General features: G+C 65.0%; 49 protein-coding genes and 1 pseudogene (1 of these 50 cut by a window edge). 19 read left to right on the top strand and 31 right to left on the bottom strand.

Going from position 1 to position 56,812, the window contains the following annotated elements:
- Positions 1–20 carry the 3' portion of an Lrp/AsnC family transcriptional regulator gene (locus DAEP_RS0121345; protein WP_027246132.1) on the top strand. 445 nt of this gene lie to the left of the window's left edge, so only the last 20 of its 465 coding nucleotides appear in the window; its start codon lies off the left edge, out of view; it ends in the stop codon at positions 18–20.
- Between the two features lie 22 nt (positions 21–42).
- On the opposite strand, the gene DAEP_RS0121340 is transcribed toward DAEP_RS0121345, so the two are convergent.
- From DAEP_RS0121340 to cofG, 8 genes are all read right to left on the bottom strand, one after another.
- Positions 43–675, bottom strand: a complete 633-nt coding sequence (locus DAEP_RS0121340) for a TetR family transcriptional regulator C-terminal domain-containing protein (RefSeq protein WP_008558303.1) — start codon at positions 673–675, stop codon at positions 43–45.
- Positions 676–900: 225 nt separating this feature from the next.
- Positions 901–1,902, bottom strand: coding sequence for a TIGR03842 family LLM class F420-dependent oxidoreductase (locus DAEP_RS0121335; RefSeq protein WP_008558185.1), 1,002 nt, complete (start codon positions 1,900–1,902; stop codon positions 901–903).
- Positions 1,903–1,926: 24 nt separating this feature from the next.
- Entirely contained in the window at positions 1,927–2,595 is a 669-nt protein-coding gene (gene npdG, locus DAEP_RS0121330) for an NADPH-dependent F420 reductase (protein ID WP_027246131.1), read from the bottom strand.
- Complete coding sequence (gene cofE, locus DAEP_RS0121325; protein ID WP_027246130.1) at positions 2,592–3,365, bottom strand: coenzyme F420-0:L-glutamate ligase; 774 nt, start codon at positions 3,363–3,365, stop codon at positions 2,592–2,594. The genes npdG and cofE overlap by 4 nt, the downstream gene beginning before the upstream one ends.
- Positions 3,362–4,021, bottom strand: a complete 660-nt coding sequence (gene cofC, locus DAEP_RS0121320; RefSeq protein ID WP_027246129.1) for a 2-phospho-L-lactate guanylyltransferase — start codon at positions 4,019–4,021, stop codon at positions 3,362–3,364. The genes cofE and cofC overlap by 4 nt, the downstream gene beginning before the upstream one ends.
- Complete coding sequence (gene cofD, locus DAEP_RS0121315) at positions 4,018–4,983, bottom strand: 2-phospho-L-lactate transferase (protein WP_027246128.1); 966 nt, start codon at positions 4,981–4,983, stop codon at positions 4,018–4,020. Before cofD ends, cofC begins: the two co-directional genes overlap by 4 nt.
- Positions 4,980–6,254 (bottom strand): 5-amino-6-(D-ribitylamino)uracil--L-tyrosine 4-hydroxyphenyl transferase CofH, encoded by a 1,275-nt coding sequence (gene cofH, locus DAEP_RS0121310; protein WP_027246127.1) that lies wholly within the window; start codon positions 6,252–6,254, stop codon positions 4,980–4,982. The genes cofD and cofH overlap by 4 nt, the downstream gene beginning before the upstream one ends.
- A complete protein-coding gene (gene cofG / locus DAEP_RS0121305) occupies positions 6,251–7,393 on the bottom strand; it encodes a 7,8-didemethyl-8-hydroxy-5-deazariboflavin synthase CofG (RefSeq protein WP_027246126.1) in 1,143 nt (380 codons plus the stop codon). Before cofG ends, cofH begins: the two co-directional genes overlap by 4 nt.
- Before the next feature lie 238 nt (positions 7,394–7,631).
- Here cofG and DAEP_RS0121300 point away from each other — a divergent pair, with 238 nt between their 5' ends.
- From DAEP_RS0121300 to DAEP_RS0121270, 7 genes are all read left to right on the top strand, one after another.
- Entirely contained in the window at positions 7,632–9,203 is a 1,572-nt protein-coding gene (locus tag DAEP_RS0121300) for a Re/Si-specific NAD(P)(+) transhydrogenase subunit alpha (RefSeq protein WP_027246125.1), read from the top strand.
- A 15-nt stretch (positions 9,204–9,218) separates the two neighbouring features.
- Positions 9,219–10,649 (top strand): NAD(P)(+) transhydrogenase (Re/Si-specific) subunit beta, encoded by a 1,431-nt coding sequence (locus DAEP_RS0121295; protein WP_027246124.1) that lies wholly within the window; start codon positions 9,219–9,221, stop codon positions 10,647–10,649.
- 25 nt (positions 10,650–10,674) lie between these two features.
- Entirely contained in the window at positions 10,675–11,994 is a 1,320-nt protein-coding gene (gene aptA / locus DAEP_RS0121290) for an omega-aminotransferase AptA (RefSeq protein ID WP_027246123.1), read from the top strand.
- 63 nt (positions 11,995–12,057) lie between these two features.
- Positions 12,058–13,308 carry a Zn-dependent hydrolase gene (locus DAEP_RS0121285; protein ID WP_027246122.1) on the top strand — a complete coding sequence of 417 codons (1,251 nt, stop codon included), beginning with the start codon at positions 12,058–12,060 and terminating at the stop codon, positions 13,306–13,308.
- A gap of 5 nt (positions 13,309–13,313) precedes the next feature.
- Positions 13,314–14,774, top strand: coding sequence for a dihydropyrimidinase (hydA, locus tag DAEP_RS0121280; RefSeq protein ID WP_027246121.1), 1,461 nt, complete (start codon positions 13,314–13,316; stop codon positions 14,772–14,774).
- Positions 14,775–14,868: 94 nt separating this feature from the next.
- Positions 14,869–16,359, top strand: a complete 1,491-nt coding sequence (locus tag DAEP_RS0121275) for an NCS1 family nucleobase:cation symporter-1 (protein ID WP_008558295.1) — start codon at positions 14,869–14,871, stop codon at positions 16,357–16,359.
- 58 nt (positions 16,360–16,417) lie between these two features.
- The gene (locus tag DAEP_RS0121270; RefSeq protein ID WP_027246120.1) at positions 16,418–16,711 is read left to right on the top strand and encodes a DUF1330 domain-containing protein; all 294 of its coding nucleotides are present in this window, start codon (positions 16,418–16,420) and stop codon (positions 16,709–16,711) included.
- Between the two features lie 110 nt (positions 16,712–16,821).
- Here DAEP_RS0121270 and DAEP_RS23135 read toward each other — a convergent pair.
- The 11 genes and pseudogenes from DAEP_RS23135 to DAEP_RS0121215 form a co-directional block, all read right to left on the bottom strand.
- A pseudogene (locus DAEP_RS23135) lies at positions 16,822–17,933 on the bottom strand (alpha-hydroxy acid oxidase).
- Complete coding sequence (gene comE / locus DAEP_RS0121260; protein ID WP_027246119.1) at positions 17,933–18,487, bottom strand: sulfopyruvate decarboxylase subunit beta; 555 nt, start codon at positions 18,485–18,487, stop codon at positions 17,933–17,935. Before comE ends, DAEP_RS23135 begins: the two are co-directional and overlap by 1 nt.
- A complete protein-coding gene (comD, locus tag DAEP_RS0121255; RefSeq protein ID WP_027246118.1) occupies positions 18,484–18,990 on the bottom strand; it encodes a sulfopyruvate decarboxylase subunit alpha in 507 nt (168 codons plus the stop codon). Before comD ends, comE begins: the two co-directional genes overlap by 4 nt.
- Before the next feature lie 37 nt (positions 18,991–19,027).
- Entirely contained in the window at positions 19,028–19,438 is a 411-nt protein-coding gene (locus DAEP_RS0121250) for a universal stress protein (protein ID WP_008558216.1), read from the bottom strand.
- 30 nt (positions 19,439–19,468) lie between these two features.
- Entirely contained in the window at positions 19,469–20,449 is a 981-nt protein-coding gene (locus DAEP_RS0121245) for an alcohol dehydrogenase catalytic domain-containing protein (protein WP_027246117.1), read from the bottom strand.
- Positions 20,446–21,207, bottom strand: coding sequence for an SDR family NAD(P)-dependent oxidoreductase (locus DAEP_RS0121240; protein WP_027246116.1), 762 nt, complete (start codon positions 21,205–21,207; stop codon positions 20,446–20,448). Before DAEP_RS0121240 ends, DAEP_RS0121245 begins: the two co-directional genes overlap by 4 nt.
- Positions 21,200–22,507 carry a histidinol dehydrogenase gene (gene hisD / locus DAEP_RS0121235; protein WP_027246115.1) on the bottom strand — a complete coding sequence of 436 codons (1,308 nt, stop codon included), beginning with the start codon at positions 22,505–22,507 and terminating at the stop codon, positions 21,200–21,202. Before hisD ends, DAEP_RS0121240 begins: the two co-directional genes overlap by 8 nt.
- 12 nt (positions 22,508–22,519) lie before the next feature.
- On the bottom strand, positions 22,520–23,848 hold the full coding sequence (locus DAEP_RS0121230; RefSeq protein WP_027246114.1) for a TRAP transporter large permease: 1,329 nt from the start codon (positions 23,846–23,848) through the stop codon (positions 22,520–22,522).
- A gap of 13 nt (positions 23,849–23,861) precedes the next feature.
- Positions 23,862–24,374, bottom strand: a complete 513-nt coding sequence (locus DAEP_RS0121225) for a TRAP transporter small permease (RefSeq protein WP_008558273.1) — start codon at positions 24,372–24,374, stop codon at positions 23,862–23,864.
- 112 nt (positions 24,375–24,486) lie between these two features.
- The gene (locus DAEP_RS0121220; RefSeq protein ID WP_027246113.1) at positions 24,487–25,632 is read right to left on the bottom strand and encodes a TRAP transporter substrate-binding protein; all 1,146 of its coding nucleotides are present in this window, start codon (positions 25,630–25,632) and stop codon (positions 24,487–24,489) included.
- 23 nt (positions 25,633–25,655) lie between these two features.
- Positions 25,656–25,841 (bottom strand): hypothetical protein, encoded by a 186-nt coding sequence (locus tag DAEP_RS0121215; protein ID WP_008558231.1) that lies wholly within the window; start codon positions 25,839–25,841, stop codon positions 25,656–25,658.
- A gap of 131 nt (positions 25,842–25,972) precedes the next feature.
- Between DAEP_RS0121215 and DAEP_RS0121210 the strand changes: the two genes are divergently transcribed.
- Positions 25,973–27,001 carry a LacI family DNA-binding transcriptional regulator gene (locus DAEP_RS0121210; protein ID WP_008558206.1) on the top strand — a complete coding sequence of 343 codons (1,029 nt, stop codon included), beginning with the start codon at positions 25,973–25,975 and terminating at the stop codon, positions 26,999–27,001.
- 122 nt (positions 27,002–27,123) lie between these two features.
- On the opposite strand, the gene DAEP_RS0121205 is transcribed toward DAEP_RS0121210, so the two are convergent.
- Together DAEP_RS0121205 and DAEP_RS0121200 are read right to left on the bottom strand one after the other, a co-directional pair.
- On the bottom strand, positions 27,124–29,532 hold the full coding sequence (locus DAEP_RS0121205; protein WP_027246112.1) for a YbcC family protein: 2,409 nt from the start codon (positions 29,530–29,532) through the stop codon (positions 27,124–27,126).
- Positions 29,533–29,545: 13 nt separating this feature from the next.
- Positions 29,546–31,096 (bottom strand): proton-conducting transporter transmembrane domain-containing protein, encoded by a 1,551-nt coding sequence (locus tag DAEP_RS0121200; RefSeq protein ID WP_027246111.1) that lies wholly within the window; start codon positions 31,094–31,096, stop codon positions 29,546–29,548.
- Between the two features lie 115 nt (positions 31,097–31,211).
- Between DAEP_RS0121200 and DAEP_RS0121195 the strand changes: the two genes are divergently transcribed.
- From DAEP_RS0121195 to DAEP_RS0121180, 4 genes are all read left to right on the top strand, one after another.
- On the top strand, positions 31,212–32,102 hold the full coding sequence (locus DAEP_RS0121195) for a LysR family transcriptional regulator (RefSeq protein ID WP_027246110.1): 891 nt from the start codon (positions 31,212–31,214) through the stop codon (positions 32,100–32,102).
- 263 nt (positions 32,103–32,365) lie between these two features.
- Positions 32,366–35,158 (top strand): bifunctional aconitate hydratase 2/2-methylisocitrate dehydratase, encoded by a 2,793-nt coding sequence (locus DAEP_RS0121190; protein ID WP_027246109.1) that lies wholly within the window; start codon positions 32,366–32,368, stop codon positions 35,156–35,158.
- Positions 35,159–35,662: 504 nt separating this feature from the next.
- The gene (locus DAEP_RS0121185) at positions 35,663–37,888 is read left to right on the top strand and encodes an ATP-binding protein (RefSeq protein WP_027246108.1); all 2,226 of its coding nucleotides are present in this window, start codon (positions 35,663–35,665) and stop codon (positions 37,886–37,888) included.
- A complete protein-coding gene (locus DAEP_RS0121180) occupies positions 37,885–38,526 on the top strand; it encodes a heme oxygenase-like domain-containing protein (RefSeq protein ID WP_027246107.1) in 642 nt (213 codons plus the stop codon). Before DAEP_RS0121185 ends, DAEP_RS0121180 begins: the two co-directional genes overlap by 4 nt.
- Before the next feature lie 39 nt (positions 38,527–38,565).
- Here DAEP_RS0121180 and DAEP_RS23130 read toward each other — a convergent pair whose 3' ends face one another.
- The gene (locus tag DAEP_RS23130; RefSeq protein ID WP_036761539.1) at positions 38,566–40,809 is read right to left on the bottom strand and encodes a methyl-accepting chemotaxis protein; all 2,244 of its coding nucleotides are present in this window, start codon (positions 40,807–40,809) and stop codon (positions 38,566–38,568) included.
- 404 nt (positions 40,810–41,213) lie between these two features.
- Between DAEP_RS23130 and DAEP_RS0121170 the strand changes: the two genes are divergently transcribed.
- Positions 41,214–41,663 (top strand): Lrp/AsnC family transcriptional regulator, encoded by a 450-nt coding sequence (locus DAEP_RS0121170; protein WP_027246106.1) that lies wholly within the window; start codon positions 41,214–41,216, stop codon positions 41,661–41,663.
- A gap of 15 nt (positions 41,664–41,678) precedes the next feature.
- Here DAEP_RS0121170 and DAEP_RS0121165 read toward each other — a convergent pair whose 3' ends face one another.
- Entirely contained in the window at positions 41,679–42,614 is a 936-nt protein-coding gene (locus DAEP_RS0121165; RefSeq protein WP_027246105.1) for a LysR family transcriptional regulator, read from the bottom strand.
- Positions 42,615–42,782: 168 nt separating this feature from the next.
- On the opposite strand from DAEP_RS0121165, the gene DAEP_RS0121160 reads away from it, so the two are divergent.
- The 4 genes from DAEP_RS0121160 (at position 42,783) to DAEP_RS0121145 (ending at position 46,282) form a co-directional block, all read left to right on the top strand.
- Positions 42,783–43,796 carry a TRAP transporter substrate-binding protein gene (locus DAEP_RS0121160; protein WP_027246104.1) on the top strand — a complete coding sequence of 338 codons (1,014 nt, stop codon included), beginning with the start codon at positions 42,783–42,785 and terminating at the stop codon, positions 43,794–43,796.
- A 70-nt stretch (positions 43,797–43,866) separates the two neighbouring features.
- Entirely contained in the window at positions 43,867–44,403 is a 537-nt protein-coding gene (locus tag DAEP_RS0121155; protein ID WP_008558281.1) for a TRAP transporter small permease, read from the top strand.
- 17 nt (positions 44,404–44,420) lie between these two features.
- The gene (locus DAEP_RS0121150) at positions 44,421–45,761 is read left to right on the top strand and encodes a TRAP transporter large permease (RefSeq protein WP_008558220.1); all 1,341 of its coding nucleotides are present in this window, start codon (positions 44,421–44,423) and stop codon (positions 45,759–45,761) included.
- Between the two features lie 17 nt (positions 45,762–45,778).
- Positions 45,779–46,282, top strand: a complete 504-nt coding sequence (locus DAEP_RS0121145; protein ID WP_027246103.1) for a universal stress protein — start codon at positions 45,779–45,781, stop codon at positions 46,280–46,282.
- Between the two features lie 59 nt (positions 46,283–46,341).
- Here the strand turns inward: DAEP_RS0121145 and DAEP_RS0121140 are convergent, their stop codons facing one another.
- The 7 genes from DAEP_RS0121140 to DAEP_RS0121110 form a co-directional block, all read right to left on the bottom strand.
- On the bottom strand, positions 46,342–47,841 hold the full coding sequence (locus tag DAEP_RS0121140) for a M81 family metallopeptidase (RefSeq protein WP_027246102.1): 1,500 nt from the start codon (positions 47,839–47,841) through the stop codon (positions 46,342–46,344).
- The gene (locus DAEP_RS0121135) at positions 47,838–49,463 is read right to left on the bottom strand and encodes an amidohydrolase (protein WP_027246101.1); all 1,626 of its coding nucleotides are present in this window, start codon (positions 49,461–49,463) and stop codon (positions 47,838–47,840) included. Before DAEP_RS0121135 ends, DAEP_RS0121140 begins: the two co-directional genes overlap by 4 nt.
- A gap of 23 nt (positions 49,464–49,486) precedes the next feature.
- Entirely contained in the window at positions 49,487–50,410 is a 924-nt protein-coding gene (locus DAEP_RS0121130) for an ABC transporter ATP-binding protein (RefSeq protein WP_027246100.1), read from the bottom strand.
- A complete protein-coding gene (locus DAEP_RS0121125; protein WP_027246099.1) occupies positions 50,407–51,387 on the bottom strand; it encodes an ABC transporter ATP-binding protein in 981 nt (326 codons plus the stop codon). The genes DAEP_RS0121130 and DAEP_RS0121125 overlap by 4 nt, the downstream gene beginning before the upstream one ends.
- Positions 51,384–52,241: an ABC transporter permease gene (locus DAEP_RS0121120; protein ID WP_027246098.1), complete on the bottom strand. Its 858-nt coding sequence runs from the start codon at positions 52,239–52,241 to the stop codon at positions 51,384–51,386. Before DAEP_RS0121120 ends, DAEP_RS0121125 begins: the two co-directional genes overlap by 4 nt.
- Positions 52,242–52,255: 14 nt before the next feature.
- Positions 52,256–53,194 (bottom strand): ABC transporter permease, encoded by a 939-nt coding sequence (locus DAEP_RS0121115; protein ID WP_027246097.1) that lies wholly within the window; start codon positions 53,192–53,194, stop codon positions 52,256–52,258.
- A gap of 75 nt (positions 53,195–53,269) precedes the next feature.
- Positions 53,270–54,832 (bottom strand): ABC transporter substrate-binding protein, encoded by a 1,563-nt coding sequence (locus DAEP_RS0121110; protein ID WP_027246096.1) that lies wholly within the window; start codon positions 54,830–54,832, stop codon positions 53,270–53,272.
- 228 nt (positions 54,833–55,060) lie between these two features.
- Between DAEP_RS0121110 and DAEP_RS0121105 the strand changes: the two genes are divergently transcribed.
- Positions 55,061–55,864, top strand: coding sequence for a helix-turn-helix transcriptional regulator (locus tag DAEP_RS0121105; RefSeq protein WP_008558205.1), 804 nt, complete (start codon positions 55,061–55,063; stop codon positions 55,862–55,864).
- 63 nt (positions 55,865–55,927) lie between these two features.
- On the opposite strand, the gene DAEP_RS0121100 is transcribed toward DAEP_RS0121105, so the two are convergent.
- Entirely contained in the window at positions 55,928–56,587 is a 660-nt protein-coding gene (locus DAEP_RS0121100) for a PhoU domain-containing protein (protein ID WP_425411792.1), read from the bottom strand.
- Between the last annotated feature and the right edge of the window lie 225 nt (positions 56,588–56,812).

Below are 56,812 nucleotides of genomic sequence, written 5' to 3'. Positions count from 1 at the left end.
ACCGGGCGCGGATCCCGTAACCGCCGCGGCGGTCCGCGGCCGTCAGCCGGCGTCTACGGCCAGCAGCTTCTGGTACATCTCCAGCAGGAACACCTCGGCCTCGGCATAGCGGTCCTGTGCCTTGGCGGGGGCGATTTCCTCGATCTGCACGTCGAAATCGGCGTAGTGCTGGGTGGTGGCCCAAATCGAATACAGCAGATGGTGCGGATCGACGGTAGCAATCCGGCCCTCGCGCATCCAGTCCTCCAGCACCGTGATCTTGGTGTTGTAAAGCTCTTTCAGCGGGCCGAAGATCTCGCTGCGCGACTGCGGCAGGCCGCTGAGGATCTCATTGGCGAAGAACTTGCTTTCCTTGGGAAAATTCCGCGAGATTTCCAGCTTGCGGCGGATGTACTGGCAGATTTCGTCGATCGGGTCGCCGTGCTGGCTCAGCATGTTCAAAGGCGCCATCCACAGCTGCAGGGTGCGGGCCAGCAGCTCCTGGCGGATCGCGTCCTTGCTTTCGAAGTAATACAGCAGGTTCGGCGTGGTCAGCCCGGCGTTCTTGGCAATCAGGTTGATCGACGCGCCGGAGGATCCGTGCTGGGCAAAAACCTCCAGTGCGGCGGCCAGGATCTGTTCCGTCTTTTTCCGCTGAATCCGGGTCTTCGGCTTTTCAGCTGCCATGCGCGCCATGTAAATTCCGCCACTTATAAAAATGTTTATCTGACGCCCTATTGGCACAAGTCAAAGGCTGTTGCCAGCGGTCGCGCGCAAAAGGCCGGGTCAAAACAATCTGCCGGTGCAGGCAGACCGCGCGGCAAAGAAAGGAGCGGGCAGCCGGAGCCGCCCGCCAATAGGCACCGTCCGCGGGGAGATTTGTCCGGACGGTGCCGTTTCCGGGCTGGTGCCCGGCGCAGTTCAGCGGAAGGCCGGGATGATCTTCTCGGCGTAGTCGGCGATGATTTTCTCTTCGTCGCCGCTGTCGAGATAGATGTTGAACTGGGTGGTGCCGGCATCCTGCAGATCGCGGATCTTGGCGATATGCTCGTCCGGGGTGCCCAGCACGCAGAAGCTCTTGACGATGTCTTCGGTGATGAAGTCCAGGTACGGGTTATCGCTCTGCCCGTGCTTGGAGTAATCGTAGCCCTTGCGGTTCTTGATGTAGTCGGTCAGGCTGGTCGGGACGTGATCACCGTCGGTGCCGTATTTTTCAACGATGTCAGCGACATGGTTGCCGACCATGGCGGGGAACCACTTGGTCTTCTCAATACCTTCCTCGATCGGGCCGGTATGGGCGGGTGCTGCGGCCATGACGCGGTAGTTCGACATGTCGCGGCCTTCGGCCTCGCCGCCGGCCTTGGCCTGATCCGCCAGCCACTTGATGATCTTGGGTTCAGCAATTTGCAGGACAACACCGTCACCGACCTTGCCGGCCGAGGCCAGGGCCTTGGGACCGTAGGCGCCGATCCAGACCGGCAGCTCATAGCCCTGGGCCCAAGGGAATTTCACCGGCTCGGGGCATTCGCCGTACTGCACTTCCTCGCCGCGGATCAGCGACTTGACGACGTGGGTGAATTCTTCCATCCGGCTGATGGTCGAGGGCTTTTTGCCCATCACCCGCACGGCGCTGTCGCCGCGGCCGAGGCCGATGTCGAAGCGGCCGCCGGACTGTTTCGCCAGCGAGCCGAACAGCGAGGCGGCCACCGACCACTCGCGCGAGTTCGGGTTGGTCACCAGCGGGCCGAAGCGCATCTTGGTGGTGTGCTCCATGCACATCGCCATGGCGACGAAGCTTTCGCGCCACAGGATGTGGCTGTCGTAGAACCAGCAGTAGGCAAAGCCTGCGTTTTCCGCTTGGCGGACCAGTGCGCGGGCGCGTTCGGGCTCAACGAAGCCCTTGAAGCAAATACCGAATTCCATTTGTGTTTTCTCCCTGTTGGAATCTTAGTGTTCGGGGGCCCAGATGCGGATGCCCGCATGGGTGAAAGGAACCGCCTTCGAAATGTTCTGGCGGATCAGGATCGGGGTGATCGCCTCGATGCAGCGGGCGGCCTCGGCGTCGCCGGCGTTGTAGGCCTGAACGTCCAGCGCGCTGACCAGCTCGATCACCTTCTTGCGGGCGGGCAGGCTGTTGCCGCAGACCAGGATGTCGCAGTTGATCGGCCAGTCGAGGTTGTTCAGCGTGGTGGCCGACACGTTGTGCAGCGCGCCGATCACCGGGATCTCGTCGCCCAAGAGCGCCTGCGCGGCCTCGGTGGCGGAGCCTTCGGGCGGCATCTCCACCTTCTTGGGGTCGCCTTCTTTCAGCGGCACCACGATATCGACCAGGATCTTGCCCGTCAGGCCCGGCTTCAGCGCCTCCAGCGTGGCGTTATGGGCCGAGAACGGCACCGCGAGGATGACCATTTCATCCGCCGCCGCGGTGGCGCCTTCGTTGTCGAGGCCGGTGATTTCTGCGGCGCCCGCGGGCAGCTTTGCCATCAGCTCCGCCGCGATGCCGGCGCTGCGCTCGCCATCGCGCGAACCCAGTGCCACGGCGATCCCTGCGCGGGCAAAGCGCAGTGCCAGCCCCTGGCCCTGCGGCCCGGTGCCGCCAATGATTGCGATCTTCATCTGAACATATCCTCCTGTTTTTTCCTGAGTATGTCGGCGCCGCGGCTGTCGGCGGGCTGCCAGTCGAGCCCGCGCAGCAGCACCGCCGGTGTTTTTCCGTTCTTGCGCACCACCAGACCGGAGGCGGCGGAAATCTCATCGGCCAGCGCCGGTTCGGTCACCTGCAGCGGCCGCCCCCATGCGTCCAGGTTGCCCTGCTCCTGAATGGTGGCGGGAACCTTGCTCAGCCCGATGGCCACGTTGACCTGGCCCAGCCGCCAGGGGCGGCCGAAGGTGTCGGTCATCACCACGCCGATCTGCGCGCCGAACCGGGCGGCCAGCGCCGCGCGCAAACGCTCGCAGCTGGCATCGGGATCGCGCGGCAGCACCATCGCCGCCTCCTCCTCGCCGAGGTTCGACTCATCCACCGCCGCGTTGGCGGAGATGAAGCCCAGCCGGTGCTCGCAGATCATCGTGCCGGTGTTCTGATCCGGGCGGCGGAAGGCGCGCACAACGCGGGTGCTTTCGCGCAGGACGATTTCCACCTTGCGCGGGTCCTTGTTCAGCTCCTCGCCGTATTTGATGGCTTCCGCCGAGGGCGTGACCGAGGCCAGCGGAATGATGCAGTCTTCGGCCTTGGAAAACACCTTCTGTGCGATGCACAGGATATCGCCGTCCTCGAGGCCCAGGCCTGCGGCCTCCAGGCAATCGCCCAGGATGGCCGCCAGATCGTCGCCGTTCTGGATATCCGGCACGCCGGGCACGGCGGTGAGAGAGACCGAAAGGCTCATCGCGCGCCCTCCCGCATCAGCGCCTGCGGGTTCTGCGCCAGCAGGCAGCTGAGGTCCTCGGCGGTGTCAACGTCAACCCGCAGGCTGTCCAGCGGCAGCACCACCGGGCACAGGCCCGCGGCCTCTGCCGCGCGCCGGTGGGCGATCAGCGATTTCTGCCCGTAGGCAAAGGCAAAGGGGCAGGGCAGCGGCACCAAAAGCGCGTTGGTGCCAAGGTCGGTCGCCGGGCACAGCACTGCGCGGGTGCCGTCAACCGGATAGGCCAGAAGCTGCGCCAGATCGTCCGGCGACGGGTCCGCCAGATCGCCCGGCAGCACGCACAGTGCCTCATACCCTTTGGCCGCTGCCCAATCCGCCGCCGCCGCCACCGCCAGCGACAGGGTGCCGGGGTCGTTGTCGTCGATGCAGATCAGACCGGCCTGCCGCGCAATGCGCGCAATCGCCGGGCTGTTGGACACCACGGCAATGTCGGCGGCACCGTCGGGCAGCCTGGCAACCGCCTCCTGCAGCCGCATGATGGTGGAGCGGAACAGGCCCCGGGCCAGCGCTTCGCGGTCCCGCGGCGCCAGCGCGAGGCTCAGCCGCGTCTTGGCCCGGGAGGGATCCTTCATCGGGATCACCGCCAGCCGCTTGCCGGATTTCGCCGCCGCGCTCATGCCGCCGTCTCCCGGTTCGCGCGGGCAAGGCCCAGATCCGCCACTTCCCGCGCCAGCCGGGCCTTATCGTCCTGGGTTTTCATCAGAATGCCGCTGCAGACCGGTGCCAGCCCCATCGCGCGGATTTCGCCCGCCAGCCCGGCATCGGCGTGGTCGATCACCAGCGTACCGGCCAGCCCGCGGTAGCGCGCGGCCACACCGGCGGCATCGGCCCGCTCCCCCAGCGCCGCCATCATGCGGTCGGCCGGCCCCTTGACCACCTTGCCGCCGATGAACGGGCTGACAGCAACCTTCTGCGCGCGTGCCGCCCGCAGCGCCGCGGTGATCCCCGGCACGCCCAGAATGGGGGCGATGCTGACCAGCGGGTTGGAGGGCGCAATCACGATCAGATCCGCCTGCCGGATCGCCGCCAGCGCCTCTGGCGCGGGGCGGGCCTTGTCCAGCCCGTCAAAGGCCAGCTCCCGCACCTCCGGCGCGCAGCGCTCGCGGACGAAATACTCCTGGAAGCTCAGCCAGCCGGCATCGGTGCGCACCCGTGTCTGCACCTTATTATCCGTCGGCAGCAGGATTTCCGCCTGCACGCCAAAGGCGCGCGCCACGTCGCGGGCGATATCGCTGGGCCGGTCGCCCTGCAGGCGGCGCATGGTGCGGTGGATGTGCAGGCCAAAGTCGCGGTCGCCCAGCGACATCCAGGTGTCTGCGCCCAGCTTGTTCAGCGTTTCCAGCGCCCGGTGGCTTTCATCCGCCACGCCCCAGCCCTGGGTGCGGTCGATCACATCCGCCAGGCTGTAGGTCAGCGTGTCGATATCGGGCGAGACCCAGAGGCCGTGGAAATCATCGTCATCCGCCACATTGCCGATCACCGACAGCGCCACATCCGGCAGCGCGGCCAAGCCCTCGGCCATCTTGGCGCCGCCGACGCCGCCCGCCAGCAGGGTGACCTTATGCTTTTGCGCGTTCATTCCGCTGCCTCCAGCTTGGGCCCGCGTTCGGGGAACATTTCCAGAAACGCCAGCGGGTCGCGGCCCTGACGGTCGACCAGCGGCGCGATCACCTCGGGGTCGTGGTGTTCGTAAACCTCGCGGATGTCGTAGATGGTGTTGCGGCGCACCGGCACCCGGCCCGCGGCGCGGATGATCTGCGCCAGTTCGCGCGCGGTGATCTCCTGCCCGTGGTCCGACCCGGCCGAGCGCGAGATGCTTTCGTTCATCAGCGTGCCGCCGAGGTCATTCACCCCGCGCGACAGCATCTCTTGCGCCCGCGCCGCGCCCAGCTTGGTCCAGCTCACCTGGATATTGTCGATCCAGCCGTGCAGCATGATGCGCGACACCGCGTGCATCAGGTCCACCTCCAGCGCGGTCGGGCCGGGGCGCACTTTGTCCGGGTTCTGCGACCAGAGCGGCGACTCGGTATGCACGAAGGACAGCGGCACCAGCTCGGTAAAGCCGCCGGTGTCCTTCTGGATGTCGCGCAGCAGGCGGATGTGCGCGGCCCAATGCTGCGGCCCGTCGATATGGCCGTACATGATGGTGGCGGTGGTCGGGATGCCGACCTCGTGCGCGGCGCGGATGATCTCCACCCATTTTTCGGCGCTCAGCTTGTTCTTGGTCAGCTGCATCCGCACTTCGGTATCCAGGATCTCCGCCGCGGTGCCGGGCATCGAACCGAGGCCCGCCTCCTTCAGATCCGCCAGGAAGTCGCGGTAGGACATCTTTGTCTTGGACGCGCCGTACCAGATCTCAAACGGCGAGAAGGCATGGATGTGCATGTCCGGCAGCGCCGCCTTGATGGCGCGCACGATGTCCCGGTAATAGGTGCCTTCCATCTTGGGATGCAGGCCGCCCTGGATGCAGACCTCGGTGGCGCCGCGGTCCCAGGCTTCCTGCGCGCGCGCCACGATCTGCGCGGGCTCCAGCCACTCGGCGTCCTTGTCCTCGCTGCGCTTGGCAAAGCCGCAGAACCGGCAGCCCATATAGCAGATATTGGTGAAGTTGATGTTGCGGTTCACCACAAAGGAAACGCGGTCGCCATTGGCGCGGCGGCGCAGCGCGTCGGCCACGGCATAGACCGCTTCGGCGTCAGCGCCGGTGGCGCGGAACAGCTCGATGCCTTCGGCCTCGGACACTTCGCCGCCCTCCAGCGCCATCTCCAGGATGGCGCGGACCGGGGCGGAGGCGGCGCTGACGGCAGCCGGGACAGTGGCGAAATTCTCGGCGGGGTGCTGGATGGTCATGCTGTCTCTCCGATGTGGCGCTGATCGCGGGCGAGGCCGTTTTCCTGGGCCATGCCGGCCGCCCGGGCCAGCACGCCGGGGTTGATGAAGCCGCTGTCCCCGGTCAGGTAGCGGGGGTAGACGGTAAGCCGCTCGCGCAGTTCGAACCCGGCCCCGGTGCAGGAGCTTGCCAGCGCCCGGATCTCCGGCCATTCGTGCTGCGGGTTGATGAAGTCGATGGTCACGGGCGAGATGCCGCCCCAGTCGTTGATGCCCGCCTCCAGATAGGCGATGTGGCGGGTGCTGAGGTTCGGCGGCGCCTGCAGGCTGATCTCCGGCGCCAGGATGATGCGGGCGGCGGCGATGGTGCGCAGCATGTCCTCCAGCGCCGGTTCCGGGTGGTTCGCCATCTCGATATCCGGTTTGCGCTGGAAGTTCTGGATGATGACTTCCTGAATGTGGCCGTGGCGGGCGTGGGCGTCATTGATCGCGTGCAGCGCCTCGATCCGCTCGGCAAATGTCTCGCCGATGCCGATCAGCAGGCCGGTGGTGAAGGGCACCTGCTTCTGGCCCGCGCGTTCCAGCGTGCGCAGCCGTTGCACCGGCACCTTGTCAGGGCAGGCATAATGCGGCTGGCCCTTGCGGGTCAGGCGGCGGCTGACGGTTTCCAGCATCATCCCCATCGAGGCGGAGACCGGGCGCAGCAGGTCGATCTCGTCATCGGTGAGGGTGCCCGCGTTCACATGCGGCAGCAGGCTGGTCTCCGTCAGCACCAGCTCGCACATGTCGCGCAGGTAATCGGTCAGGCGGGAATAGCCGAGCCGTTCCAGCCCCTTGCGGGCCTTCTCATAGCGCAGCTCCGGCTTCTCGCCGAGGCTGAACAGCAGCTCCTTGCAGCCCTCGCGCTCGCCTTTCTGCGCCACCGCCAGCACCTGCTCCGGCGTCATGATATTGGCCTCCGGCGAATCCGGATGCTTGACGAAGGTGCAATAGCCGCAGGTGTCGCGGCACATGTTGGTCAAGGGCACGAAGGCCTTGCGCGAATAGGTGACCGTGCGGCCCCATTGGGCGTCGCGGATCCCGGCTGCACGCATCATCAGGGCGCGCAAATCCCCGGTCTCCGCCCAGGCGGTGCCTGTGCTGAGCGATTGGGTGTTCATGGTGTCCTCCCTGCCTCAAAGACTGTGGAGGAGGGCGCGCCATGTCAAATATTTTTTTAGCTGTAAGTCAAAAAAAATACCGTGAAGGCAAAGATTGCCATCATAACAGGCTGTTTTTAAACTGCTAAAAATATGAGCTGACAAAAATATTGACTACTAAGTAAAACAACCAAATACTTCTTCCCAATCGCAGGCAGCCGGTCCGCCGGACGCATCCGCGAAAAGGGAGGACATTGAAGTGCTTATTGGAACGCCAAGGGAGCTGGCGGCTGGAGAGTCGCGCGTTGCGATGACGCCGGAGTCTGCGGTTCAGCTGCAGAAGCTGGGGTATGACTGCGCGATCGAGACGGGGGCCGGGGCGGCGGCGGGGTTTTCCGATGCCGCCTATGAAGCCGCCGGGGTCGAGATCATCAAGACAGCGGCGGCGCTGTGGAAGGCCGCCGATATCATCGCCAAGGTGCGCCAGCCGGATGCCGCCGAGCTGAAGCGGCTGGCCAGGGGCAAGACGCTGATCTCCTTCTTCAATCCGGCCGGGAACGAAGAAGGCATGGCGCTGGCCAAGGCCAAGGGCGCCAATGTGATCGCCATGGAGATGGTGCCGCGGATCTCCCGCGCGCAGAAGATGGATGCGCTCAGCTCCATGGCCAATATCGCGGGCTACCGCGCGGTCATCGAGGCGGGCAACAACTTCGGCCGCTTCTTCACCGGCCAGATCACCGCCGCAGGCAAGGTGCCGCCCGCCAAGGTGCTGGTGGTCGGCGCAGGCGTCGCCGGGCTTGCCGCCATCGGCACCTCGACCTCGCTGGGGGCCGTCACCTATGCCTTCGACGTGCGCCCGGAAGTGGCCGAGCAGGTGGAATCGATGGGCGCCGAGTTCGTCTATCTCGATTTCGAGGAGGAGCAGCAGGACGGTGCCGCCACCGGCGGCTATGCCTCTGTGTCCTCGCCGGAATTCCGTGAAGCGCAGCTGGCCAAGTTCCGCGAGCTGGCGCCGGAGGTCGACATCGTCATCACCACCGCGCTGATCCCCAACCGCGAAGCGCCAGAGCTGTGGACCGAGGACATGGTCGCCGCAATGAAGCCCGGCTCGGTCATCGTCGACCTGGCCGCGGAGAAGGGCGGCAACTGCAAGCTGACCGTCGCGGATGAGAAGATCGTCACCGAAAACGGCGTCACCATCATCGGCTACACCGACTTCCCCAGCCGGATGGCGGCGCAGTCGTCGTCGCTTTACGCCACCAACATCCGCCACATGATGGCCGACCTGACGCCGGACAAGGACGGCCAGGTCAACCACAACATGGAGGACGACGTGATCCGCGGCGCCACCGTGGCGTTCGAGGGCGAGATCACCTTCCCGCCGCCGCCGCCCAAGGTGCAGGCGATTGCCGCCAAGCCCAAGGCCGCGGTGCCGGAGCTGACGCCGGAGGAGAAACGCGCCAGGGAGGTTGAGGCCTTCAAGGCGCAGACCAAGAGCCAGGTCGCGATGCTGGCGGGCGGCGGCGCGCTGCTTTTGCTGGTGGGCCTCTTTGCGCCGGTCAGCTTCATGCAGCATTTCATCGTCTTCGCGCTGGCCTGTTTCGTGGGCTTCCAGGTGATCTGGGGCGTCGCGCACAGCTTGCACACGCCGCTGATGGCGGTCACCAACGCGATCTCCTCGATCATCATCCTGGGCGCGCTGATGCAGATCGGCTCCGGCTCGTTCCTGGTGATCCTCTTGGCGGCGCTCAGCGTCTTCATGGCCGGGATCAACATCTTCGGCGGCTTCCTCGTCACCCGGCGCATGCTTGCCATGTTCCAGAAATCTTAAAGAAGGGCCGAGTTCATGGATTACGGTTTCACCACCGCCGCCTATGTCGTTGCGGCTGTTCTGTTCATCCTCAGCCTGGGCGGGCTGTCCAATCAGGAAAGCGCCAAACGCGCGGTCTGGTACGGCATCGCGGGCATGGGGCTGGCGGTTTTCGCCACTCTGATCGGCCCCGGCTCGGGCCTGTGGCTGTTGTCGCTGCTGCTGATCGCGGGCGGCGGGATCATCGGCACCTATGTCGCCAAGAAGGTGCAGATGACCGAGATGCCGCAGCTGGTCGCGGCGATGCACTCGCTGGTCGGCCTCGCCGCGGTGTTCGTCGGCTTCATCGCGCATTTCGAGATCGGAAATGTGGCGGCGGCTGCCAGCACCGGGGACCTCGGCACCTTCGCCAAGCTGATCGCCAAGAAGACCCCGGCCGAGATCGCCTTCCTGCGGGTGGAGCTGTTCCTCGGCATCTTCATCGGGGCGATCACCTTCACCGGCTCCGTGATTGCCTTCGGCAAGCTGGCGGGCAAGGTCACCTCGGCGGCCACCAAGCTGCCGGGCGGGCATATGCTGAACGCCAGCGCCGCGGGGCTCTCCCTGCTCTGCCTGATCTGGTACTTCAACACCGGCGGCTTCCTGCCCCTCGTGCTGATGACGCTGGCGGCGCTGTTCATCGGCTACCACCTGATCATGGGCATCGGCGGCGCCGACATGCCGGTGGTGGTCTCGATGCTGAACAGCTACTCGGGCTGGGCCGCGGCGGCGATCGGCTTCTCGCTGGGCAATGACCTGCTGATCGTGGTCGGCGCGCTGGTGGGCTCCTCCGGTGCGATCCTCAGCTACATCATGTGCAAGGCGATGAACCGCTCCTTTGTCAGCGTGATCCTGGGCGGCTTCGGCGGCACCTCCGGTCCGGCGATGGAGATCGACGGCGAGCAGATCGCCATCGACGCCGACGGCGTGGCCGCGGCGCTGGAGGAGGCCGACAGCGTGGTGATCATCCCCGGCTACGGCATGGCGGTGGCGCAGGCGCAGCAGAACGTGGCCGAGCTGACCCGCCGCCTGCGCGCGAAAGGCAAGACTGTGCGCTTTGCCATCCACCCGGTCGCGGGCCGCCTGCCGGGCCACATGAACGTGCTGCTGGCGGAGGCCAAGGTGCCCTACGACATCGTGCTGGAGATGGACGAGATCAACGAGGATTTCCCGGACACCGACGTGGCCATCGTGATCGGCTCCAACGACATCGTGAACCCTGCCGCGCAGGAGGACCCCAACTCCCCCATCGCGGGCATGCCGGTGCTGGAGTGCTGGAAGGCCAAACAGGTGTTTGTCTCCAAGCGCGGCCAGGGCACGGGCTATTCCGGCATCGAGAACCCGCTGTTCTTCAAGGAAAACACCCGCATGTTCTATGGCGATGCAAAGCAAAGCCTCGACACGCTTTTGGGCCAGATTGCGGCCTGAACGCTCTTTAGAAAAGGACTTGGACATGGATAACCAACTGAAGCGGCCGAACGCCATGGATGCTTATTGGATGCCGTTTACGGCCAACCGGCAATTCAAGCAGACGCCGCGCATGGTCGCTGCCGCGGAGGGCATGTATTACACCACCACCGACGGGCGGAAGGTGATGGATGGCACCGCGGGCCTGTGGTGCGTGAACGCGGGCCACGCTGCGCCGCGCATCACCGAAGCGGTGCAGAAACAGGTCATCGAACTGGACTATGCGCCCGCCTTCCAGATGGGCCACCCCAAGGCGTTTGAGCTGGCAAACCGGCTGGCGGAGCTGGCGCCGGGCGATCTGAACCATGTGTTCTTCACCAACTCCGGCTCGGAATCGGTGGAGACCGCGCTGAAAATCGCGCTGGCCTACCACAAGGCCAATGGCGAGCAGGGCCGCACCCGGCTGATCGGGCGCGAGAAGGGCTATCACGGGGTCAATTTCGGCGGCATTTCGGTGGGCGGCCTCGTCAACAACCGCCGCCATTTCGGCAGCCTGCTGACCGGTGTCGACCACCTGCGCCACACCCATGATCCCGAGCGCAACGCCTTTACCAAGGGCCAGCCGGAGCATGGCGCGGAGTTGGCGGAGGATCTGGTGCGGCTGATCGAGCTGCACGGCGCGGAAACCATCGCCGCGGTGATCGTCGAGCCGATGGCGGGCTCCGCCGGGGTGATCCTGCCGCCCCAAGGGTACTTGCAGCGCCTGCGCGAAATCACCCGGGAGCATGGCATCCTGCTGATCTTTGACGAGGTGATCACCGCCTATGGCCGCTTGGGCCGGGCGTTTGGCGCGGATTACTATGGCGTGGAGCCGGACATGATCACCACCGCCAAGGGGCTGACCAACGGGGTCATTCCGATGGGCGCGGTGATGATCAGCAGCGCCATCCACGATGCCTTCATGACCGGCCCGGAGCACATGATCGAGCTGTTCCATGGCTATACCTACTCCGGCAACCCGGTCGCCTGCGCTGCGGCGCTGGCGGCGCTGGACACCTACCGCGAGGAGGAGCTGTTCGAGCGTGCGGCGTCGCTGGAGGACTATTGGGCCGATGCCCTGTTCAGCCTCCAAGGGATGCCGCATGTGAAGGATATCCGCTGCTCCGGCCTGGTCGGCGCGGTGGAGCTGGAGCCGGTTGCGGGGGTGCCGACCAAACGCGCCTTCGACACCTACCTGCGCGCCTGGGACAAGGGGGCGCATCTGCGCACCACCGGAGACATCATCGCCATGTCGCCGCCGCTGATCATCGAAAAGAAGGAAATCGACGAGCTGATCGGCATTCTGGCCGAGTCGCTCGTCGCGTGAGGACCTGCCCCTGGCCTGCGCCCCAAGCGGCGCGCGGGGCAGGGGCGGCATAGGGAGAGAGATATGAAAGACGTGCAAAGCAACGCCCGCATCAACGGCAGCCGCCTGTGGGACACGCTGATGGAGATGGCGCAGAAAGGCCCCGGCCTGCGCGGCGGATGCAACCGCCAGACGCTGACCGACGCCGACAAGGAAGGCCGCGACCTGTTCAAACGCTGGTGCGAGGAGTCCGGCATGTCCGTCGGCGTCGACAGCATGGGCAACATGTTCGCCCGCCTGGAAGGGGCCGAGCCGGATCTGGATCCGGTGATGATGGGCAGCCATCTGGACACCCAGCCCACGGGCGGCAAATACGACGGCGTGCTGGGCGTGCTGGCAGGGCTTGAGGTGGTGCGCTCGATCCGCGATCAGGGCATCCGGACCCGCCGCCCGATCGTGGTGGTGAACTGGACCAACGAGGAAGGCACGCGGTTTGCGCCCGCGATGCTGTCCTCCGGCGTTTTTGCGGGCGTTCATACACAGGACTGGGCCTATGCGCGCGAGGATGCGGAAGGCAAGAAGTTCGGCGAGGAACTGGCCCGCATCGGCTACGCGGGCGATGAGCCGGTGGGCAACCGCAAGATGCACGCGATGTTCGAGCTGCACATCGAGCAAGGCCCCATTCTGGAGGCCGAGGGCAAGGACATCGGCGTCGTGACCCATGGCCAGGGCCTGAACTGGCTGCAGGTGACGCTGACGGGCCAGGAGGCGCACACCGGCTCCACCCCGATGCCGATGCGCCGCAATGCGGGCCTGGGGGCCGCGCGGATCACGACGCTGGTGCATGAAATCGCGATGAGCCACCAGCCCGACGCCGTTGGTGCCGTGGGCCACTGCGATTATTACCCCAACAGCCGCAACATCGTGCCGGGCAAGGTGGTGTTCACCATCGACTTCCGCTCGCCCAGCTTTGACACGCAAGCGGACATGGAGCGCCGCCTGCGCGAGGGTGCCGCCAAGATCGCCGAGGAGCTGGAACTGGGCCTGGAAATCGAGCAGGTCGGCCATTTCGACCCGGTGACGTTCGACGAAAACTGCGTCTCTGCCGTGCGCCGTGCCGCCGAGCAGCTGGGCTATTCGCACCGCAACATCATCTCGGGCGCAGGCCATGACGCCTGCTGGATCAACAAGGTGGCGCCGACCGCGATGGTGATGTGCCCCTGCGTCGATGGGCTCAGCCACAACGAGGACGAGGAAATCAGCCGTGAATGGGCCGCGGCAGGGGCAGATGTGCTCTTGCATGCCGTGCTGGAAACGGCAGAAGTCGTGGAGTGAAGACTATGACTGCAAGAACCGTGATCAAGGGCGGCGCTATCGTTGCCGCCGACCGCAGCTATGCCGCCGATGTCGCCATCGAGGATGGCAAGATCGTGCAGATCGGCGCGGGCCTCACTGGCGACAAGGTGCTGGACGCCGAGGGCTGCTATGTCATGCCGGGCGGCATCGACCCGCATGTGCATCTGGAAATGCCCTTCATGGGCACCCATTCGGCGGACGACTTTGAATCCGGCACCCGCGCGGGCCTTGCCGGCGGCACCACCATGGTGGTGGACTTCTGCCTGCCCAGCCCCGGCCAGTCGATGCTGGAGGCGCTGGAGGCCTGGCACGCCAAGTCCAAACGCGCCTGTGCCGACTACTCCTTCCACATGGCGGTGACCTGGTGGAGCGAGCAGGTGTTCAATGAAATGCAGCAGGTCGTGGATCTGGGCATCAACACCTTCAAGCATTTCATGGCCTACAAGGGCGCGCTGATGGTGGACGATGACGAGCTGTTTGACAGCTTCCGCCGCTGCGCCGCGCTTGGCGCGCTGCCGATGGTGCATGCGGAAAACGGCGACGTGGTGGCCACCATGCAGCAGAAGCTGCTGGCCGACGGCATCCGCGGCCCCGAAGGCCATGGGCTGTCGCGCCCGCCCGAGGTCGAGGGCGAAGCCACCAACCGCGCCATCATGATCGCCGACATGGCGGGCGTGCCGCTGTACGTCGTGCATACCTCCTGCGAGCAGGCGCATGAGGCGATCCGCCGGGCGCGCCAGAAGGGCATGCGCGTCTATGGCGAGCCGCTGATCCAGCATCTGGTGCTGGACGAAAGCGAATACCGCAACCCCAATTGGGACCACGCCGCGCAGCGGGTGATGTCGCCGCCGTTCCGCGACAAGGCGCATCAGGACAGCCTGTGGGCCGGTCTTCAGGCAGGTTCTCTGCAGGTGGTGGCGACCGACCACTGCGCCTTTACCGTGGATCAGAAACGCTTTGGCATCGGCGATTTCACCAAGATCCCGAACGGCACCGGCGGGCTGGAGGACCGGATGCCGGTCCTGTGGAGCGAGGGCGTGAACACCGGGCGGCTGACACCGAACGAGTTTGTGGCCGTGACCTCGACCAATATCGCGCGTATCCTCAACATATACCCGCGCAAAGGGGCGATCGTGGAAGGCTCCGACGCCGATCTGGTGGTGTGGGATCCGAAGAAGTCCAAGGTGATCTCGCCCGAAACCCAGCAGTCGGTGGTGGAGTACAACGTCTTCTCCGGCCGCGAGGTGACCGGCCTGCCGCGCTATACCCTCAGCCGCGGCGAACTGGCGGTGGACGACGGCACCGTCTGCGCCACCCCGGGGCATGGGCGTTTTGTCGAACGGCCCGCGTTCCCCGAGGTCAGCAAGGCGCTGTCCAAGTGGAAACAGGTCACCGCGCCGCGCCAGGTTGTGCGCTCGGCTGAAAACATGCCGGCCTGCGTCTGATCACGGTCCCCGGCGCAGGCCGGGGGCTTTTGCATTTACTGCCTGCCGCAGAAGCAGGCAGCAATTAAGCCAAATAACAGGGAGGAAACTCAAAATGGCTGATGTAACCAGCGGGTATTCCGCGTCCGGCGCCGAGGCGCCGCCGCGGGTGGATCTGACCGGGATCGACCCCGAACTTTATAACGAGGACCAGCTGCCGACGACGGCAGCGGAACGCACCTGGGACTGGCTGGCAATTGCCGCGCTTTGGGTGGGCATGGTGGTCTGTATCCCGACCTACCTGCTGGCCTCCTACCTGATCGGCTCCGGCATGAGCTGGGATCAGGCGGTGCTGACCATTCTCGCCGCCAATGCCATCGTGCTGATCCCGATGGTGCTGGTGGGCCATGCCGGCACCAAATACGGCATCCCCTTCCCGGTGCTCTTGCGCTCCTCCTTCGGGCCGACCGGCGCCAAGATCCCGGCCGTGGCCCGCGGCATCGTCGCCTGCGGCTGGTTCGGCATCCAGACCTGGGTCGGCGGCTCGGCGATCTTTGTGATCCTCAACACCCTGACCGGCGGTGCGCTGGCGGGCGAGGCGCTGCCGGTGCTGGGCATCAGCGCGGGCGAGTTCATCTGCTTCCTCGCCTTCTGGGCGCTGCACCTCTACTTCATCGCCAACGGCACCGAGTCGATCCGCTGGCTGGAGACCTATGCAGCCCCGTTCCTGCTGGCGATGGGCCTGGCGCTCCTGGCCTGGGCCTATGTCAACGCGGGCGGCTTCGGCGAGATGCTGTCGGCCCCCAGCGCCTTTGATCCGGGCCAGCCGCAGGAAGGCCAGTTCTGGGTCGTCTTCTGGCCGAGCCTCACCGGCATGATCGGTTTCTGGGCGACGCTGGCGCTGAACATCCCCGACTTCACCCGCCACGCCAAAAGCCAGAAAGACCAGCTGCTGGGCCAATTGGTCGGCCTGCCGATCCCGATGGCGCTGTTTGCCTTCATCGCCTCCGCCGTGACCTCGGCCACCGTGGTGATCTATGGCGAAGCGATCTGGGATCCGATCCAGCTGTCTGAGAAGATGGGCGGGTTCTCGGTGATCATCGCGCTGTTTGCGCTGATCGTGGCGACGCTGACCACCAACCTGGCGGCAAACGTGGTGGCCCCGGCGCACGGGTTCTCGAACCTGGCGCCGAGCAAGATCAACCTCAAGCGCGGCGGCTATATCACCGCAGGTATCGGCATTGCCATGTTCCCCTGGGTCCTGGTGAACCACATCATCGGCTGGCTGATCGCCTATTCGGCGCTCCTGGGTCCGATCGCGGGCGTGATGCTGGCGGACTACTACCTGCTGCGCAAGACCAAGCTTGAAGTGGCTGACCTGTTCAAGATGAACGGCATCTATTCCGGCAGCAACGGCACCAACTGGGCCGGTGTCTGGGCGCTGGTGATCGGCATCCTGCCGAACCTGCCGGGCTTCCTGGCCGGTGTCGGCATCACTGCGGGCACCTCGGACTTCTTTGCCACGATCTACACCTACGCCTGGTTCGTGGGCCTGTTCGTGGCCGGCGCCGCCTATCTGGTGCTGTCCAAGATCCTGAACAAGTGACCTTTGGCCGGGGCGGTGCCTGCCGCCCCGGTTTCCTTTTCGGACAAGCGGAGTTCCCATGCCCAAAGCCTATTGGATTGCCCATGTCACTGTGACCAATCCCGATCCCTACAAGCTCTATGCCGAAGGCGCGACGGAGGCGTTCAAGACATTCGGCGCCCGCGTTCTGGCCCGCGGCGGCGCCTGCGAGCAGATGGAGGGCGACGGCCATCCGCGCAACGTGGTGATCGAGTTCGACTCGATGGAAGCCGCGCTGAGCTGCTACAACTCGCCGGAATACCAGGCCGCCAAAGCGCACCGCGAGGGCGCGGGGCTGGCCAATATCGTGATTGTCGAAGGCGCGCCCGGCTGAGTGGGCCTGCCTTTGCACCGGTTGCTTGCCGCCCTGCCTGACGGGAACAGGCGGGCAGCCGGTCAATATATTGTTTTATATAATAAATCCTTCAGATCAGACGTGCGCTGCTATGATCGTCCTTCAAAATTGTCAGCTGACAATGACGTAAGTCCGGTTTGCGCCATGGCGATGCTCAGCTCTTCGCTCAGCGCTTCCCACAGCTGTTGCAGCCCTGCTTCGCCCCCTGCCGCAATGGCAAACTGCAAAATCCGCCCCAGGAAGGTGAAGTCCGCCCCCGCCGCCAACGCCTTCAGCACGTCCTCGCCCGACCGGAGGCCGCTGTCGTAAAATACCGGAATGTCCGGCCCCAGCGCGGCCCGGATTTTCGCGAGCATCTCAATCGGCGCCGGCGCGGCCTCCAGTTGCCGGGCGCCATGGCTGGAGACCTGGATCGCGTCCACGCTCACCGCCGCAAGGGCGCGCGCGTCCTCAACGTCCAGCACACCCTTCACCACCAGCTTGCCGGGCCAGAGATCGCGCAGCCGGGCCAGCGTGTCCCAAGTGGCGCGCGCCCGGCTTTCGGTGCGGTCGAAGTCGTAGCCGTCCATCTCGAAATTCGCCATCACCGGCCTGCCCTTCAGCAGGGTGCTCAGCGACCAGCGCGGGTGCAGGGCAAAATCGACGAACTGCCGCGGCCCGATGCGGAACGGCATTTTGAAGCCATGGCGCAGCTCGCGCGGGCGGCGGCCCACCTCGGGCACATCCACCGTCAGCACCAGCGTCTGGTATCCGGCTGCGCGGGCACGCTCCGCCAGCTTGAAGGTGCCGCTGCCGTCACCGCTGAGTAAAGCTGGAACCAGGCATAGCCCTCTGCCGCTTCCAGGATGGTCTCCAAAGGGGTCGACGCCACGGTGGAAACTCCATGCGGCACCCGGTAGCGCGCCGCCAGCCGGGCCAGCATCAGGTCGGCGCCGGGGGCTGACAGGTTGCACATGCCCATGGGGGCAATCCCGAAGGGCCGGTCTGCCTCGGCACCGAAAACCTTGGCGGCAAGCGAGCGGCGGCTGACATCGCGCAGGATGCGGGGCCGCAGGGTGAGGGCATCCAGGGCCGCACGGTTGCGCGCCGCCCCGGTTTCCTGCCCGGCTGCGCCGTCGATATAGTCAAACACCATCCAGGGCAGCCGCCGCCGGGCCAGGCGGCGGGCGTCCTCAGCCGAATGGATGGCGCCTGCGGCCATCAGCCGGCCACGGCCTTCATGAAGCGGTCGCGGATCACCACCGGGTCCATCGTGATCACCGGCATCTTGGCGTTGCCGCTGTCGCATTTGACCACCAGAACCGTCGCCTCGCCGCTGGCCAGCGCGTCCTCCAGCGCGGGGCCGGTGTCCTTGTCCTGCACCTCCACCACCCGGGCGCAGCCGGCCGCGCGGGCCATGCCGGCTAGATCGGTGCGCTGGCTGGTGTAGGTCGGCTGATCGCCGGTGGAGCCGTAGGAGCCGTTGTCGATGATCATCAGGATGTAGTTGCCGGGCGCGTTGTTGCCGATGGTGGGCAGGGTGCCGAGGTTGGTCAGGATCGAGCCGTCCCCGTCGATCACGATGACCGGCTTCGGCTGCGCCAGCGCCAGCCCCAAGCCGATGGAGGAGGCCAGCCCCATGGTGCCCAGCATGTAGAAATTGCTGGGCTGGTCGTCGATGGCGTGCAGTTCTTGCGACGGAATGCCGATGTTGCAGACCACCAGCTCGTTGCGCAGGATCGGCGCGATCTCTTTCAGGATTTCGGAACGGATCATTGGTCGCCATAGCCTCCCCAGAAGTTGGCGTCGGTCAGGATGGCAACGGGCTTGTTGCACATGAAGGTGTATTTCAGGATGTTGTCGAACTCCTCGACATCCCGCTGCCAGTGGAAGTGGTAGGTGGGGATGTTGAGCTGGCCCAAGAGCGCCTTGGTATGCACTGCCATCTCCACCTGGCAGGCCACCGGCTCGCGCAGCTCGCCGCGGTAGGAGATCAGCATCGGCAGCGGCATCCGGTAATACTGGATCAGCGTCGCCAGCGTGTTGATGGTGACCCCGATGGCAGTGTTCTGCATGATGATGGCCGGGCGCTTGCCGCCCATCCAGGCGCCGGCGCAGAGCCCCATGCCCTCATCCTCCTTGTTGGAGGGGATATGGAAGATGTCGTCGCGCTGGTCGATCTCCTCGATCACGCCGGCCAGCTGCTTGCAGGGCACGGTCGTGACGAAGGAGACGCCGTTGGCCGCCAGATCGTCAGCGATCCTCTTGTCGATATTCATGGTCGGTTGCCTTTGCTTCGGGGGTCTTGTTTCGGGGTCAGGAAGTGCGGCAGACATGCACCGCGCAGGGCGCGTGGCGGACCACGCGGGCGGCGGTAGAGCCGAGGAAAAAGTCGCTGAGCCCCGGTTTGTGGGAGCCGACGACGATGCAGTCCATGCCGTGCTGTTCGGCGTATTCGACAATGGCCCGGTAGGACCGTCCCTTGACGATTTCTGCGGTGACATTGCCGAGGCCTGCGGTTTTCAGGGCCAGCGCCTCGCGGGCCTTGTCGAAGCCTTCGCGCACGGTGTCTTCGTCCAGGTAGGCGGTGACCGAGCTGTGCGGCGGCTCATAGACGTGCAGCGCGGTGATCTGCCCGCCGGGATTGCATAGGGTGGCGGCGGCCTTCAGCGTTGTTCCGGACACCCCGTGATCCAGGGCCATGGGAACCAGGATATTGTCATACATGGTTGCTCTCCGTTTGTTTGGGGTGCGGGCTCAGGCCCAGGGGTCGAGGATGATCTTGGGCGCCGCCACCGCGCCGCTGCGCAGATCGCGAAAGGCAGCGGCGCCGTCTGACAGCGGCCGTGTTTCGGGCCAGTCCAGCGGGCCGAGGCGGCCGTCAAAGATGGCCTGCGCGGTGTCGCGGAAGTCCTGCGCGGTATAGGTGTAGGTGCCGATGAAGGTGATTTCCTGCAGGGTCATGCGCCGGATATCCAAACCGCCGGTGTCTTCGCCCAGGCCGGTATGGGCAATCACCCCGCCCGGTGCGGCAGCCGCCGAGGCGGCGGCGCGGGTGGCGGCATAGCCTACGGCGTCGACCACCAGCGGCACCATGCCCCGAAACTCCGCCACCGCCTGCTGGCCGCAGCGGCCGGTCAGGAAGGCCCGGCGCGCAGCGTTGGGTTCCTGGATCGTGACGTCCTCCACCCCCATCGCCCGCAGCGCCAGTGCCGCCGCCAGCCCGATGGCACCGCCGCCGATCACCAGCGCGCGGCGTTCGGTGTCCGGGTGCAGCGCCTCCAGCGCCAGCCGGGCGGCGTGCCAGCTGACCGCCAGCGGCTCGGCCAGCGCGGCCTTTGCCAGCGGTACTGCATCCGGCACGGTCACCAGGTTGCGCTCCGGCATCGTCACGAACTGGGCGAAGGCGCCCTCGCGCGGGGGCATCGAGATGATCTGGCGGCTGGCGCAGAGGTTTTCGCGCGCCGATGCGCAGGCGGCGCAGCTGCCGCAGGTGACCAGCGGGTTGATTGTCACCCGCCGGCCCGCATCCGCCCCGTCCTCGATCACTCCGGCGGCCTCGTGCCCGAGGATCAGCGGTGCGGGCCGGCGGTTGTCGTGGCCCAGATAGGCGTGCATGTCAGACCCGCAGATGCCGGAGGCATGAATGCGGATCAGCTGCTCGCCCGGCTGGCCCGCGGCCATCGGCACATCACGGACCGCAAGCGTCTCAACCCCTTCATAAACCAAGGCTTTCATTTCGCGGTGAACCCCCCGTCAACCATCAGGATTTGCCCGGTGACATAGGCCGACGCCTCCGAACACAGGAACAGCAGCGGCCCGTCGAGATCCTCCAGCCGCCCGTTGCGGCCGATGCAGGTCTGCGCGGCATTGCGGGCGGCGCGGGCGTCATCCTTGAACACCGCCTGGGTCAGCTCGGTCGGGAAGAAGCCCGGTCCGATCGCGTTGGCGGTGATGCCGTGGGGCGACCAGGCCTCTGCCATGGCGCGGGTCAGCTGGCCGATCCCGCCCTTGCTGGCGCCATAGGCGATGCCGCCGGGAAAGGCGCGGGTTGTCTGGAGCGAGGCGAAATTGACGATCCGCCCCCAGCCCCGGTCCTTCATCGCAGGCACCAAGGCCTGGCTCAGGAAGAAGGGCGCCGTCAGGTTCAGCGCCAGGGTCCGGTCCCAGCCTTCCGTGGTCACGTCATCCGCAGGCTGCCGCGTGTTGATGCCGGCTGCGTGGATCAGGATGTCCGGCGCGCCGAAGGGGGCTGTGACGGTGTCCCGCAGCGCCTCCAGCGCGCTGCGGTCTGCCACATCCGCGACCGCGTAAGCCGCGCTTGGTCCGATCTCTGCACAAAGGCTTTCCAAAGCCTCCGCCCGGCGCGCCACCGCCACCACCTGCGCCCCGGCGGCGGCCAGCGCGATGGCCGCGCGCCGCCCCAGCCCGGAGCTGGCGCCGGTGATGCAGGCGGTGCGGCCTGACAGATCGAACAGGGCGCGCGGGTCAGCCATTTGCGGTCAGGTCAAAGGTTTCGTCCGGGAAATACTTGGCCAGCCGCACATCGGCGGCACGGGCGTGGCCCTCCATCCCCTCCAGCCGGGCAATGCGCGCTGTGGCCTCCGCCACCGGTTTCGAGCCTTCGCGGGTGGCGCGCTGCCAGGTGACGATCTTCATGTATTTGTGAACGGACAGCCCGCCGGTATAGCTGGCCGCGCGAGAGGTCGGCAGCACGTGGTTGGTGCCCGCCGCCTTGTCGCCGTAGGACACCGTGGTCTCCTCGCCCAGAAACAGCGAGCCGTAACAGGTCAGTTGCTCCAGCCACCAGTCCAGATCCGCTGCCTGCACGGTCAGATGCTCGGGCGCGTATTCGTCGGAGCAGGCCGCCATATCTTCGCGGTCTTTGCACAGGATCACCTCGGCATAGTCGCGCCAGGCGGCGGTGGCGTTCTCGCGGTTCACCTCGGGCAGGTCGTCGATGTAGTCCGGAACCCGCCGCATCACCTCTTCCGCCAGGGCGCGGTCATCCGTGACCAGCCAGACCGGGGAGTTGTAGCCATGCTCCGCCTGGCTCACCAGATCGGTTGCGACGATATGGGCGTCGGCGGTGCTGTCGGCCAGGATCAGGCTGTCGGTGGGGCCTGCGATCATGTCGATGCCGACGCGGCCGAACAGGATGCGCTTGGCCTCCGCCACGAACTGGTTGCCGGGACCGACCAGGATATTGGCCTTGGGCAGACCGAACAGGCCGAAAGTCATCGCCGCAACCCCCTGCACGCCGCCCATCGCCATGATCTTGTCCGCGCCGCAGATATGGGCGGCATAGACGATAGCGGGGGCCACGCCCACGCCGGGGCGCGGCGGCGAGCAGGCGGTGATATGCTTGCAGCCCGCGACCTTGGCGGTGGTCACGGTCATAATGGCGCTGGCGATATGGCTGTAGCGGCCGCCGGGCACATAGCAGCCTGCCGCTTCTACGGGGATGACCTTCTGCCCGGTGATGAAGCCGGGGGAAATTTCGGTTTCCACATTCTGCATCGTGCTTTTCTGCAGTTCTGCAAAGCGGCGGACGTTGTCGTGGGAAAACCGGATGTCGGCCTTCAGCTTCTCCGGCACTTGCGCGCAGGCGGCCTCGATTTCCTCTGCCGTCAGCAGCACATTGCCCTCATACCGGTCGAACTTGGCGGCATATTCCATCGCCTTGGCGTCGCCGCCGGCCTCGATGTCGTCCAGGATGCCCTGCACGGTCTTATGGGTCTCGGAGGCATCCGACTTGGGGGTCAGGGCAGCCTTCTTCAGGTATTCTCGGGTCATTTTCAGGGGGTCCTACTTGTAGATGTCAGGAAGCAGCGTGGTCGAGATCGGCGGGATGTAGGCGATCAGCAGCACCACGATCAGCATGGTCAGAACAAAGGGGATGGCACGGGCGGCGATCTTGAGGATGGACTCGCCGGTGATGCCGGAGACGACGAACAGGTTCAGGCCCAAGGGCGGGGTGATGAAGCCGACCCCCAGCGCGGTGATCATCATGATGCAGAACTGGATTTCGTTCATGCCGATGTTGTCGGCCAAGGGCTTCAGGATCGGTGCCAGGATCACGATATTGGGGGTTGTTTCCATCACGCAGCCGGCGGCGATCAGGATGCAGATCATCAGCAGGATCAGCACGGAGGGGTCATCGGTCAGCCCGGTCACCGCAGTGACGAACCCCTGCGGCACGCCCATGATCGCCAGCGCCTCTGCCAGCGGGGCGGAGAAGGCGATGATCGGCAGGATCACCCCGTTCACCTTGGCGGAGCTGACCAGCATCGCCGGGAAGTCCGAGAGCTTGAGGGTGCCCAGGATGAAGCCCATCAGGATGGTGACGACCACCGCCGTGGCGCCGGCCTCGGTCGGGGTCAGGCGGCCGGAGAAGATGCCGTAGAAGATGATCCCCGGCACGATGAAGGCATACCAGCCGGTTTTCAGCGCATGGCCCAGGTTGCCCAGCCATTCGCCCAGCCCCATGTTGCCGCCGGTTTCATAGGTATAAAGCCGGTTCATGATGATATTGGTGACCAGGATCGACACCAGGATCGCAAGGCCCGGGATCAGCGCCGCCAAGAACAGGGTGGAGGCGGAAATGCCCAGCACCAGGCCGATGATGATATAGGCGATGGAGGGCGGGATCAGGATGCCGGTGCAGGCGCCCGCTGCCACCAGCGCGCAGGCATAGGGGCGGGGGTAGCCGCTTTCGACCAGCCGGGCGATGGTCATCCGCCCGACAGCGGCGGCGCCGGCTGCGTCAGAGCCGGAGATTGCCGCGAACATGCCGCAGACCAGCACCGTGGCAGAGCCGAAGCCGCCGCGCGTCCAGCAGGTCAGCGCCTCTGCCACATCGAGGAATTTCTTGCTGAGGCCGGTGCGCACCAGAACGTCGCCGGTCAGGATGAACAGCGGCACTGCGGTCAGCGCAAAGGCGTCGATGCCGGTGAACAGGCTTTCGCCGATGGCGCTGAGCGGCAGATCTCCCGACATCACCAGCATGGTGATGGCAGCAGCACCGATGGCCGCCCAGACCGGCACCGCCAGCGCAATCAGCGCCACGAACATGATCACCGGCAGGTAGAAATCCCAGCCCAGCTCGACCGTTTGATTGAGTGAATTCCACAGCATCGCTTAAGGCCCCTCAATCAAACAGCTTGTCGCCTTCAAAGACGGGAGTGCCGTCGCGAAGGCTGCGCCAGTCGCGCAGGAAGGATTGCAGCAGGCGCCAGATCATCAGGGCGAACCCCGCGGGCACCGCCATCAGGAACCACACCATCGAAACCCGCAGCCCGTGGCTGACCGATCCGAACTTGGCGGAGACCAGAACCGTCTCAAACGACCAGTAGAGCGCCACCAGCGCCACGATGAACATCACCAGATCGCCGAAGATGTAGAGCAGCGCCTTGGGCCTTGGGCCGAGGTAGTGCATCAGCACATCAATGCGGATATGCGCGCGTTCCTTGACCGCCGCGGCGGCACCGATCCAGGCCAGATAGATGAAGGAATAGCGGACGATCTCCTCGCCCCAGATCGAGGAGAAGGCAAACAGCTCGCGCCGGATGACCTCGATCGCCATGGTGATGACCAGCATCACGTAGAACACCAGGAGCAGCCAGCGCTCCGCGTTCTTGTCTATCGTTCGCAGGATCTTCATCGCTGTTCCCGGGGTTCAGGCACACCCCCGCAGCCAGCCCGGCGGGCTGCTGCAGAAGCGGCGGTTTCGGTGGCGGGCGGCGGCCGGGCTGCGGCGCGCGCCCCGGCAGCGGTCAGGCGTCGTGGACGAAGTATTTGCCCTGGGCGCCTGCGGCCTCCTCCAGCTTGGCGAAATTGTCCATCGACCCGGCCAGCTCTGTCTTGAAGGAATCCCATTCGCTGCGCTGGTAGCCGCCCGCGTCTTTCCATTCTGCCAGCTGGTCATCGCTCAGCGAATGGAACTCGACGCCTGCCTTGGTCAGTTCCGCCATTGCATAGGCGCGGGCGGACGGCACCTTGGACAGGTTCTGATGCGCGGTCATCTCCGACCCCCACATCACGCCGTCCTGCACATCGGCGGGCAGCGAGTTGAACCATTCCAGATTGCAGGAATAGACCTGGCTGTCCGGCACCGCCTGGGTAAAGGTCACATGGCTGAGAATGTCCTTGAAACCAAAGACATAGAGCGCCCCGACCGAAGGGTCGAGCGCATCCGCCACACCCTGTTTGATCGCCGAGGGGGTTTCGCCCCAAGCCACCGGCGTCGGGTTGGCGCCAACCATGCGGTAATACTGCTGCAGCATTTTCGAGCCCGGCACCCGGAATTTCACCCCCGCCATGTCACCGGGTGACATCACCGCGTTGCCGCCCTTGCGCACCGCCACCACACGGGGGTCGATGTTCACATAAAACAGCGCCTTGAAACCGGCGGCCTCGACCTTGGGGTGCACCTCTGCCTTCCAGAAATCGGAGTTCACCAGATTGGTGAACCGCTGGTTGGAGCCGCAGAGATAGGGCATGTTGATGAGGTCAACGGTGGAGGCGAAGGGCGCGAAGTTCGACAGCGAATGCTGCGCCGCCTGGATCGTGCCGCCCTGCACCTTCTGCACCAATGCGCCGCCCGCGCCGAGCTGGCCGCCGGGGGCAAGCTTGACGTAGATCTTGCCGTTGGTCGCGTTCTGGATGTTTTCCTTCAGGTCCAGCTGCATGATCGGATAGCTGCGCGAGGCGCCCAGCACATAAGCGGTCGCCACGGTCATGATATGCTCTGCCGCACGCTCGCGCTCTTTCTCTTCCTTTGCGGTCTGCGCGGCGGCTTCCGATGACCACAGAATCCCGCCCGCACCCGCCACCAGCGCCGCGGTGAAGGAGCCGGTCGAGGCCAGTTTCAGAAAATTGCGGCGCTCCGCAGATTTGGGGCCATCCTTGTCAGTCGTCATTGTCTTCCTCCCTTGGAAATCCGTCAGCTGCCGTTGTTTTTCTTGTGGTCAGCCTCGCGCTTGAGGATCGCGGCCACGAACAGGACCGATGCCGCAAACAGGACCAGCATCTCTCCCACGTCGTTCAGAAAACCGCCACCGCCAAACGCGCCCAGGGCGACATTGGCAAAGAACACGGCGAAGACGGCAACGGCAGCGAAGAGAAACATCGTTAGGTCCCGTTATTTGATCCCAACACCATTTGTAAGCGCTTACATCATTAATGCAAGCGCTTACATGAGTGGATGGCAACGGCTGCAAATTGTGCTAAGACAGGGGGCAATGGAATGGCAGGCATGATATGGGAAAAACCCGCTCAGCTCCGACACTTACCGATGTTGCACGGGAGGCCGGCGTCTCGACCGCGACGGTGTCGCGCTGCCTGAACACGCCGGAACGGGTGATCGAACCGACCCGCCAGCGGGTCCTGCAGGCGGTCGAATCACTGGGCTACACCCCGAATTTCGCGGCCCGGGTGATGGCGGCCAAGCGCAGCTTTACCATCGGGGCGATCATTCCCACGATGGACAATGCGATCTTTGCCCGCGGCCTGCAGGCCTTTCAGGATGAGCTGCGGGAGCGCGGCTATACGCTGCTGGTGTCCAGCTCGGCCTATGATCCGGAGGCCGAACGCGAGCAGATCCGCACCCTGGTTGCGCGCGGCGCGGACGGGCTGCTGCTGATCGGGCACGCGCGCGACCCGGAGATTTACGACTACCTCGACCGGCATCAGGTTCCGTCGCTGGTCGCCTGGTCCTATGCGCCGGAGGCCAAGCGGCCTTCGGTCGGGTTCAGCAATGCCAGCGCCATGCGCGCGCTTGCGGAGAGCGTTCTTGCGGCGGGCCATCGGCGGATTGCGATGATTTCCGGCCTGACAGAGGGCAACGACCGGGCGCTGAGCCGGGTGGAGGGTGTCAGGCAGGCATTGCAGGCGGCCGGCCTGGGGGAGGGGGCGCTGACCCTGATCGAAACCCCGTATGAAATCGACAAGGGGGCAGAGGCGTTCCGCCAGCTTATGGCGCTGGAGCCGCGCCCGACCGTGGTGATGTGCGGCAACGATGTGCTGGCGGCAGGAGCCTTGCGCGAGGCGAAAGGGATGGGCATTGCGGTGCCGGAGCAGGTCTCTGTCACCGGGTTCGATGACATCGAATTGGCGGCAATTGTCAGCCCGGCGCTGACCACGGTGCATGTTCCGCACCGCGAAATGGGCCGCAAGGCCGCGCGGGAGCTGGTCGCGATGGTTGAAGGCACATCGGCAGGGCAGCCGGTGTGCATCAGCACGCACGTCGTGACGCGGCAGTCGCTGGCTGCGCCGCCTGACCTGTCATAAGCACGGCATCAGCTTTTTTGCACCATAGCTGCGCGCAGCAGCAGCTTGCCCCTCACGTATGGAAACCGGCAAGCGGGCCTGCCGGTTTCCATTGCATTTGAGTGGCGTGCCGCCCGCTGCGGTCACTCCGCCGCGATTGCGCGGTTGCCGCGGTCTTCGGGCTGGAACGGCGACCATTCAAGTCCGCCGTCATACCGCCAGGCCAGCTTGCCTTCGCTGTCCATCGCAATCAGCGACAGCCAGCGGTTGTCGAACAGCGCCCTGACATTGGCGTGCCGTTTCAGCACATCGGTCATCGCCTCGCGCGGGGCTTCGATGATGACGGTCAGGCGCAGCGGGTCATGCTGGAAGCCGTCCCCGTCATGCACGGACTGCCAGGGCAGGCCGGGGCGCAATGAGCCGCCGTTGCCTTCGAGCACACCGATGCCGCCCGCCACATTGTGCAGCAGCTTGTTGCCGCCGCCGAACAGCTCCGGCGCCACGGTGGAACCGTAGTACTGCAGGCTGATCCAGCTCGCGACCTGCACCGGCGCGGTCATGATCAGCTCCAGCACGCCAAAGCCCGCATCGGCCTGCCAGTCGTAGTTGTGCAGGAAGGTATTGCCGGACAGGTCCGCGCCCTCGGTCCGCTGGCGCGGGGCGGCGATCAGCGCCTGGCAGCCGGCCAGACCCCATTCCGGGCGCAGCTCGGCCCAGTCGCTGGCCCGGCGGGCAATATCCGCCTCCCCCTTCGCCCGCGGCAGCCTGGCGGCGCGTTCGGTGCGGGCCAGCCGCCCGGCGTCGTCCAGCCAGCGCTTCAGCCGGGCGACATCCGCCTTCCAGCCCTGGCCCGGCAGATCCTGCTCATAGAGCGTGACCGCATCGGTGGTGGTGTGGTGCAGCGCCGGCAGGAACAGTGTATCGGCGGGGATGCTGATGCCTTCGCCGCGCAGCCCCTCGCGCACCTGGGCGTCATTCAGCAGCCCGGCCAGCAGGCGCGCGTTCACATCGCCGGCATGGCCGCCGCAGGCGCCGCACTGCAGGGCGCTTTCATGCGGGTTGTTGGTGACGTCAGCGCCGTGGCCTGCCAGCATCACGATCCGCGCGAAATTCTCCGTCAGGGACATCGCGGCCAGCACGGATTTGGCCATGCCGACGCGGGCTTCCAGACCGATCGCAGGGTCAAGCTGCGGGGCGGGGTCCGGCTTGGCGCCAGCCGGGCGGCCAAGCGAGTCCCGCAGCAGCTTGCTGACGTACAGCGGGCCGGTGGCCTCGACAAAGGCAAAGGAGGAGACCGCCGCCAGTTTGAACCGGCCCCAGGCGCGTTTGGCCCGCGCCGCATAGCGCCGGTTTTGATCGGCGGTGTCCGGCTCGGCGGCCCTGGAGGACACCCCGGCCTGCAGCAGGACCGGGCCGCGGGTCTCGGTCACGTCCGAACCGGCGGCCCGGTGTGCGCTGGCAAGGCCGAAGAAACCCGCAAACCCGATGGTTTCGATCCCGGCGTCCTGCGCTTCCAGCATCCGGCGGAACACCTCGGAGCGCACGTCGATGCAGAAGGCGGCCTGCACGGCCGGGCGTCCCGCGGTCAGGCGCGGCTGGCGGGAGGTCAGGACACCGGAAAGCTTGCGCTGCTGCGCCCGCTCGGCGGCGTCCTGAAGCACCGCGTCGATGACCAGATCCCGGCTGGGGGTCACCGGCATTTCGTGCTGTGCGGCAACCTCTGCCCAGCGGCTGGCAATCTGCTCCTTATAGAGATGGAACAGCGCCTCGTCGAAGACCATCCGGATCGCCAGCAGCTCAGCCGCGGTGTTGTCCGTCTTGCCGTCCAGTTCCGCCTGCCACAGCAGGTAGCGCGCATATTGCGCCCAGCCTCCCAGGGTGATCAGCCACCTGTGGTAGGCGGTGCCGGCAGCTTCGGCCGAGATGCCAAGGGTCTCGGACGCCCGCCCGATGGCCCGCCAGTGCGACCGGTTGGTGGCGGCAACAAAGGCGCCAAACCCCTTGAGCCCATGAATTTCCGGGGTCAGATCGCGGGAGGCGAATTCGCGCCAGGCGCTGAAGGCGCCGCCGGTGCGGTTGGGCTGCCACAGGGCCTGGCCCTGATCGAAATGGCTGGACGCCCAGACGCCGATCCGGTCTTCGATCAGGCCCGGCCAGTCGATGCCGGACACATCCGCCGCCAGCTCTGCCACCGTGGGCAGCGCGCTCAGCGGTGTGCTTTGGGTCCGGAGCGCCGCCTTGACGGTGTCCAGATCCGGCTGGCCAAAGCGGCCTTCGGCACTGGCCAGCGCGTCGCGCAGATCCTCGATACCGATCTCTCCGGCGTCGAATTTCGCTGCCCAATGCGCGCGCTCCGGCGTGATCCGGGCACCCGCGACCCGCGCCATGCGCGCTGCCGCCACCGCCAGGGGTTCACCGGTCTGGCCAAGGAACGGGTTGACCGCAACGCTGGAGGAGAGCGGGAACAGCGGCGGGACCGCTTTCACCGCCTTGTTCGCCTCGGCGACAAATTCCAGCAGGGCCGCAGGGTAGGTTTCGTGCTTGGTAAACATGTCTCGCTCCGTTTCAGGCGGTTTTCCGGTTCGACCAGCCGTCCAGCAGCCTGTCGAAGATCGCATTTGCGTAAAGCCCGCTGGACAGATGCACGCGCAGCCCGGCGGCGGCCGGATGCGTGGCCCAGAGCGGGAAGGTGGCCTGGGCCACGGCGACCGCGCCGAAGCTGACCAGCGCCAGAACGATCAGCGCCCATTCCAGCGGGCCCGGGGCGGGGGCCGGGGGCAGCGTGCCTGCGGTCATGTGCAGGGCCAGCGATTGCAGCAGGAAGTAGCTGACGGAGGTCGCGGAGGCATAGATCACGGTGCGGCGGGTCAGCGCGCCGGGGGCCGCATCGGCAAGGCCCTGCGCCAGGATGTAGGCCACGCCGAAGATCAGGATCACGCCCAGGGCGATGGCCTGAACCGATTTGCCGTCAAAGCCGAAGACCGCCCCGATCAGCCCGTACATCACGATGCCGATGGCAAAGGCCTGCAGCACGTTGCGCGCGCTTGGCACCGCGACGGGGCCGGGACGGCGGATGGCGGCCACATTGCGGACCGCTTCGCCCGCGCTGAGGAACGCGTGCGCTTTATACAGCGAATGCGCCACGATGTGCAGCAGCGCCAGCGGGAACAGCGCCAGGCCGCACTGCATGACCATAAAGCCCATCTGCGCGATCGTGGACCAGGCCAGCGAGGTCTTGACCGCGGCCTGCGTCAGCATCACCAGCCCGCCGAACAGCGCCGTGAAGCCGCCCAGCATGACCAGCAGCGCCATCACGCCCGGCGCGGCCAGCATCACATCGGCGAACCGGATCAGCAGGAAGCCGCCCGCGTTTATGACGCCCGCATGCAGCAGGGCCGACACCGGGGTGGGGGCCTCCATCACCTCGGTCAGCCAGCCGTGGGCCGGAAACTGCGCCGAGGCCAGCACTGCCGCCAAGGCGATCAGCATTGCGGCGGCAATCGTCGCCGGGCCCGCCTGCGCGGCGGCCAGGATGGCGGAGATATCGGTTGTGCCGTAGCTTAGCGCCAGCAGCAGCACCGCGCCTGCCAGCGCCAGCTCGCTGGCCCGGGCCACAACAGCCTTCTTGCGCGCAGCGCGCCGGGCGGTGGTGCGCTCCGGGTAGAACAGGAGCAGGCGGTTCAGCAGCAGGCTGGTTGCCACCCAGGCTGCCAAAAGCTGGATGAGATTGCCCGACATCACCAGCAGCAGAACCGCGGCCAGGGTCGCCGACATCCAGCCCGCAAAGGCGCCCTGGCGCGCTTCGCCGTCCATGTAAGTGGCCGCGTAGCGCATGACGATCCAGCCGATAAAGCTCACCAGCACCAGCATGGTGGCGCTGACCGCATCCAGCCGCACCGAGATCCCAACGCCCCACAGGCCGATCAGCGCGGAGGTTCCCGGGCCGTGAAGCAGCAGCAGGACGGCCGAGGCGGCTGCGGCTGCGAAGGCGGCAAGCGCGCACCACTCGGCCGCTTTGGGCAGCAGGCCCGGGCGGCGGCCGGGTGTCCGGCGCGCATAGGCAGCGGCGGCAAGCAGGATAAGCGGGCTTAGAAGTGGCAGAAACAGGTGACTCATGGTTCAATTTCCTCGGTCTCAGCAGGCGGAATCGCGTTTGATACCGAGATAGGACAGGTTTCTTGATATAAAAAATTCATTGTTTGCTAGGTTTAGTTCTAATAAATAGAACGGTATGCCGCTGAACTATCACCATCTCCGCTATTTCTGGGCGGTTGCGCATGACGGGAACCTGACCCGGACCGCGCAGCAGCTGAACCTGTCGCAATCTGCCCTGTCCGTGCAGATCAAGCAGCTGGAAGAGCGTCTGGGCCATGCCCTGTTCGAGCGCCGCGGGCGGCAGTTGCACCTGACCGAGGCGGGCCGGATCGCCCTGGACCACGCCGATGCGATTTTCGCCGCCGGGCAGGAGCTGGTCGCCACATTGCAGGAGACAGGCCGCAGCCGTCAGGCGCTGCGCGTGGGAGCGCTGGCCACCTTGTCCCGCAATTTTCAGATCGGGTTCCTGCGCCCGATCCTGGCGCGGACGGACGTCGAAGTGATCCTGCGCTCCGGCAGCCCGGCGGAACTGCTGGAGGGGCTGGGCACGCTCAATCTGGATCTGGTGCTGATGAACCGGGAGCCGCCGGACGACAGTCTGGCGCCCTATGAAACCCATCAGATCGCCGAACAGGCCGTCAGCATTGTCGGCTCCCCGGAACGGTTCGACCCGGACCGTCCCATCCGCGAGCTGCTGGGCGCGCACCCGTTCATTCTGCCGACCACCGACAACACCCTGCGCACCGCCTTCGATGCCATGGCCAGCCGGCTGTCGGTGCGCCCGCAGGTGGCTGCGGAGGTGGATGATATGGCGATGATGCGCTTGCTGGCGCGGGAAAATATCGGCCTGGCCCTGGTGGCACCGATCGTGGTGCAGGATGAATTGACATCCGGGCGGCTGGTGGAAGCCCGGGAGCATCCGCGGATCAGGGAGACGTTTTACGCCATCACCCTGCGGCGCCGGTTTCCCAACCCGATTGTGCAAGAGCTTTTGGCGAGCAGCTTTGACCCGGCGCCGCTGAGTTGAGCCTCTGGCCGTTCAGGACCGCTGCGTGGATTCGTCACGTTTGAAAAAAGGCTTCACTCTGGCACTCCGCTGCCGGATGCGAGGCCTCGCGCCCGCTGCGCTGCGCCGGGGTAGGGGCCGGTGGGGCAACTTGACACTCACCGCCATATTGCAAAGCCGGATCTTTTCGTATACCGCGGCATACAAACAGCATCCGGGGTGTTGGCAGCGGCTGCCGGGCCCGGGGTGCAAGCTTCTTATAACGCTTACTCGCCGGGACAGCCATGAGCCTTTACACAGACTACCTGAATGAGATCGAAACCCGCAAAGAGCAGGGTTTGAACCCCAAGCCCATCGACGATGGCGCGCTGGTTGAAGAGCTGATCGCGCAAATCAGGGACACCGGGAACGCGCACCGCGACGATTCCCTGAACCACCTGATCTACAACACCCTGCCCGGCACCACGAGCGCCGCAGGCGTCAAGGCGAAATTCTTGAAGGAGATCATCCTGGGTGAAGCCGAAGTTCCGGAAATCTCCACCGCATTCGCGTTCGAGCTGCTGTCCCACATGAAAGGCGGCCCGTCGGTGGAGGTGCTGCTGGACCTGGCGCTTGGCGAGGATGCCGCGGTGGCGGGGCAGGCGGCCGAGGTGCTGAAGACGCAGGTCTTCCTGTATGAGGCGGACACCGATCGCCTGAAGCAGGCCTTTGCAGCCGGCAACGGCATCGCCAAGGACATCCTGGAAAGCTATGCAAAGGCAGAGTTCTTCACCAAGCTGCCGGACATCGACGAAAACATCGAGGTCGTCACCTATGTCGCAGCCGAGGGCGATATCTCTACCGACCTGCTGTCGCCGGGCAACCAGGCGCACAGCCGCTCGGACCGCGAGTTGCACGGCAAATGCCTGATCTCCGAAAAGGCGCAGCAGGAAATCGAGGCGCTGAAGCTGCAGCACCCGGGCAAGCGCGTGATGCTGGTTGCCGAAAAGGGCACGATGGGCGTCGGGTCCTCCCGCATGTCCGGCGTCAACAACGTCGCCCTGTGGACCGGCAAGCAGGCCAGCCCCTATGTGCCGTTCGTGAACATCGCGCCGGTTGTTGCGGGCACCAATGGCATCTCCCCCATCTTCCTGACCACCGTGGGCGTGACCGGCGGCATCGGGCTTGACCTGAAGAACTGGGTCCGGAAAACCGATTCCGATGGCAATCCGATCCTGAACAACGACGGCAACCCGATCCTGGAGCAGAAATACTCTGTCGAAACGGGCACGGTGCTGTCGATCAACACCAAGACCAAGAAGCTCTGCAGCGCCGACACCGGCGAAGAGCTGGCGGATGTCTCCTCTGCCTTCACGCCGCAAAAGGTCGAATTCATGAAAGCCGGCGGCTCCTATGCCATCGTGTTCGGCAAGAAGCTGCAGACATTCGCAGCCGAGACCCTGGGCGTCGAGCCGGCGCCGGTCTTCGCGCCGTCCAAAGTGGTGTCGCATGAGGGCCAGGGCCTGACCGCGGTCGAGAAGATCTTCAACAAGAACGCCGTCGGCGTGGCCGGGGACACGGTGCTGCACGCAGGCTCGGATGCCCGCGTCAAGGTGAACATCGTCGGCTCGCAGGACACCACCGGCCTGATGACTGCGCAGGAACTGGAGTCGATGGCCGCGACCGTCATCTCTCCGACCGTCGACGGCGCCTATCAATCCGGCTGCCACACTGCCTCGGTCTGGGATCTGAAGGCGCAGGCCAACATCCCCAAGCTCATGAAATTCATGAACAAGTTCGGCCTGATCACGGCGCGGGACCCGAAGGGCGTTTACCACTCGATGACCGACGTGATCCACAAGGTGCTGAACGACCTCACCGTGGATGACTGGGACATCACCATCGGCGGCGACAGCCACACCCGGATGTCCAAGGGCGTGGCCTTCGGCGCCGACTCCGGCACCGTGGCGCTGGCGCTGGCAACCGGTGAGGCGACCATGCCGATCCCCGAGTCCGTCAAGGTGACGTTCAAGGGCCGCATGAAGGACCACATGGACTTCCGCGACGTGGTGCATGCCACCCAGGCGCAGATGCTGCAGCAGCACGGCGACAACGTCTTCCAGGGCCGCGTGATCGAAGTGCACATCGGCACCCTCTTGGCCGATCAGGCGTTCACCTTCACCGACTGGACCGCAGAGATGAAGGCGAAGGCCTCGATCTGCATCTCCAACGACGACACGCTGGTGGGCTCGCTGGAATTGGCAAAGTCGCGCATCCAGGTGATGATCGACAAAGGCATGGACAATGAGGCCGGCACCCTGCAGGGGCTGATCGACAAGGCCGACAAGCGGATCGCCGAAATCAAGTCCGGCGAAAACCCGGCCCTGGCGCCGGACGGAAATGCCAAGTATTTCGCCGAAGTCGTCGTCGACCTCGACGCGATTGACGAGCCGATGATCGCGGACCCCGACGTGAACAACGCGGATGTCTCCAAGCGCTACACCCACGACACCATCCGCCCCGTGTCCTATTACGGAGGTAACAAGAAGGTCGACCTGGGCTTTGTCGGTTCCTGCATGGTGCACAAGGGCGACATGAAAATCGTCGCGCAGATGCTGAAGAACCTGGAGAAAAAATCCGGCAAGGTCGCGTTCAACGCGCCTCTGGTTGTCGCGGCGCCGACCTACAATATCATCGACGAGCTGAAGGAAGAGGGCGACTGGGAAATCCTGCAGCGCTACTCGGGCTTTGAGTTCGATGACCTGATGCCGAAAAGCAAGGCGCGCACCGAATACGAGAACATCCTGTATCTGGAGCGTCCGGGCTGCAACCTCTGCATGGGCAACCAGGAGAAGGCCGCCAAGGGCGACACGGTTCTGGCCACCTCCACCCGCCTGTTCCAGGGCCGCGTCGTGGAAGACAGCGCCGACAAGAAGGGCGAGTCGCTGCTGGCCTCGACGCCGGTTGTTGTCCTGTCGGCGATCCTGGGCAGAACCCCCAGCATGGACGAATACAAGTCCGCCGTTGAGGGGATCGACCTGACCAAATTCGCGCCGCCGCTGGAAAAACCCGCTGGCGCGCGCTCGGTTCATTTCTGACCCCAGCTGATACCACTGGGCATTCAGCCGCCGCAAACCGCGGCGGCTGAAAACCTTGGCGCCGCAGGGCGAGTGCAAACCCTAGCCCTGCGGCAAGCCCCATCTGGAACCGGCCGGGTTTAACCTTTGCCCGGCGCCGCTTCCAGGTCTTGTAATCCTGATTATGTTGACCTTTGCCTGAAGACAGGCAAGCGCGGTATTGCCGGATACCGGCGGCTGCCGGGCCTCCAAGCGATTGTCCCCTGCATTGCCGCAACATCTGCGCTTAAGCGTTCGAGGGCTGACTTATTGCCCCCGCCACCTGTTCCCGGCCGCACTCGCGGCCCAGTCCGGGGCGAAGGTGAGCAGTTAAGCAACTGATTCATATTGCTTAATTCTGGCGCGCGGCGCGGATCTCTGCCTGCAGGCCCGGACGCTGGCAGGCCTGAAGCAATACACGCTAAACGGTAATTGCTTTTTCATACTCTTCTTATAGGATGTAAGGGGTCTAACGAGGTACAGCTCATGAACCTTTCTCTCTCCAGATTCTTTGAACGCACTCCGACGACCAATCTCGACACCTGCGACCGTGAGCCGGTTCATCTGGTCGGCATGATCCAGAAGGGCACCGGACTGCTGGTGCTGGATCCTGCCGATGGCCGCATCGTCGGCGTGTCGGAGAACCTTCATGAAATCCTGGGCAAGCCAGCTGACGCATTGCTTGGCGCAAGTATCGAGGTGCTGTCGGAGGATATTGCCGGGCAACTGGCCGAACTGACGGACAGCCCGCATATTTCCCATGAAATCCTCGACGCGCAGTTCGAGGCGGATGGCGCTGTCTATGATGTCGTCAGCCACACCCATGCGGGCCGCCGGTTTGTCGAATTCATCCGCAACGAGGCGCCGTCGGCGTCCCTGGTGCGCAAGCGGATGCGGCGCTGCGGCTCGGCCTGTTCGCAGATCATGGGCGCTGTGACCTTCGAGGAAGCGATGCAGGTCGCCGCCAATGCGGTGCGCGATCTGACCGGCATGTCCCGGGTCAAGGTCTACCGGTTCCTGCCCGACTGGTCGGGCGCGACAATCGCGGAATCGCGGGACGACCAGATGGTGTCTATGCTGGGAATGCACTTTCCCGATACCGACATCCCCAAGCAGGTCCGGGAGCTGATGACCATCGTGCCCTACCGGTTCGTGGGGTCGGTTCAGGACGAAAACGTGCCGATCCGCGCGCTGGCCGGTCACGCCGGCGAGCTGGACATGACCTGGTCGATGGGGCGTGCTGTTTCCGTGATGCACACCGCCTATCTGCGCAACATCGGGGCGTCCTCGTCGTTTTCCAGCAGCCTGATGGACAAGGGAAAGCTGTGGGGCCTGATTGCCTGCCACCATGTCGAGGAGTCGATTGTGCCCTCGGACAGCTGGGCGCTGGCGCAGGAAATCAGCACCGCGCTGATGCTGCGCTACGATCAGGCGCAACGCACGGAAACCGCGGACATGATTTCGCAGCTGCGGCGGATCGAAAGCAACTTCGCGGCCGAACTGCGCCAGACCGGCGACGTCGAGGACGTGATCAAAACGCTTGTTCCGGTGCTGCAAAAATTCCTGCGCGCCGACGGGTTCGCCTTTCAGTACGGCCTTAATCTGCATACATCCGGAGAGACGCCGCCGCCGGAGTTCATCCGCGATCTGATCCGTTGGACCAAGGACAACCTGACCGGGGAGGACCAGTTTCAGACGATCTCGCTGCAGTCCATTTACCCGGCTTCGGTGCCCTATAAGGACGTCGCCTGCGGGGTGCTGGTGCAGCCAATTGTCGTGCACCGGGTCTGCCAGCTGATTTGGTTCCGCGGGCCAATCACGCAAAAGGTGACCTGGGCCGGGCGCCCGGATGCCAAGATGGTGGCAGACGAAAAGACGGGTGTCACCCTGGGGCCGCGGACATCGTTTGAAAAATGGGTCAATGAACATGACGACCAAAGCCTGCCCTGGGAGGAGGCTGAGCTGCAGGCCGCGCGCGAGATCTTTCAGGAGTTTCTGGATATTATCTCCTCGCAGCTGCTGCTGAAGGAGGAGAATTCCTCGCTGCGCCGCTTCGCGCATATGGCGGCGCATGACCTGAAGGCGCCGCTGCGGGGCATCAGCTCGGCGCTCCAGTGGATGGAAGAGGATGAGGCAGACCCCGCAAGCGTCGAAGAACACCGCCACCTGGCGGCGCAGCAGGCGCAGAAGCTGCAGCGTTTGACGGAAAGCCTGCTGGAACTGGCCGTCCTGCAGGAGCAAAAGCCGAAAATGGTGCGTGCCGATCTCGGCAAACTGGCGCAGCAAGCCGTTGAGCTGCTGGGCCACGACATCGCGGCGGCTGGCGCCGACGTGCAGATAGGCGGCCTGCCGTCCTGCGTCGCGGCGCAGGACCTGCTGATCCGGGTGTTCCTGAACCTGATCGGAAACGCGCTGAAATACGGCCGCTCTGCGGACCGGGCGCTACGGATTGCGGTTTCGTCAGAGGGCGACGGCAGCTGGCACCGCATCCTGATCGAGGACAACGGCCCCGGCATCCCGCCGCAATACGCGGAGCGGATTTTCGAGCCGTCGCAGCGGCTGGTGACGGATGACAAGGCCGAAGGCAGCGGGTTCGGCCTGTCGATCTGCGCCGAGATTGCCAGGCTGCACCATGGCCGCATCTATGCCGACAAGACGGTTGAAACCGGCGCACGGTTTGTTCTGGAACTGCCGAAAGCCCAGCCGCAATGACGCGCCCGCAGGACGCCGCCCGGCGGCCCGCGCGCCTGTGGCTGCGCGAGGCCACGCACCGGCTGCATCTGGACCTGCATGAGCATCCGCTTTACCGCCGCTTGACGGAGCCGGACCTGACCTATCAGGAGCTGAGGGCAACTGCGGCAGTGACATATGCGGCCGCTTCGGCGGTCGAGGCGGACCGCGCCAGGCGGCAGCTCTGGCCGGAGATTTCCCTGTCGGATCATCTGACGGCGCTGGAACGGGACCTGGGCGATGAGCCGGGCCCGGCGCCGCAGTCCGGGCAAGCGTGCCTGACCTCTGACGCGGGCCTTCTTGGCGCGCTTTACGTCATCCACGGGTCCGCTTTCGGGGCTGCCGCGCTGGCCAAGACGATCTGGCGCGCCGTGCCTTCTGCCCCCAGGTCCTTCGTCGTCCCGCGCGACCTAGGGGCCTGGCGGTCCCTGTGCCAGCTTCTGGATGCGGTCCCGGAGGCCGATCTGCCGGTGCTTGCCGAGGGAGCACAGGACGTGTTCCGCACTTACAAACGGCTGGCCGACCTGCAGCTGGCGGGCCTGCAGGCCACCCTCCCCCCTGATGCCGTCAGGACCATTCCGCCTGCGCGCGGCCCGGCCTGGCAAGCAGCCTCCCGCTAAGGGCCTGCTGCGCACGGCCCGGCAAGGCCGCCCTCAGGATCACGCGCGCAGCCGCTGCGGCACAGCGTGAAGGGCTTCAGCACCCGCGCCGCCCAGATCGAAGCGGCCGACGATTTCTGTCAACCCGTGCGATTCATTCTGCAACAGCTGGCTGGCCGCCGCAGCTTCTTCCGACATGGCCGCGTTCTGCTGGGTCATGCTGTCGAGCTGGTGCATGGCGCCATCGATCTTTTCCAGCCCGCGGGACTGGGCGCGCACGCCGTCAGCAATGTCGGTGACCAGACCGGACACCGCCGACACCTGCTCGATGATCCTGGTCAGCGCATCGCCGGCGCGCCCGACCATCGAAACCCCGTTGGCCACGTATTCTTCGCTGGCGCTGGTCAGCCCCTTGATCTGCCCGGCCGCGTTGGACGCCCGCTGCGCCAGGGCCCGCACTTCGGAGGCAACCACGGCAAAGCCGGCGCCTGCGGGACCGGCCCGTGCGGCCTCCACCCCGGCGTTCAGCGCCAGCAGGTTGGTCTGGAAGGCGATATCGTCGATCATATTGATAATCTTGGAAATTTCCGACGAGGCTTCCTGAATCTGGTCCATCGCCTCGACTGCGGATGTCACAACCTCCGTGCTTTGTTCTGCTTCGCTGCGGGCGCCGCGCATGGTTTGGTCCATCTTGCCCGCCTGTTCCGCAGTGGCACGGATGCCTTCTGTCAGCTCGCGGATGGAGCCCGCGGTTTCTTCCAGCGTCGCTGCCTGGCTTTCGGTCCGGCGCGCCATTTCGGTGGCGGCGCTGCGCTGCTCCTCGGAGAAGCGCCCGACATTCTCCGCGGCACCGACGACCTGGGCCATCGAACTGCGCAGTTTCTCAAGGCTGCGGTTGAAATTTTCCCGCAGCGCCTCGTACTGGCCAGCAAACGGAGCCTGGATATCGCAGGCCAGGTTGCCGCGCTGCAGTTCAGAGAGCGCCGCGCTCATGCTGTCGACCACCGCCGCGGTGTGGCGTGCCGCCTCCACCTCCCGCGCGGCGGCCTCGTCGGCGTCCTTCAGCTTGCCGCGGAAACTGTCGAGGCTTCGGGCCAGATCGCCCAGCTCATCTCCGCGGTCGCGGCCGTCGATTGCGGTATCGTAATTGCTGTCCGCCAGCGCATTGGTGGCTTCGCGCAGGGCGTGGATCGGCCGGGTGACGCTGCGCGCCGCAAGCCAGGACACGCCGACCGCCGCCAGCAGCGCCGCGCCGATCAGCCCGGCCGCCGTCAGACGGATCCGCTCGACCACGGCAAAGGCGGTATGCTCATCCGTTTCCAGCACCAGGGACCAGTCAAATCCCGGCAGGTCCAGCGGCATCACCAGGGCAATGGCCCGTTCGCCGAGCGAGGACACCACCGCCTCGAACTGGCCGCCCTCGCGGGCCTTGGCGGCCAGGATCTGCGGTGTGTCCGGCAGGGCCGTGAGCACCGGGAACACCCCTTCAGCCGATGACGGGCTGCGGGCCAGGCCATCGCTGCTGACCACAAAGATGTTCTGATGGGTGCCGCCCGACAGGTTGCTGGTCAGCGCGCTGACAACGCCCGCTGTGCCCAGCCGCACTGCGATCACCCCGGCCACCTCCTGGCTTTTGGAGAACACCGGGGCGGCCATGAAGGCGGCGACGCCATCGGTGCTGTGGCTGTAGGCGGCGAAATCCGCGGCCACCACGGTGCCGGCCTCGGCCTGCAGCGCAGCCTGAAACACCTGCGCCAGCCCGCCGCCGGAACCGGGCTGGATATCCGTCAGGAAATCGCCTTGTTTCTTCACGGAATACACCACCTGCCCCTTGGCGCTGATCAGGTAGAGGTCCTGATAGCCGTTCAGGTTCAGGCTTTGCAGAAAAGTGGGGTGATAGGTGACATGCGACTGGTTGTAATAGCTGCCGTCGCCTGCGTCCGTCAGTTCCTCCCGCTGGTCCGCGGGATGCGGGTTTGCCTCTGCGTAGGTCTGTTTCAGATAGGCGATAGGATCGTCTTCCTCGACCATGCCGATCACCCGCTCGAAATTGCCGATCGCCCGGAACACCGCCGGCTGGCCTGCCAGGCTCGATACATCGGAGCGCGCGGCCTTGATCAGGAACTCCAGCGCCTGGGCGCCGGACTTGGCCTCGATCTCCTGCGCGGCGAAGGCGTTTTCCCGGATGCTGCGCTCCGCCATTGAATAGACCAGCAGGGACACGGTGACGAGAAACGCGCCCGTCAGTGCCACCATGATCATCGGCAGTTTCAGTTTCAGCGGCAGTTTCGTGGTCCGGGGCATTGCGAAAATCTCCTGCAATCGGCGGCACGCCCCGGTCTGCGAGGGGCGCATACAAGAGTGTTAATCGGCAAAGTCCTGAAAAAGTGTGTACCGCAAGGGCACCGCAAATGAAGTTTTCCGGAATTCAGGGAAATTTTATGCCGCAAATTTGAAGTGCGTCAAAATGTGCAGAAACATCGGGGGATGCGCTTTGTTTTTACCGGCATTCCGCCTGCATCTTTTCTGAGCGGCCGGTTTCCTGTGACGCAAACCGTCCAGTCCTGTTATATTCGGATTTGATGATCTTACAGGCGCGGCAGGGCGCCTCTTGCGTGTCTGCGGGGCGCGGCGCGGCGGGGGCACACCCGCAGGGGATTTTGACGAAACAAGTTGTCAAATCCGCCGCAACGGACAAAAACTCGGCCATGGATGACAAAGACCACGACATTCTGCGGCTGATCCAGTCCAACGCGCAGCTGACCGCTGAGGCCATCAGCCATGAGGTTGGCCTGTCCGCGCCCGCGGTGCAGAAACGGCTGAAGAAGCTGCGCGACACCGGGGTGATCGAAAAGGAAATCGCCATTCTCTCTCCGGCGCGGCTGGGACGGGAGATGACCGTGATCGTGCAGGTGGTGCTGGAGCGGGAAAGCCGGATGCACCTGGATGCCTTCAAACGCAAGATGCGCAAGGCGCCGCAGGTGCAGCAGTGCTATTACACCACCGGCGAAGCAGACTTTATCCTGGTGGTCATCGTCAGCGGCATCAAGGAATACGAGGCCTTCACGCAGGAGTATTTCTTTGATGAATCCAATGTCAGCCGCTTCACCTCCTCGGTGGTGATGGACCGCGTCAAGGTCTCGCTGGACATCATCTGACGCGGCGCCTTGGTGTCAGCTGCCGGGGTCCGGGGCTGCGTGGGCTGCAACCAAAGTGTCGAGGAACAGCTTGGTGATCCGGGTCATCGCCGGGCGCTTGCGGGTGACGGCGGCGAACTGGCTGCGGTAGAAGATTTGCTCCGGCAGCACCTTGCGCATCATGCCGGCACGGACAAATTCATCTGCCAGATGGTCGGGCAGAAACCCCAGGTAGCTGCCCGACATGACGAGGATCGCCAGCGCCTGTTCGTTCTGCACCTTGGCGGCACGGCGGAAACCAAGGGTCTGGCCGACATGCAGGTTGGGGGAGTTCACCCGGATGCCGGCGTAATTCGCCGCCTGCACATCCGCAAGGCTGAGGCTGGCGTGGTCGCACTCCATGAACGGATGGCCCTTGCCGCAGTACAGGAACATGTTTTCACCATAGAGCGGCGCGTAGTCCAGGCTGGGGGACGGCCGGTGCAGCGCCAGGATGCCGACATCGATCCCGCCGCCGATCACGTTGGTTTCAATCACGTTGGGCGGCTCCAGCGACAGGTCGATCTCAACCGCGGGCGCGGTCTTGTTGAAGGCGCGGATGGCACCGGCGACATAGGCCTCCGGGTTGGAGGCGCATTGATCGAACAGCGCGATGCGCAGGGTTCCTGCCAGCTGCTGCTTGATCTCGTTCACTTCGGCCCGGAAGCCGGAGACCGAGGCCAGAAGACCCTCCGCCGACTTCAGAACCTTGCTGCCTTCGTCGGTCAGCGCAAACCCGGCCGGGCCGCGGTTGCACAGTTTCAGATCCAGCCGCAGCTCCAGATCCGCGATGTATTTTGAAATCGTGGATTTGCCGATGTTCAGTTCAGTTTCCGCCGCCGCCAGACCGCCGCTTTCGGCCACCGCCTTGAACACCCTCAGCAATTTGAGATCGGCATCGGCAACATGTTTGAGGTGTGATTTGCGGCTCATCCGGATGTTCGTCATTTGTGAAACTTTGCGCTCAAAAGTTTACATCCAAGAAACAATGAACGCAATGTAGCGTCCTGCGGACCAAGGTCGGATCGGACTGGCAATACCGCAGTGGAGGGCGGGCCGGCGCGCGCCTTGGGCCCCAGGATGACAATACGGGAGGAAGCCATGTCATTTCTCAAGAAGGTCTGCACGCTGACCGCAGCCGTTTCTGCCGCCGCGATGCTGACCGCCGGTGCGGTATCCGCCAAGAACTTCAAGATCGCCGTGGGCGACGGTGCCGGCAGCTCGCAGGAAGGCACCGGCAAGTTTTTCATCGAGGCGCTGGAGGAAAAGTCCGGCGGCAAGCACACCGCGACGATGTTCCTGAACGGCCAGCTGGGGTCTGAGCAGGACACCGTGAACGAGGCCGCCATCGGCACCCTGGACATGTCTCTGCTGGCGATCAACAACGTCACCCCGTTTTCGCCGACCGTGGGCGTGTTCACCCTGCCCTATGTGATCCTGTCGCTGGAAGACGCGGAAAAGCTGACCCAAGGCCCGATCGGGCAGGAGCTGACCGAAAACACCATCCGCGATGCCGGTGTGCGCATCCTGGCCTGGACCTATACCGGCTTCCGCCGCCTGACCAACTCCAAAAAGCCGGTTACCGAGGTTGCCGACCTGCAGGATCTGGTCATCCGCGTGCCCAAGAACGAGATCATGATCGAAACCTACAAGTCCTGGGGCATCAACCCGACCCCGATGGCCTGGTCCGAGACCTTTACCGGCCTGCAGACCAAGGTGGTGGACGGCCAGGACAACCCCTACACCACCATCAACTCGATGAAGTTCTACGAGGTGCAGGAATATGTGACCAACCTGCGCTACATCTTCTCGATCGAGCCGCTGATCGTGTCCGAAGCGGTGTTCCAGGATCTGGCCGAAGAGGACCAGCAGATCCTGATCGAAGCGGGCAAGGAAGCCACGCTGAAATCGGCCCAGTATCTGCGCGATATCGAAGCACAGATCAAGGATGAGCTGATCGCCAAGGGCATGCAGATCGACGATCCGGCAAATGATGAGGCCGAGTTCATCAAGCTGGCGACCGAAGCGGTCTGGCCCAAGTTCTACGACTCCATCGGCGGTGTCGAGAAGCTGAACACGGTGCTGACCACCATCGGCCGTGAGCCTGTCCAGTAAACCTCTGGCCTGTTTCTAAAAAACCGGAGCAGCGCCGGCGGCGCTGCCCCGCTCAGGGGAGGAGTGCATCATGGTCTGGAAATTCCTGGACAACATAGAAAGCTATATCTGCCGCCTGCTGCTGTCCGGCTTCGTCCTTCTGCTGTTTGTGCAGATCGTCTCGCGCGAGGTTTTCGGCCATTCGTTCTCCTGGATCGAGGAACTGTCGGTCTATATGTTCGTCTGGTTCGTCTACTTCGGCGCCTCATATGCGGCGTTGAAGGGCGCGCACAACCGCGTCACCTTCCAGTTCAAGTTCCTGCCGGCGGGCACGGTCAAGTATATCGAGGCCTTTGCCGACCTCTTCTGGCTGTTCTTCAACTGCTATTTCCTGTGGCTGGCCACCGATTTCGTCTTCAACAAGATGAACAAGTTCTGGAAGTCGCAGACCTTGGGCATCGAGATGAAGTACATCTACATGGTGCTGCCCATCGCCTTTGCCCTGATGACGATCCGCATCCTGCAGGTGAATTACCGCAAGCTGATCCGCGGCGAAGATATCCACGATCCCGACCAGATCGACCTTGACGAGATCAAGGCAGCCGCTGGCGCGGACCGCCGCACGTAACCGGGAAGGACGGAACAATGGAAACCGAAATCGTCACGATCCTGTTCGGATCCTTTCTGCTGCTGCTGCTTCTGGGGGCGCCGATCACCGTTGCGCTGGGGGTGTCGTCGCTGATCTCGTTCCTCTACCTGGACGAAAACCCGATCAAATTCGTACAGATCGCTTTCACCTCGGTTGGGTCTTTCCCGCTGATGGCGCTGCCCGCCTTTATTCTGGCCGGCGCGCTGATGGAGGCCGCGGGGATCTCCAAGCGCCTGATCAACGTGGCCGAAAGCCTGGCGGGGCCGTTCACCGGCGGTATTTCCGCCGCCACGGTGATGGCCTGCCTGTTCTTCGGCGCGATCTCCGGCTCCGGCCCGGCCACCACTGCGGCTGTGGGTATGCTCATGATCCCGGCGATGATCAGCCGCGGCTACGAGAAGGGCTATGCTTCTGCCGTCACCGCCTCCTCCGGCGGTCTGGGCATCATCATTCCGCCCTCGATCCCGATGGTGATCTTCGGCATCGCGGCACTTGGCATGGCGCCGCCGCCGGAAGCGGTCGAGAAATTCGGCACCTTCCAGTCGGTTTCGATCTCCAAGCTGTTCATCGCAGGGTTCATGCCCGCCTTCCTGATTGCGGGCAGCCTTTTGATCGTGAACTTCGTGATGTCCAAGAAGCGCGGCTACAAGGGCTCGGCTGAGGGCTGGTCGGTGCGCAACGTGATGTGCGAGATGTACCGCGGGTTTTGGTCGCTGATGGCGCCGCTGGTGATCCTGGGCGGCATCTACACCGGCTTCTTCACCCCGACCGAAGCGGCCATCGTGGCGATCTTCTATACCCTTGTGGTGGGTGTCTTCATCTACCGTGAACTCACTTGGTCGTCGCTGTTCCAATCGCTGGAGGCCACCACTTGGCTGACCGGCCGGGTGCTGCTGATCCTGTTCACCGCCACCGTATTCGGCCGGCTGCTGGTGGAAAACCAGATCCCGGCGATGATCGCGGAGTCGATGCTGAGCTTTACCCAGAACCTCTATGTGATCTGGGCGCTGATCATCTTCTTCCTGCTGTTTGTCGGCATGTTCATGGAAACCCTGGCAACCATCCTGATCCTGGTGCCGGTGATGCTGCCGGTGGCCTATTCGGTGGGCATCGACCCGATCCATTTCGGGGTGGTGATGGTCTGCACCCTTGGCATCGGCTTCCAGACGCCGCCCTTGGGCGAGAACCTGTTCATCGCTTCGGGCATCTCGAACATCTCGATCGAGACGATCTCGCTGCGGGCCTTGCCCTTTGCTGCCGTGAACACGATTGCGATCTTCATCATCGCATTCTTCCCGGAAATCTCGCTGTGGCTGCCGCGGCTGTTTGGCTATTGATCTGAAAGGGGACCGGCATGAAACCGATGATCACGAGCATCCTGTTTGCCACTGATCTGTCGCACAACTCCACCCTGGCGCTGCGCCATGCCGCCAGCCTGGCCCATGCGACCGGGGCGGAGATCCATGTGCTGCATGTGAATGAGCCGATTTCCGAGGATGCGCGCATCACCTTCGAGATGTTCGTGCTGAACGAAGAGACCCGCAAGTCTGCGGCCAAGCGGCGGCGTGAAATGGTCAAGCAGATCCTGGCAGAGCGGCAGGCCCGCTTCTGGGCCTCCTTCGAGGGCGACGAGGCCAAGATCCGCAATCAGGTTACATCGGTTGAGGTGACAGACGGACACCCGGCAGAGGTGATCCTGCGCCGCTCGGTCGAGCTGGGCTGCGACCTGATCGTGCTGGGGGCCCATGATCACGGGTTTTCCCACACGTTCCTCGGCACCGTGGCCAAGCGCGTGCTGCGCCGTTCGCAGATCCCGACACTGGTGGTGCCTTATCATAACGGCGAAGGCGCGGACTGACCCCTCCCCGCGGGCGACTTCCCCCTGGCTGCCTGCAAAGACCACCCCTGCAACAGGCGTCAGCCCCTTGCAGGGGTGGTTCTGACGTCCGGGTGCAGGTTTTTGTAGGGAAAGCTTCCCAGATCACAGGGAAACACGCCGGGCGCGGCCACCGGGTAAACGGCGCTGGCAACCGGTTCGAAGTCAGCGCGGAAATGGGCGGTGCTTTTCACGCAGATTGTGCTGTAGGCCGCCGGGTCTAGCCCGATGTGGGTGAAATGCGCCAGATCCAGGCATTGATTGCGGAGGCTGGTGACGACAAGCGTGATGTCCGCCCCGGTTCCCGTCAGCCGCAGCGCCGCTGTCGGGCCAAGCGCCGCCACCCCGCCGCCGTACATCTCCCCGCTATAGCGGCAGCAACCATCGCCAAGTGCGAGAACCTGAAACTCCGCCTCAAACGGCTGGTCGCCCGCCGCACCGGAACGCCCGCCAAGTGCTGCGCGGAAGATGGCCCCCTGGCCCGCCTCATGCGCCGCCGCGGCCGCCGCCGGATCATGGAACAGCCCCATCAGCACGCCCTGTGCACCAGCCTGTGCCAGTGCCGCCAGCAGACCGGTGGTGTCTGAGGTGCCGCCCGCGCCCGGATTGTCCTGCACGTCCGCCAGCACCACCGGCTTGCCCGTGCGCGGCTGGCAGGCGATCTTAGCCGCTTGCTGCGGCGTCAGCATCGGGTGGTGTGCATGGGGTTCCAGCCTGGCGAACAGCCTGGCGATGTGATCGGCCGCCTGCGCTGCGGCCCCCGCGGTCCGCGCATATGCGACACAGGAGGGCCGCGTGTCCGGGAAATCCGCCGCCGTGAACCCCAGCGCGATATCCGCAAGCACCCCTGCCTGCGCCAGTGGCGGCAGCGTGGCATACAGCTCCCGCGCAGGCGTTGCGCGGGTGTGCTGCGCGTGCAGCGGGATCAGATAATCCATCTGCCGGAACGCCTTGTGCAGCCTCTCACCCGTCAGCAAATGCCGCAGCACCGGCACGCAGCGCCCGCCGGTGCCGGCCATGTCCAGATGCGGATAGCTGCGGTAGATCGCGATATAATCCGCAAGCTCCACCAAAGCTGCGGAGATATTGGCGTGCAGGTCCAGGCTGACCGCGATGGGCAGCCCCGGCCCGGCCCAGGCACGCAGCCGCCGCAGGATCTCCCCTTCGCCGTCGGGGTGGCTTTCGCTCACCATCGCGCCATGCAGGTCGAGGAATATGCCATCCAGCGGCCCGGCAGCGCGCAGCCCGTTCAGGATCATGCCGCAGATGGTGTCAAAGGCGTGATCCGTCACATGCGCCGAGGGTTCCGCCGCGCACCACAGGATCGGGGCCAGTTTCATCCCGGCCTCTTCCGCCGCTTTGGCAAAGCCCGCGATGGGCAGGTTCATGCCGCGGGTCCCGGCGATCACCGCCTCCCCGTGCAGCATGGCGGGCCAGGAATCCGCCATCTCAAACTCTGCCAGCCCGGCCTTGGTGGTGCCAAAGCAGTTGGTTTCGTGCTGAAAGCCCGCAATGGCGATCCGCGGTTTGGTTTGCCTCATGGCTGATCCTGCCTCCAGACAGTGCGTCCGCGGCGGATGGTGCGGGTGACTTTGGTGGTCTCGATACGGTTCGGGTCTTCCAGCGGATTGCGGTTCAGAACCGCCAGATCCGCCAGCTTGCCCGGTTCGATGGAGCCGCGGATCCCTTCCTGAAACACCTGCCAGGCGGCGTCGATGGTCTGGGCGCGCAGGGCCGACAGGACGCTGATCCGCTGCGCCTCGCCCAGCCGCCGGCCGCTGGCAGTCAGCCGGTTCACCGCGCAATGGGCCAGGTGGATGGGCCGTGTTGGCGTCACCGAGGCGTCGTTGTGGATGGTGTAGCGGACGCCAAACCGTTCCGCCGAGGCGCAGGGGGAAATCCGCTCTGCCCGCTCCGGTCCCAGAAAGGTGTCGTAATGGCGGTCGCCCCAGAAATGCACATGCGCCGGGAAGAAGCTGACCGTGATGCCCAGCTTGGCCATCTCCCGGAGCTGGCCGTCGCGCAAGGCCTGGCCGTGGATGATGGTGTGCCGGTGGTCGGCGCGCGGGTTCGCCTCCAGCGCGGCGGCCACCGCGTCGATGAACATCTGCGCCCCGGCATCGCCGTTGCAGTGGCAGTGGATCTGAAAGCCCAGATCATGCAGCTTTTTCACTTCGCGGCGGTGTTCTGCGGCATCAGCATAGGGCATCCCGCAAGGGTGCGCCGGGTCCACAGGTTTGTGGTAAGGCGCGCTGAGGAAGGCGGTCTGCAACTGGAACGCGCCATCGGTGAACAGCTTGCGCGGGCCAAGGGTGAAATGCGGGTTGCCGGGCCAGTCCAGCGCCTCGGGGCCCTGGCTCAGCGCTGGTTCCAGCTCTCCGATGGGCAGCAGCATAAGGTCATAGCCGGGGTCCTGATCGGCGGGCAGAGAAGCGAAATGCCCAAGCATCTGACGTGTGGCCCAGGCGTTCTGCGCGTAGGTGACGCCATGCGCCAGGTATTCTTCGCGGCAGCTGTCGAACCCGGCCCAGAACCGGTCGCGATCAATCAGGAAATCGGTATCGCCCATCTCTCCCATCGCCGAGAGACCCTCGATCAGCCCGGTCAGCGCGCCCGTCTCCGGGTCGCGCCCGAACCGCCCGCCCAAGGGATCGGGCGTGTCCCGGTTCACGCCGTGGCGTGCCAGGGCCAGTGAGTTGGCGGCTCCATTGTGGCCGGAGGCATGGATCACCCAGACTGGATGCGCGGTCGAAACACTGTCCAGCTCTGCGCGGGTCGGCATCCGGCCCTCGGCAATCGCGGTGTTGTCGAACAGCACCCCCATCACCCATTCGCCTGCCGGGGTCTCTGCCGCTTTGGCCCGCAGCCGGTCCAGCGCGGTTGGGATATCCGGGCAGTCGCCGCTGGGGGCAGAGGCCAGATTGACCCGGAACAGCCGGATGAAGCCGGGATCGGGGAAATGCCCATGCGGGTCGATGAAGGCGGGAATCAGGGTCTGGCCCTGCAAATCCACCTCGGCAGTGCCCGCGGGCATCTGCGCGCGCAGGTCCGTCTCAGGGCCGGCAGCGCGGATGATCTCGCCCTCGGTCAGCACCGCCTGGGCGCGGGTATTGGCCGCGTCCATCGTCAGGACAACGCCGTTGAAATACAATGTGCTGGTCATGGTCTTTCAGATGTTGAGGGGTTTCAGCCGAGGGGCGCGAGGCAGCGCAGGCCGTGGCCGTGCTCCACCTCCCATCGCGGGGTTTGGCTGCAGACCTCTTGCGCAAACGGGCAGCGCTCGCGGAACTCGCAGCCCTTGGGGCGGCGCAGCAGGCTGGGCGGCTCGCCTTTCAGCGCGATGCGCTCCAGCCTGGCGTCGGGATCGGGTTCCGGGTTCGCGGACAAGAGGCAGCGTGTATAGGGATGGCGGGAGTTCTTGAAGATCGCCTCTGTTGTGCCTTCCTCGACCAGGCGGCCCAAATACATGATGCCCATCCGGTCGGCGACATGGCGCACGACGTTGAGGTTGTGGGTGATGATCACCATCGCCAGCCCCAGCCGTTCGCGCAGGCCGTTCATCAGGTTCAGCAGCTCGCCTTGCACCGACACGTCCAAACCTGCGGTGGGTTCGTCCGCGAGGATCAGCTTAGGCTCCAGCGCCAGCGCGCGGGCAACGCCCACCCGCCGCGCCTGCCCGCCCGACAGCTGGTAAGGATAGCGGTCTGCGAAATGCGCGGGCAGGTTCACCATCTCCAGAAGGCGCTTGGCCTCGGCGTCCAGATCGCGGTCCTTCATGCCCTGGATGCGGTAGGGTTCGGTGATCAGGCTGCGGATTGTCAGCCGCGGCGACAGGCTGCCGACCGGGTCCTGGAACATCATCGCGATGTCCTTGCGCAAGGGGCGCAGCTGGCGTTCCGAGGCACCGCGGATTTCCTGACCCTCGAATTTCACAGACCCCTCCTGCGCCGGGGCCAGACCGGCGATTGCGCGGATCACCGTCGTCTTGCCGGAGCCGCTCTCGCCCACCAGCGCATAGGTTTCGCCCGGCTCCACGGTGAAACTGACACCGGCCAGCACGTTGACCTGGCCATAGCTGGTCCTGAGGTCTTTGACTTCCAGCAGGCTCATTCTGCGGCCTCCTTGTGGTTCAGCCAGCAGGCGGCGTGGTGGCCTTCTTTCAGCAACTCAAGCGGCGGCACCTGCGCCGCGCAGCGCGGCATCGCCTCGCCGCATCGGTCGCGGAAGATGCAGCCGCCGGGGAGGTTGGCCAGATCCGGAACCTCACCGGGAATAGTCGGCAGCACGCGGGCGCGCTCCTTGATGTGGCCCGGGTCGCAGTCGATCAGGCGGCGGGTGTAGGGGTGTTTGGGATTGTGGAAGATCTCGCGCACCTCGCCGCTCTCGACCACGGCGCCCGCATACATCACGACAACCCGGTCACAGAGTTCGGCTATCACCCCCAAGTGGTGCGAGATGAACAGGATGGCGCAGTTGAACTGCTGCTGCAGCTCCTGCAGGCGCTCGATGATCTGCACCTCCAGCGTCGCATCCAGCGCCGTGGTCGGCTCATCCGCGATCAGCAGGTCCGGTTCCGACATCAGCGCCATGGCGATGGCGATGCGCTGGCGCATGCCGCCGGAAAACTCATGCGGGAACTGGTCAAGCCGCGCCTCAGGGTCTGGAATACCCACCGCACCCAGCATCTGCGCAGCGCGCGCCCGCTTTTCCGCCTTGGAGGCCCTGGAGCGGTGCTGGATGTCCAGCATCTGCTGGCCGATGGACAGGACCGGGTTGTGGGTCTGCATCGGGTCCTGGAACACGATGGAAATATCGGCACCGCGCAAGGCACGCATCCTGCGCTCCGGCAATTGCAGCAGGTCCTGGCCCTTGAACCGCACCGCGCCCTGGCGGAACCGGGTGTTCGGTGCAGTCAGCCGCAGTATGGACGAGATCAGGGTGGACTTGCCGCAGCCGGACTCGCCGACGATCCCGACAATCTCGCCCTTTCGGACGTCAAAGGAGATATCGCGTAAAGCGCGCAGGTCGCCGCGGGCGGTTTCATAGTCGACGCTGAGGCGGTCGATTTCCAACAAGCTTTCAGTCATCGCTGTTTCCTCAGTTTCGGGTCAACCACGTCGCGCAGGGACTCGCCCAGGAAGGTGAAGCCAAGGGTTGCCAGGATGATCGGCAGCCCGCCGCCCACCACCAGCCAGGGGGTCTGGCGGATCAGGGAATAGCCGTCCTTCAACAGCGCGCCCCAGCTCGGCGTCGGCGGTTTCACCCCGAGGCCAAGGAAAGAGAGTCCCGCCTCCAGCGCGATCACGGTGGGAATGTCCATCGCCGCCAGCACCGCCAGCACGCCGACGATATTGGGCAGCATATGCACGCCCAGAATGCGTTTCATGCTGGCCCCCATGGAGCGTTCGGCCAGGATGAACTCGGAATTGCGCAAGGTCAGCGTCTGGGTCCGCGCCACCCGGCCATAGGTCGGGATCGAGGTCGCCATCACCACAAACACCACGGTTTGCAGGCTTGGCCCCACCAGCGCCACCACCGCCAGCGCGAACATCACGGTCGGGAAGGAGCGGATGGTGTCAAAGAACAGCATCAAGAGGTTGTCGAGCCATTTCGGCCCGTAGCCCGCGATCATGCCCAGCGTCAGGCCGATGGCCATGGCACCGAACACCGCGGGCAGCGCCACTTTCAAGGCAACCTGGCCGCCCATGATAACGCGCGAGAAGGTATCGCGGCCCAGCTGGTCGGTGCCCAGCAGATGCGCCGCGGACGGCCCCTGCAGGCGGTCCTTGATGTTCATCGCCACCGGATCATAAGGAACGATCCAGACGGCAAAGATGGCGCAGAACACGATGGTGCCGACAATGATCAGCCCCATCAGCCCCAGCGGGTCGCGGGCGACGCCGGTGACGATCTGGCCCAGTTCGGAACGGGATTTTGCCATATCTCACCCCCTCCTTAATCGGCCGTGCGGGCGCGCGGGTCGAGCCAGGCGTTGATCAGGTCGGCCAGCGCGGTGGACGCCACGAACAGGCCGGTCGAGATCAGCACCGATCCCATTACGATCGGGTAGTTGCGGGTGGTGATGCTGTCGATCACCAGTTTGCCCAGGCCGGGGCGGGCAAAGACGATCTCGGCAAAGACGGCGGAGCTGAGCAGGAACCCCATGCCGACGCCGATCACCGTGACCACCGGCAGGATGGCGATGCGCAGCGCATAGACCATCACCACCCGGCGCTCGCTGATGCCAAAGGCGCGGGCGGTGCGGATGTGGCTTTCGCCCATCACCTCCAGCATCGAGGCGCGCACCAGCCGGGCGATATAGCCGACCCAGCTGAGGCCGATGGCAAAGGCGGGCAATACCAGATGGTCAAGGCGCCCCCAGAACCCTTCGCCCGCGCCAATCGCCGGGAACCACTGCAGATGCACCGCAAAGATCAGCAGCGACAGCAGCGCGACCACAAAGGCGGGCGCGGCCACGAAACTGACAGAGATAGCGGCGGTGATGCGGTCGATCAGCGTATTGGGATGCGCCGCGGCATAGGCGCCCAGCCCGATGCCCAGCAGCGCCGACCAGGTGATCGAGGCAAAGATCAGCGCCAGCGTGTGCGGCAGCTGATCAAAGACAATCGCCGTCACTGACCGGCCCGAGAACACGTCGACCCCCAGGTCGCCCTGCATCAGGTTGCCATAGAAGATCAGCAGCTGTTTCCAGACCGGCTGATCCAGCGCCAGCTCCGCCGTCAGCCGCGCCTGCAGCTCTGGCGTGGCGCGCGGGCCCAGCATGATCTGAACCGGATCGCCGGGCACGGCGCGGATCATCAGGAACATGACGGTGACCGCCACGATCAGGATCAGCAGTGCCAGCCCGAACCGCCGGATTGCATAAAGTAACATGGCCGCATGGCTCCCTTAGCTTCGCGGTGCGGATGAAAACGGCACGGCTGCGCCGCATATTGCAGCCGTGCCAGGTCAGGCCTTGCCGAAGTAGCGCAGCAGCGCCAGCCCGTCGGGCCGCAGCGCCGGCACCACACCCGCCGAATGGACCACCGGCGTCGCCTCGTGGGTCAGGAAGCGGTAGGCGCCGCTCTCCTCCATCAGGTCCTGTGCGCGCCGGTACATCTCGTCCCGCTTGGCCACATCGGTGAGCTGCGCGGCCTCAGCGTGGATCTTGTCGAACTCGGGGTTTCTGAACTGCTCCCAGTTCCAGTGGCCGACCTGTTCGGTGGTGAACCAGGAGGTCGCGTAATAGGGATCCGGGGTCATCGAGTAGCGGTTCAGCACCAGCTGCAGGTCCTCGTTGTCGGCGCTGGCCCAGAAGGCGCCGGATTCCAGCACGTTGACTTCAACCGTGATGCCGATCTGCGCCAGCGTCGCCTGGATCACCTGCGCCGCGGTGGTGAAGGTGGTCTTGTTCAGCGTGTCGAGCTTCAGCGTCACATTGGTTTCACCGGAGTCCGCCAGCAGGTCCGCGGCTTTGGCGAAATCCGCCTGCGGCGGCACCAGCGATTGCGGACGGTGGCCTGCCAGACCCGGTGCAATGATACCGGTCGAGGGCTCGGCGGCACCGAAATAGGCCGCTTCCAGCACCGACGGCACATCAATCGCGTGCTGGATCGCCTGGCGCAGCTTCGGGTTCTGCAGCTTGGGGTGATCCAGATTCATGCCGAGCCAAGTGTAATAGAGCGACGGATATTCCAGCAGCGTGCCGCCGCCCGGCACCCCGTCGCGGTAGCGCTGAACCGAGCCGAGCGAGACGCGGGTAAAGTCCAGCTCCCCGGCTTCAAAGGCGATCTCGGCGGTGTTCTCGTCGTCGATCGGCAGGATTTCGATGGTGTCCCAGGCGGGCGCGTCACCCTTCCAGTCCGGGTTGCGCTTGAGCACGGTCTTTTCCTTGGGCGACCAGCTCGCGCGCAGGTAAGGACCGGATTCCGCCAGCGGATCGGTGGTTGCCTTGCCGCCCGCAGCCTCCCAGGCCTTTTTCGACACGATGTTGCCGGTGATATAGGGCAGCGCAATGGACCACAGCGGTGCGAACGGTTCCTTCAGCACGATGGTGCCTTCGCGCTCGCCAGTCACATCGACATGGCTTAGCGGTCCCATGTCGGGTTTGTTGGGGCTGTCGGTGGCCTCATCCACGATCCGCTCAAAGCTGAACTTCACGTCTTCGGCGGTCATTGCGCCAAATCCGTTCGTGAACCCGATATCATCGCGCAGCGCGAACTTGATGTGGGTCTCGTCGCCCTGCTCGATCATCGCGGCGGCATCCATCTGCCAGTCCCATTCGCGGCCCGGCTTGTACTGGATCAGCTTGTTGTAGATCGCGGCGTGGATCTCCTCGTCGATCACGCCCTTGGAAAACGCGGGGTCGATGCTCTGCATGTCGCCGTAGGAGCGCACCCGCAAGGTGCCGCCCTCCGCCGCCAGCGCACGGCTGCCCAGGCCGGCCGGCAAGACGGCGGCCGCCCCCAGCGCCGTGGCCCCTTTCAGAAATCCGCGGCGCCCCAGTGCCGTCTTGGTCCATTCGATCTTCATGGTGTCCTCCCTTGGATCAGATCCTTGCCGCCCGCCGGCAGGGGGCGTCCCCGGCCGCTCTGTCTGCCGCCTGCCCTCTCCAGCCCTCCCGGCCGGTCAAGCGGTTCTCCAGACCCGCGCGGCTTGCTTTCAGAAACGCCGGTTTCGCTGGAATCAAAACTGTGCAAACATGCGCGGACTGACGCGGGATGATCTGCACCCGCGTCAGAACGCGAAGGAAACTGACGCTTGTCCGGTAATTTTTCTGAAAACCTGCGCTCACTCTGTGCCGAGCATGGCAGCATTGCGCAGATCTGCCGCGAGATCGGCCTCAACCGCCAGCAGTTCAACCGCTACCTCAACGGCAGCAGCCTGCCCTCCGCGCACAACCTGCGCCGGATTGCGCGGTATTTCGAGATCCCGGAGGCCCGGCTGTTTGCCCCCCAAGCGGAATTCGAGGTCCAGCTCAGCGATGCCGCCCGCACGACACCGTCAGGCCCAAGTGACAGTTTTCTGGAACCGTTCCGCGGCCAGCAGCGCAATCTGAAGCGCTACCTGGGCTTTTACCACGCCTATTTCCACACCCCCTCCTGGGGCGAAGGCATCTTTTGCGCGCTGGCCCGGTTCATTGAAAAGGACGGGTTCATCCTGTCGCGGAACCTGGAAATAGCCCATGACCCGGAGCAGAGCATCCGGCAGATCTCGCGCTACCGGGGGCTGGTAGCGATGCGCGGCAACCGGCTGTTCATCACCGAGCACGAGCGCGCCCATGAGGGCAGCGTGGCGCAGACCATCCTGTTCTCGGCCCACCGGCAGCAGCTGAAATACCTGCGCGGCATGACCATGGGGCTGGCCTGGCGGCCGTTTCCCCGCCCCTATGCGGCGCGGACAATCTGGAAGCGGCTGGACGAACGCGTTTCGGCGCGCGAGGCGATTGCGGCCTGCGGCGTCTACCCGGTGCGCAGCCCGCGGATCGACCCGACCGTGCGGAACTATCTGGAAACGCCGGACAAGGATGATCTGCCGGATTTGTCCGGCAGCGTGCTGCTCTGAACGGACCCTTCCTGCACAAGGTTTTGGCAAAGTCCCGGGTCCAGGCATCTTGTCCCGATGCGGTCAGCGGGCGGGTTCCTCCAGGCCTTCATCATTCTGATCAGGCAGATTCTCGATCAGCCGCGTTTCCAAGAGCTGGCCGTTTCGGTAGAGTACCGGATAGGCCACCGCGGCGATGTGGCTGTTGAACTCGCGCAGCGCGCGCAGGGTTTCCAGGTGGATGTCGGAGGTGTCGAAACTCTCCCGCCCGCCGCCTTGCAGCCGCCGCAGGTGGCGCTTGCGGCTGTCGCGCTCCATCCGTTTCAGCTCGGTCTTCTCCAGGCTCAGAAGCCGCGCGCTCTCCAGGTCGTCGGAGATCAGCACGTTGGAGGCCAGCTGCAGATTGGCCAGGATCGCCTCATGCATGCGGGTGATCTCCAGCCAGCCGTCGCGGGAAAACCGCAGCTCCTTCTTGCGCATCTCCCCGGCCAGAACCGTCAGGCGGCGGGCCACCACATCGCCCGCGGTCTCCAGCCGGATGGCGTATTCCATCAGGCTGCGGGCGGTCTTCAGCTGGTCCTTGCTGAACGCCTCCGCCGGGATCGCCGCCACATACTGGCGGATGCCCGACAGGCAGGCGTTCACCTCCGCGTCCATCTGCTGCACCGCGCGGATCTGCTCCTTGCTGCCGCTCTCGTACAGCTCCAGCACCGGGCGGAACATGGCGCCGACCAGCCCGGCCATCCGCAAGAGCTCGCGGGTGAGGTTGGCCACCGCCTGCGCGGGCGCGCCGTAGCGGCCCTGCTCCAGCGCGCTGACCGGCCGCCCCGNCGGCTGCGCCCGCGCCGCCGGATCCGGGAACAGCCGCGCAAAGACACCGGCCAGCGGCGTGCAGAGCGGCAGCGCCAGCAGCAGCAGCGCGGCGTTGAAGGCGAGATGCGCGCTGACCAGCATCTGGCCGCCCTGCGG

This window comes from Leisingera daeponensis DSM 23529, from assembly GCF_000473145.1.
GTDB classification, from domain to species: Bacteria; Pseudomonadota; Alphaproteobacteria; order Rhodobacterales; family Rhodobacteraceae; genus Leisingera; species Leisingera daeponensis.
This window is presented reverse-complemented; position numbering and strand designations above follow the sequence as displayed.

Bases quoted from the DNA above. Each gene is read 5' to 3' on its own strand.
- hisD (WP_027246115.1), bottom strand. From the start codon at position 22,507: ATGACCCGAGAATACCTGAAGAAGGCTGCCCTGACCCCCAAGTCGGAT.
- DAEP_RS0121245 (WP_027246117.1), bottom strand. From the start codon at position 20,449: ATGAAAGCCTTGGTTTATGAAGGGGTTGAGACGCTTGCGGTCCGTGAT.
- DAEP_RS0121165 (WP_027246105.1), bottom strand. From the start codon at position 42,614: ATGAGCCGCAAATCACACCTCAAACATGTTGCCGATGCCGATCTCAAA.
- DAEP_RS0121180 (WP_027246107.1), top strand. From the start codon at position 37,885: ATGACGCGCCCGCAGGACGCCGCCCGGCGGCCCGCGCGCCTGTGGCTG.
- cofG (WP_027246126.1), bottom strand. From the start codon at position 7,393: ATGAACACCCAATCGCTCAGCACAGGCACCGCCTGGGCGGAGACCGGG.
- DAEP_RS0121220 (WP_027246113.1), bottom strand. From the start codon at position 25,632: ATGACGACTGACAAGGATGGCCCCAAATCTGCGGAGCGCCGCAATTTT.
- DAEP_RS0121110 (WP_027246096.1), bottom strand. From the start codon at position 54,832: ATGAAGATCGAATGGACCAAGACGGCACTGGGGCGCCGCGGATTTCTG.
- DAEP_RS0121215 (WP_008558231.1), bottom strand. From the start codon at position 25,841: ATGTTTCTCTTCGCTGCCGTTGCCGTCTTCGCCGTGTTCTTTGCCAAT.
- DAEP_RS0121140 (WP_027246102.1), bottom strand. From the start codon at position 47,841: ATGAGGCAAACCAAACCGCGGATCGCCATTGCGGGCTTTCAGCACGAA.
- cofE (WP_027246130.1), bottom strand. From the start codon at position 3,365: ATGAGCCTTTCGGTCTCTCTCACCGCCGTGCCCGGCGTGCCGGATATC.
- cofD (WP_027246128.1), bottom strand. From the start codon at position 4,983: ATGAACGCGCAAAAGCATAAGGTCACCCTGCTGGCGGGCGGCGTCGGC.
- DAEP_RS0121100 (WP_425411792.1), bottom strand. From the start codon at position 56,587: ATGGCCGGGCTGGTCGGCGCCATGTTCCGCCCGGTGCTGGAGCTGTAC.
- comD (WP_027246118.1), bottom strand. From the start codon at position 18,990: ATGAATATCGACAAGAGGATCGCTGACGATCTGGCGGCCAACGGCGTC.
- hydA (WP_027246121.1), top strand. From the start codon at position 13,314: ATGACTGCAAGAACCGTGATCAAGGGCGGCGCTATCGTTGCCGCCGAC.
- DAEP_RS0121210 (WP_008558206.1), top strand. From the start codon at position 25,973: ATGGGAAAAACCCGCTCAGCTCCGACACTTACCGATGTTGCACGGGAG.
- DAEP_RS0121120 (WP_027246098.1), bottom strand. From the start codon at position 52,241: ATGGCAAAATCCCGTTCCGAACTGGGCCAGATCGTCACCGGCGTCGCC.
- DAEP_RS0121205 (WP_027246112.1), bottom strand. From the start codon at position 29,532: ATGTTTACCAAGCACGAAACCTACCCTGCGGCCCTGCTGGAATTTGTC.
- DAEP_RS0121240 (WP_027246116.1), bottom strand. From the start codon at position 21,207: ATGGCTGACCCGCGCGCCCTGTTCGATCTGTCAGGCCGCACCGCCTGC.
- DAEP_RS0121340 (WP_008558303.1), bottom strand. From the start codon at position 675: ATGGCGCGCATGGCAGCTGAAAAGCCGAAGACCCGGATTCAGCGGAAA.
- DAEP_RS0121225 (WP_008558273.1), bottom strand. From the start codon at position 24,374: ATGAAGATCCTGCGAACGATAGACAAGAACGCGGAGCGCTGGCTGCTC.
- DAEP_RS0121195 (WP_027246110.1), top strand. From the start codon at position 31,212: ATGCCGCTGAACTATCACCATCTCCGCTATTTCTGGGCGGTTGCGCAT.
- DAEP_RS0121335 (WP_008558185.1), bottom strand. From the start codon at position 1,902: ATGGAATTCGGTATTTGCTTCAAGGGCTTCGTTGAGCCCGAACGCGCC.
- DAEP_RS23130 (WP_036761539.1), bottom strand. From the start codon at position 40,809: ATGCCCCGGACCACGAAACTGCCGCTGAAACTGAAACTGCCGATGATC.
- DAEP_RS0121145 (WP_027246103.1), top strand. From the start codon at position 45,779: ATGAAACCGATGATCACGAGCATCCTGTTTGCCACTGATCTGTCGCAC.
- DAEP_RS0121190 (WP_027246109.1), top strand. From the start codon at position 32,366: ATGAGCCTTTACACAGACTACCTGAATGAGATCGAAACCCGCAAAGAG.
- DAEP_RS0121285 (WP_027246122.1), top strand. From the start codon at position 12,058: ATGAAAGACGTGCAAAGCAACGCCCGCATCAACGGCAGCCGCCTGTGG.
- comE (WP_027246119.1), bottom strand. From the start codon at position 18,487: ATGATCCGTTCCGAAATCCTGAAAGAGATCGCGCCGATCCTGCGCAAC.
- DAEP_RS0121130 (WP_027246100.1), bottom strand. From the start codon at position 50,410: ATGAGCCTGCTGGAAGTCAAAGACCTCAGGACCAGCTATGGCCAGGTC.
- DAEP_RS0121230 (WP_027246114.1), bottom strand. From the start codon at position 23,848: ATGCTGTGGAATTCACTCAATCAAACGGTCGAGCTGGGCTGGGATTTC.
- DAEP_RS0121200 (WP_027246111.1), bottom strand. From the start codon at position 31,096: ATGAGTCACCTGTTTCTGCCACTTCTAAGCCCGCTTATCCTGCTTGCC.
- DAEP_RS0121250 (WP_008558216.1), bottom strand. From the start codon at position 19,438: ATGTATGACAATATCCTGGTTCCCATGGCCCTGGATCACGGGGTGTCC.
- DAEP_RS0121295 (WP_027246124.1), top strand. From the start codon at position 9,219: ATGGATTACGGTTTCACCACCGCCGCCTATGTCGTTGCGGCTGTTCTG.
- cofH (WP_027246127.1), bottom strand. From the start codon at position 6,254: ATGACCATCCAGCACCCCGCCGAGAATTTCGCCACTGTCCCGGCTGCC.
- DAEP_RS0121155 (WP_008558281.1), top strand. From the start codon at position 43,867: ATGGTCTGGAAATTCCTGGACAACATAGAAAGCTATATCTGCCGCCTG.
- DAEP_RS0121125 (WP_027246099.1), bottom strand. From the start codon at position 51,387: ATGACTGAAAGCTTGTTGGAAATCGACCGCCTCAGCGTCGACTATGAA.
- DAEP_RS0121270 (WP_027246120.1), top strand. From the start codon at position 16,418: ATGCCCAAAGCCTATTGGATTGCCCATGTCACTGTGACCAATCCCGAT.
- DAEP_RS0121115 (WP_027246097.1), bottom strand. From the start codon at position 53,194: ATGTTACTTTATGCAATCCGGCGGTTCGGGCTGGCACTGCTGATCCTG.
- npdG (WP_027246131.1), bottom strand. From the start codon at position 2,595: ATGAAGATCGCAATCATTGGCGGCACCGGGCCGCAGGGCCAGGGGCTG.
- DAEP_RS0121150 (WP_008558220.1), top strand. From the start codon at position 44,421: ATGGAAACCGAAATCGTCACGATCCTGTTCGGATCCTTTCTGCTGCTG.
- DAEP_RS0121135 (WP_027246101.1), bottom strand. From the start codon at position 49,463: ATGACCAGCACATTGTATTTCAACGGCGTTGTCCTGACGATGGACGCG.
- DAEP_RS0121275 (WP_008558295.1), top strand. From the start codon at position 14,869: ATGGCTGATGTAACCAGCGGGTATTCCGCGTCCGGCGCCGAGGCGCCG.
- DAEP_RS0121185 (WP_027246108.1), top strand. From the start codon at position 35,663: ATGAACCTTTCTCTCTCCAGATTCTTTGAACGCACTCCGACGACCAAT.
- aptA (WP_027246123.1), top strand. From the start codon at position 10,675: ATGGATAACCAACTGAAGCGGCCGAACGCCATGGATGCTTATTGGATG.
- cofC (WP_027246129.1), bottom strand. From the start codon at position 4,021: ATGAGCGCGGCGGCGAAATCCGGCAAGCGGCTGGCGGTGATCCCGATG.
- DAEP_RS0121160 (WP_027246104.1), top strand. From the start codon at position 42,783: ATGTCATTTCTCAAGAAGGTCTGCACGCTGACCGCAGCCGTTTCTGCC.
- DAEP_RS0121170 (WP_027246106.1), top strand. From the start codon at position 41,214: ATGGATGACAAAGACCACGACATTCTGCGGCTGATCCAGTCCAACGCG.